54 protein-coding genes and 1 pseudogene are annotated in these 51559 nt (G+C 72.7%); 21 read left to right on the top strand and 34 right to left on the bottom strand.

The window, feature by feature from the left end:
* Nucleotides 1-76: 76 nt before the first annotated feature.
* Entirely contained in the window at nucleotides 77-598 is a 522-nt protein-coding gene (locus ACTWPW_RS44005) for a hypothetical protein (protein ID WP_443172223.1), read from the top strand.
* Nucleotides 599-732: 134 nt separating this feature from the next.
* On the top strand, nucleotides 733-1854 hold the full coding sequence (locus ACTWPW_RS44010; protein WP_443172224.1) for an NAD(P)/FAD-dependent oxidoreductase: 1122 nt from the start codon (nucleotides 733-735) through the stop codon (nucleotides 1852-1854).
* Nucleotides 1855-2083: 229 nt separating this feature from the next.
* Here ACTWPW_RS44010 and ACTWPW_RS44015 read toward each other — a convergent pair whose 3' ends face one another.
* Nucleotides 2084-2590, bottom strand: a complete 507-nt coding sequence (locus tag ACTWPW_RS44015; protein ID WP_443172225.1) for a MarR family winged helix-turn-helix transcriptional regulator — start codon at nucleotides 2588-2590, stop codon at nucleotides 2084-2086.
* Nucleotides 2591-2642: 52 nt separating this feature from the next.
* Here ACTWPW_RS44015 and ACTWPW_RS44020 point away from each other — a divergent pair, with 52 nt between their 5' ends.
* Complete coding sequence (locus tag ACTWPW_RS44020) at nucleotides 2643-3542, top strand: LLM class flavin-dependent oxidoreductase (RefSeq protein WP_443172226.1); 900 nt, start codon at nucleotides 2643-2645, stop codon at nucleotides 3540-3542.
* A gap of 188 nt (nucleotides 3543-3730) precedes the next feature.
* Here ACTWPW_RS44020 and ACTWPW_RS44025 read toward each other — a convergent pair whose 3' ends face one another.
* The gene (locus ACTWPW_RS44025) at nucleotides 3731-5200 is read right to left on the bottom strand and encodes a hypothetical protein (RefSeq protein ID WP_375113897.1); all 1470 of its coding nucleotides are present in this window, start codon (nucleotides 5198-5200) and stop codon (nucleotides 3731-3733) included.
* A 102-nt stretch (nucleotides 5201-5302) separates the two neighbouring features.
* Between ACTWPW_RS44025 and ACTWPW_RS44030 the strand changes: the two genes are divergently transcribed.
* Both ACTWPW_RS44030 and ACTWPW_RS44035 read left to right on the top strand, forming a co-directional pair.
* Complete coding sequence (locus tag ACTWPW_RS44030; RefSeq protein ID WP_375114168.1) at nucleotides 5303-6130, top strand: LysR substrate-binding domain-containing protein; 828 nt, start codon at nucleotides 5303-5305, stop codon at nucleotides 6128-6130.
* Nucleotides 6131-6149: 19 nt separating this feature from the next.
* The gene (locus ACTWPW_RS44035; RefSeq protein WP_375113898.1) at nucleotides 6150-7250 is read left to right on the top strand and encodes a hypothetical protein; all 1101 of its coding nucleotides are present in this window, start codon (nucleotides 6150-6152) and stop codon (nucleotides 7248-7250) included.
* 21 nt (nucleotides 7251-7271) lie between these two features.
* Here ACTWPW_RS44035 and ACTWPW_RS44040 read toward each other — a convergent pair whose 3' ends face one another.
* From ACTWPW_RS44040 to ACTWPW_RS44060, 5 genes are all read right to left on the bottom strand, one after another.
* Nucleotides 7272-8126 carry an alpha/beta fold hydrolase gene (locus tag ACTWPW_RS44040; protein ID WP_443172227.1) on the bottom strand — a complete coding sequence of 285 codons (855 nt, stop codon included), beginning with the start codon at nucleotides 8124-8126 and terminating at the stop codon, nucleotides 7272-7274.
* A gap of 75 nt (nucleotides 8127-8201) precedes the next feature.
* Nucleotides 8202-8696, bottom strand: coding sequence for a hypothetical protein (locus ACTWPW_RS44045; RefSeq protein ID WP_443172228.1), 495 nt, complete (start codon nucleotides 8694-8696; stop codon nucleotides 8202-8204).
* Nucleotides 8697-8792: 96 nt separating this feature from the next.
* Complete coding sequence (locus ACTWPW_RS44050) at nucleotides 8793-9791, bottom strand: LacI family DNA-binding transcriptional regulator (RefSeq protein ID WP_375113901.1); 999 nt, start codon at nucleotides 9789-9791, stop codon at nucleotides 8793-8795.
* 123 nt (nucleotides 9792-9914) lie between these two features.
* Nucleotides 9915-11447: an alpha-N-arabinofuranosidase gene (locus tag ACTWPW_RS44055; RefSeq protein ID WP_375113902.1), complete on the bottom strand. Its 1533-nt coding sequence runs from the start codon at nucleotides 11445-11447 to the stop codon at nucleotides 9915-9917.
* Nucleotides 11448-11589: 142 nt separating this feature from the next.
* Nucleotides 11590-13131, bottom strand: a complete 1542-nt coding sequence (locus tag ACTWPW_RS44060) for an MDR family MFS transporter (RefSeq protein WP_375114169.1) — start codon at nucleotides 13129-13131, stop codon at nucleotides 11590-11592.
* Between the two features lie 148 nt (nucleotides 13132-13279).
* On the opposite strand from ACTWPW_RS44060, the gene ACTWPW_RS44065 reads away from it, so the two are divergent.
* Nucleotides 13280-13864 (top strand): TetR/AcrR family transcriptional regulator, encoded by a 585-nt coding sequence (locus ACTWPW_RS44065; protein WP_364136371.1) that lies wholly within the window; start codon nucleotides 13280-13282, stop codon nucleotides 13862-13864.
* Nucleotides 13865-13952: 88 nt separating this feature from the next.
* On the opposite strand, the gene ACTWPW_RS44070 is transcribed toward ACTWPW_RS44065, so the two are convergent.
* The 9 genes and pseudogenes from ACTWPW_RS44070 to ACTWPW_RS44110 all read right to left on the bottom strand — a co-directional run bounded on the left by ACTWPW_RS44070 (nucleotide 13953) and on the right by ACTWPW_RS44110 (nucleotide 21132).
* Complete coding sequence (locus ACTWPW_RS44070) at nucleotides 13953-14387, bottom strand: hypothetical protein (protein ID WP_443172229.1); 435 nt, start codon at nucleotides 14385-14387, stop codon at nucleotides 13953-13955.
* Nucleotides 14388-14451: 64 nt separating this feature from the next.
* Entirely contained in the window at nucleotides 14452-15117 is a 666-nt protein-coding gene (locus ACTWPW_RS44075) for a CAP domain-containing protein (protein ID WP_443172230.1), read from the bottom strand.
* 128 nt (nucleotides 15118-15245) lie between these two features.
* Nucleotides 15246-16193: a fumarylacetoacetate hydrolase family protein gene (locus tag ACTWPW_RS44080; RefSeq protein ID WP_443172231.1), complete on the bottom strand. Its 948-nt coding sequence runs from the start codon at nucleotides 16191-16193 to the stop codon at nucleotides 15246-15248.
* A gap of 13 nt (nucleotides 16194-16206) precedes the next feature.
* Complete coding sequence (locus ACTWPW_RS44085; protein ID WP_443172232.1) at nucleotides 16207-16593, bottom strand: VOC family protein; 387 nt, start codon at nucleotides 16591-16593, stop codon at nucleotides 16207-16209.
* Nucleotides 16594-16613: 20 nt separating this feature from the next.
* Nucleotides 16614-17138, bottom strand: a pseudogene (locus ACTWPW_RS44090) (VOC family protein); the annotation flags it as partial.
* Between the two features lie 3 nt (nucleotides 17139-17141).
* A complete protein-coding gene (locus ACTWPW_RS44095) occupies nucleotides 17142-18128 on the bottom strand; it encodes an amidohydrolase family protein (protein ID WP_375113907.1) in 987 nt (328 codons plus the stop codon).
* Nucleotides 18125-19237, bottom strand: a complete 1113-nt coding sequence (locus tag ACTWPW_RS44100; protein WP_443172233.1) for an FAD-dependent monooxygenase — start codon at nucleotides 19235-19237, stop codon at nucleotides 18125-18127. The genes ACTWPW_RS44095 and ACTWPW_RS44100 overlap by 4 nt, the downstream gene beginning before the upstream one ends.
* Before the next feature lie 7 nt (nucleotides 19238-19244).
* The gene (locus tag ACTWPW_RS44105) at nucleotides 19245-20183 is read right to left on the bottom strand and encodes a cyclase family protein (RefSeq protein WP_443172234.1); all 939 of its coding nucleotides are present in this window, start codon (nucleotides 20181-20183) and stop codon (nucleotides 19245-19247) included.
* On the bottom strand, nucleotides 20173-21132 hold the full coding sequence (locus ACTWPW_RS44110; protein ID WP_443172235.1) for a fumarylacetoacetate hydrolase family protein: 960 nt from the start codon (nucleotides 21130-21132) through the stop codon (nucleotides 20173-20175). Before ACTWPW_RS44110 ends, ACTWPW_RS44105 begins: the two co-directional genes overlap by 11 nt.
* 204 nt (nucleotides 21133-21336) lie before the next feature.
* Between ACTWPW_RS44110 and ACTWPW_RS44115 the strand changes: the two genes are divergently transcribed.
* Nucleotides 21337-22359, top strand: a complete 1023-nt coding sequence (locus tag ACTWPW_RS44115) for a zinc-dependent alcohol dehydrogenase family protein (RefSeq protein ID WP_375114170.1) — start codon at nucleotides 21337-21339, stop codon at nucleotides 22357-22359.
* A 19-nt stretch (nucleotides 22360-22378) separates the two neighbouring features.
* Here the strand turns inward: ACTWPW_RS44115 and ACTWPW_RS44120 are convergent, their stop codons facing one another.
* Complete coding sequence (locus ACTWPW_RS44120) at nucleotides 22379-23242, bottom strand: LysR family transcriptional regulator (RefSeq protein WP_443172236.1); 864 nt, start codon at nucleotides 23240-23242, stop codon at nucleotides 22379-22381.
* 115 nt (nucleotides 23243-23357) lie between these two features.
* Here ACTWPW_RS44120 and ACTWPW_RS44125 point away from each other — a divergent pair, with 115 nt between their 5' ends.
* The 3 genes from ACTWPW_RS44125 to ACTWPW_RS44135 are packed head-to-tail and all read left to right on the top strand — an operon-like array spanning nucleotide 23358 to nucleotide 25157.
* Complete coding sequence (locus tag ACTWPW_RS44125; RefSeq protein ID WP_375113912.1) at nucleotides 23358-24017, top strand: dihydrofolate reductase family protein; 660 nt, start codon at nucleotides 23358-23360, stop codon at nucleotides 24015-24017.
* Nucleotides 24014-24589, top strand: coding sequence for an NADPH-dependent FMN reductase (locus tag ACTWPW_RS44130; protein WP_375113913.1), 576 nt, complete (start codon nucleotides 24014-24016; stop codon nucleotides 24587-24589). Before ACTWPW_RS44125 ends, ACTWPW_RS44130 begins: the two co-directional genes overlap by 4 nt.
* Nucleotides 24579-25157 carry a hypothetical protein gene (locus ACTWPW_RS44135; RefSeq protein WP_443172237.1) on the top strand — a complete coding sequence of 193 codons (579 nt, stop codon included), beginning with the start codon at nucleotides 24579-24581 and terminating at the stop codon, nucleotides 25155-25157. The genes ACTWPW_RS44130 and ACTWPW_RS44135 overlap by 11 nt, the downstream gene beginning before the upstream one ends.
* 33 nt (nucleotides 25158-25190) lie before the next feature.
* On the opposite strand, the gene ACTWPW_RS44140 is transcribed toward ACTWPW_RS44135, so the two are convergent.
* Nucleotides 25191-25937: a maleylpyruvate isomerase family mycothiol-dependent enzyme gene (locus ACTWPW_RS44140; protein WP_443172238.1), complete on the bottom strand. Its 747-nt coding sequence runs from the start codon at nucleotides 25935-25937 to the stop codon at nucleotides 25191-25193.
* Between the two features lie 205 nt (nucleotides 25938-26142).
* On the opposite strand from ACTWPW_RS44140, the gene ACTWPW_RS44145 reads away from it, so the two are divergent.
* A complete protein-coding gene (locus tag ACTWPW_RS44145; protein WP_375113916.1) occupies nucleotides 26143-27705 on the top strand; it encodes a choice-of-anchor I family protein in 1563 nt (520 codons plus the stop codon).
* Between the two features lie 57 nt (nucleotides 27706-27762).
* Here ACTWPW_RS44145 and ACTWPW_RS44150 read toward each other — a convergent pair whose 3' ends face one another.
* From ACTWPW_RS44150 to ACTWPW_RS44170, 5 genes are all read right to left on the bottom strand, one after another.
* Nucleotides 27763-28278 (bottom strand): XdhC family protein, encoded by a 516-nt coding sequence (locus tag ACTWPW_RS44150; protein WP_443172239.1) that lies wholly within the window; start codon nucleotides 28276-28278, stop codon nucleotides 27763-27765.
* A gap of 137 nt (nucleotides 28279-28415) precedes the next feature.
* Entirely contained in the window at nucleotides 28416-28799 is a 384-nt protein-coding gene (locus tag ACTWPW_RS44155) for an arsenate reductase family protein (RefSeq protein WP_364131383.1), read from the bottom strand.
* Nucleotides 28800-28831: 32 nt separating this feature from the next.
* Nucleotides 28832-30823 (bottom strand): MFS transporter, encoded by a 1992-nt coding sequence (locus tag ACTWPW_RS44160; protein ID WP_443172240.1) that lies wholly within the window; start codon nucleotides 30821-30823, stop codon nucleotides 28832-28834.
* A 119-nt stretch (nucleotides 30824-30942) separates the two neighbouring features.
* On the bottom strand, nucleotides 30943-31398 hold the full coding sequence (locus tag ACTWPW_RS44165; RefSeq protein ID WP_375113919.1) for a MarR family winged helix-turn-helix transcriptional regulator: 456 nt from the start codon (nucleotides 31396-31398) through the stop codon (nucleotides 30943-30945).
* Nucleotides 31399-31462: 64 nt separating this feature from the next.
* Nucleotides 31463-32377 carry a LysR family transcriptional regulator gene (locus tag ACTWPW_RS44170; protein ID WP_375113920.1) on the bottom strand — a complete coding sequence of 305 codons (915 nt, stop codon included), beginning with the start codon at nucleotides 32375-32377 and terminating at the stop codon, nucleotides 31463-31465.
* A 110-nt stretch (nucleotides 32378-32487) separates the two neighbouring features.
* Here ACTWPW_RS44170 and ACTWPW_RS44175 point away from each other — a divergent pair, with 110 nt between their 5' ends.
* Together ACTWPW_RS44175 and ACTWPW_RS44180 are read left to right on the top strand one after the other, a co-directional pair.
* Nucleotides 32488-33300, top strand: coding sequence for an isocitrate lyase/PEP mutase family protein (locus ACTWPW_RS44175; RefSeq protein WP_375113921.1), 813 nt, complete (start codon nucleotides 32488-32490; stop codon nucleotides 33298-33300).
* A gap of 63 nt (nucleotides 33301-33363) precedes the next feature.
* Nucleotides 33364-34212, top strand: a complete 849-nt coding sequence (locus ACTWPW_RS44180; protein ID WP_443172241.1) for a phosphotransferase — start codon at nucleotides 33364-33366, stop codon at nucleotides 34210-34212.
* A gap of 28 nt (nucleotides 34213-34240) precedes the next feature.
* On the opposite strand, the gene sigJ is transcribed toward ACTWPW_RS44180, so the two are convergent.
* On the bottom strand, nucleotides 34241-35128 hold the full coding sequence (gene sigJ / locus ACTWPW_RS44185; RefSeq protein ID WP_375113923.1) for an RNA polymerase sigma factor SigJ: 888 nt from the start codon (nucleotides 35126-35128) through the stop codon (nucleotides 34241-34243).
* 175 nt (nucleotides 35129-35303) lie between these two features.
* Between sigJ and ACTWPW_RS44190 the strand changes: the two genes are divergently transcribed.
* Nucleotides 35304-36179 (top strand): NmrA family NAD(P)-binding protein, encoded by an 876-nt coding sequence (locus ACTWPW_RS44190; protein WP_443172242.1) that lies wholly within the window; start codon nucleotides 35304-35306, stop codon nucleotides 36177-36179.
* Here the strand turns inward: ACTWPW_RS44190 and ACTWPW_RS44195 are convergent, their stop codons facing one another.
* A complete protein-coding gene (locus ACTWPW_RS44195; protein ID WP_443172243.1) occupies nucleotides 36180-37745 on the bottom strand; it encodes a phosphodiester glycosidase family protein in 1566 nt (521 codons plus the stop codon).
* Between the two features lie 150 nt (nucleotides 37746-37895).
* Nucleotides 37896-38387, bottom strand: a complete 492-nt coding sequence (locus ACTWPW_RS44200) for an RrF2 family transcriptional regulator (protein WP_375113926.1) — start codon at nucleotides 38385-38387, stop codon at nucleotides 37896-37898.
* 81 nt (nucleotides 38388-38468) lie between these two features.
* Here ACTWPW_RS44200 and ACTWPW_RS44205 point away from each other — a divergent pair, with 81 nt between their 5' ends.
* The 3 genes from ACTWPW_RS44205 (at nucleotide 38469) to ACTWPW_RS44215 (ending at nucleotide 41206) form a co-directional block, all read left to right on the top strand.
* Nucleotides 38469-39212, top strand: a complete 744-nt coding sequence (locus tag ACTWPW_RS44205; RefSeq protein ID WP_375113927.1) for an SDR family oxidoreductase — start codon at nucleotides 38469-38471, stop codon at nucleotides 39210-39212.
* Between the two features lie 132 nt (nucleotides 39213-39344).
* Entirely contained in the window at nucleotides 39345-40517 is a 1173-nt protein-coding gene (locus ACTWPW_RS44210) for an FAD-dependent monooxygenase (RefSeq protein WP_375113928.1), read from the top strand.
* Between the two features lie 47 nt (nucleotides 40518-40564).
* Nucleotides 40565-41206, top strand: coding sequence for a TetR/AcrR family transcriptional regulator (locus ACTWPW_RS44215; protein ID WP_375113929.1), 642 nt, complete (start codon nucleotides 40565-40567; stop codon nucleotides 41204-41206).
* A 10-nt stretch (nucleotides 41207-41216) separates the two neighbouring features.
* On the opposite strand, the gene ACTWPW_RS44220 is transcribed toward ACTWPW_RS44215, so the two are convergent.
* From ACTWPW_RS44220 to ACTWPW_RS44235, 4 genes are read right to left on the bottom strand one after another with little or no spacing between them, the layout of a single operon-like run.
* The gene (locus ACTWPW_RS44220; RefSeq protein WP_364131420.1) at nucleotides 41217-41444 is read right to left on the bottom strand and encodes a hypothetical protein; all 228 of its coding nucleotides are present in this window, start codon (nucleotides 41442-41444) and stop codon (nucleotides 41217-41219) included.
* A gap of 14 nt (nucleotides 41445-41458) precedes the next feature.
* Nucleotides 41459-42796, bottom strand: a complete 1338-nt coding sequence (locus tag ACTWPW_RS44225) for a TRAP transporter large permease subunit (protein WP_375113930.1) — start codon at nucleotides 42794-42796, stop codon at nucleotides 41459-41461.
* Between the two features lie 60 nt (nucleotides 42797-42856).
* Nucleotides 42857-43786, bottom strand: a complete 930-nt coding sequence (locus tag ACTWPW_RS44230) for an HpcH/HpaI aldolase/citrate lyase family protein (RefSeq protein WP_443172244.1) — start codon at nucleotides 43784-43786, stop codon at nucleotides 42857-42859.
* Complete coding sequence (locus tag ACTWPW_RS44235; RefSeq protein ID WP_443172247.1) at nucleotides 43783-44970, bottom strand: CaiB/BaiF CoA transferase family protein; 1188 nt, start codon at nucleotides 44968-44970, stop codon at nucleotides 43783-43785. Before ACTWPW_RS44235 ends, ACTWPW_RS44230 begins: the two co-directional genes overlap by 4 nt.
* Before the next feature lie 68 nt (nucleotides 44971-45038).
* Here ACTWPW_RS44235 and ACTWPW_RS44240 point away from each other — a divergent pair, with 68 nt between their 5' ends.
* On the top strand, nucleotides 45039-45692 hold the full coding sequence (locus ACTWPW_RS44240) for a GntR family transcriptional regulator (protein WP_443172245.1): 654 nt from the start codon (nucleotides 45039-45041) through the stop codon (nucleotides 45690-45692).
* Between the two features lie 75 nt (nucleotides 45693-45767).
* On the opposite strand, the gene ACTWPW_RS44245 is transcribed toward ACTWPW_RS44240, so the two are convergent.
* Both ACTWPW_RS44245 and ACTWPW_RS44250 read right to left on the bottom strand, forming a co-directional pair.
* Nucleotides 45768-46562: an SAM-dependent methyltransferase gene (locus ACTWPW_RS44245; protein ID WP_375113934.1), complete on the bottom strand. Its 795-nt coding sequence runs from the start codon at nucleotides 46560-46562 to the stop codon at nucleotides 45768-45770.
* A gap of 38 nt (nucleotides 46563-46600) precedes the next feature.
* Nucleotides 46601-47437 carry a Scr1 family TA system antitoxin-like transcriptional regulator gene (locus tag ACTWPW_RS44250; RefSeq protein ID WP_375113935.1) on the bottom strand — a complete coding sequence of 279 codons (837 nt, stop codon included), beginning with the start codon at nucleotides 47435-47437 and terminating at the stop codon, nucleotides 46601-46603.
* A gap of 135 nt (nucleotides 47438-47572) precedes the next feature.
* Between ACTWPW_RS44250 and ACTWPW_RS44255 the strand changes: the two genes are divergently transcribed.
* The gene (locus ACTWPW_RS44255) at nucleotides 47573-48298 is read left to right on the top strand and encodes a hypothetical protein (RefSeq protein ID WP_375113936.1); all 726 of its coding nucleotides are present in this window, start codon (nucleotides 47573-47575) and stop codon (nucleotides 48296-48298) included.
* Between the two features lie 55 nt (nucleotides 48299-48353).
* Nucleotides 48354-49058, top strand: a complete 705-nt coding sequence (locus tag ACTWPW_RS44260) for an HAD family hydrolase (RefSeq protein WP_375113937.1) — start codon at nucleotides 48354-48356, stop codon at nucleotides 49056-49058.
* Here ACTWPW_RS44260 and ACTWPW_RS44265 read toward each other — a convergent pair.
* Entirely contained in the window at nucleotides 49021-49833 is an 813-nt protein-coding gene (locus tag ACTWPW_RS44265; RefSeq protein WP_375113938.1) for an inositol monophosphatase family protein, read from the bottom strand. The genes ACTWPW_RS44260 and ACTWPW_RS44265 overlap by 38 nt on opposite strands.
* Before the next feature lie 85 nt (nucleotides 49834-49918).
* On the opposite strand from ACTWPW_RS44265, the gene ACTWPW_RS44270 reads away from it, so the two are divergent.
* Complete coding sequence (locus ACTWPW_RS44270; RefSeq protein WP_364131444.1) at nucleotides 49919-50659, top strand: GntR family transcriptional regulator; 741 nt, start codon at nucleotides 49919-49921, stop codon at nucleotides 50657-50659.
* A gap of 113 nt (nucleotides 50660-50772) precedes the next feature.
* Here the strand turns inward: ACTWPW_RS44270 and ACTWPW_RS44275 are convergent.
* The coding region (locus ACTWPW_RS44275; RefSeq protein ID WP_443172246.1) for an aldo/keto reductase at nucleotides 50773-51559 on the bottom strand (787 nt) is incomplete at its 5' end.

Genomic DNA, 51559 nt, shown 5'->3' on the forward strand with positions numbered 1-51559 from the left:
GGGCTGGACCGTCCAGCCGGCGGCCGCGGACTTCGGGCCCGTCGCGCCGGGCGCGTCCCGGACCCTGTCCTTCTAGGTGACGGTGCCGGCGACGGCGGGTCCCGGCAGCCATCCGGTACGGCTCGCCGCGACCTCCGACCAGGGGACGGCCGGGGAGCAGGTGATGGTCACGGTGATCGGCGACACCGTGGAGTTCACGCCCGGCACCCCGGCCGAGGAGCCCTGGCTGCTGGAGGAGGACGGGTCGCAGCTCGACGGCGAGGTGTACGACGGCCGTGCCCGGTTCACCGACGGTGACAGCCACGCCACCTACCGGTTCGAGCTGCCCGGCGGGGTGACCGGGGGCACCCTGACGCTGGAGCTCGGCAACCAGTTCCTGGTGCAGGTCTCGGCCGACAACCAGAGCTGGCGGACGGTGCTGCAGGAGAGCGCGAACGTGCGTGACCTGTCCAACCGGGCGCCGCGCGCGCTCGACGTCAACGAGCTGCGCGGTGATTCCCGCACGTTCTACGTGCGCATCGGGGACAGCCGGCCGCAGGACGGCTGGGGGTCCTGGCTCGCCAGGGTCCGGCTGGACCTGACGCGTACGGCGGGCTAGCCGGTTTCACCGGGCCCGGGGACTTTCGTCCCCGGGCCCCTTTTTTTGTTCGGGCGCGGCTTGCAGTTCGGGTTACGAACTAATATGGTTCGTATCCCGAACGAGATTTATGGATTTCTCAGGAGTGTGCCATCATGGGCCGGAAAGTTGTGACCATCGGCGGCGGGTACGGCGGCGCCAGCGCCGCCAAGGCGCTGGACCAGGACGCCGACGTCGTCCTCGTCGAACCGAAGGACGCCTTCGTCCAGAACGCGGTGTCGCTGCGCGCGCTGGTGCGGCCGGAGTGGGCCGACAACCTGTTCATCCCCTATGACCGGTTGCTGCAACGGGGCCGGGTCCTCAGGGAGCGGGCGGTCTCGGTCGACGCCGGCGGCGTGGTCCTGGGCTCCGGCGAGCGGCTCGACGCCGACTACCTGGTGCTGGCGACCGGCTCCGGCTACCCCTTCCCGTTCAAGTTCGACACCGACCGGTCAGGCCAGGCGCGCGAGCGGCTGCTGACCCTGCACGCCGGGCTCGCGGCCGCCACCCGCGTCCTGATCACCGGCGCGGGGCCGGTCGGGCTGGAGCTGGCCGGGGAGATCAAGGCGGTGTGGCCGGACAAGCACGTCACCATCGTCGACCCGGCCCCCGAGCTCCTCCCCCGCTTCGCCCCGCAGCTGCGCGAAGACCTGCGCCGGCAGCTCGACGCGCTCGGGGTGGACCTGCGGCTGGGAACGACCCTGGGCGCGCAGCCCCCGACCGAGCCCGGCAGAGCCGAGCCGTTCACCATACCCCTCACCGGGCCGTCCACCGGCGAGGAGATCTCCGCCGACATCTGGTTCCGCGCCCACGGCGTCACCGTCCACACCGCCTACCTCGGCGCGGACCTGGCCACCGCCCGCACGCCGGAGGGCTTCGTCCGCGTGGGCGACCGGCTGAACGTCCACGGCTTCGACCACGTCTACGCGATCGGCGACATCACCGACCTGCCCGAGGCGAAGATGGCGGGCAACGCGATGAGCCACGCGGAGGTCGTGGCCGCCAACATCCTCGCCCAGGTCCGGAACGAGCAGCCCACCAGCGTCTACCGGCCGTCCGAGGTGCCCTTCGTACTGCTCCCCCTCGGCCCCGAGGGCGGCGTCGGCCAGCTGCCCTCCCCCGACGGACCGATCGTCCTGTCGGGACAGACGGTCTCCGAGTACAAGGGCGCCGACCTGTTCACCGGCCGCTTCGCCGAGCTGTTCGGCACCGACACCCGCCGACCGGAGGCCGCCTGACGCGCCCCAAAGGCGACCCGACCGCGAAACTCCGCAACCGCCCGACCGCGAGCCCGGCCCGCGGCGGCCAGCCCGAGCAACGGCCCGGTTGGCGGCCCGATTGGCGGGCCGGTTGGCGGCCCGATTGGCCGCCCGATTGGCGGGCCGAGGATCCGGCCTGGCGACGCGCCCGACCCGCCATCCCGCCTGGCGACGGGCGTGACCGGGAACGCGGCCCGGTCACGCCCGGTCAGCGGCCGGAGGCGGGAGCTGGGGCGGAGGCGGGAGCGGAGGCGGGGGGCGTCTCGTCCCGCTCCAGGAAGATCATCGGCACGTTGTTGTCGCTGACCACCCGGCCGAGCAGGTCGGCGAGCTGGTCGCTCTCCCCGCCGTCGAGCCCCGCCGGAAGCTCCGCGATCCGCTGGCAGGTGGCGGTGTAGAACGTCTCGGCCAGCTCGCCGCCCCGCTTGGTGAGCGCGACGCGGACCGCGCGCCGGTCCTTCGGGTCGGGCTCGCGGCGCACCAGGCCGCGCTGTGCGGTCCTGTCCACCAGCTCGGTGAGGCTGGACTTGGCCAGCCGCAACATCGACCCGAGGGCGCTCATCCCGTACGGCTGCGCCATCAGCACGCAGAGCAGTTGCCCCTGCTGAGAGGTCAGCCCGTATTCGCGGGCCGACTCGGCGTAGACGGCGTTCACCAGAAAGGCCGACCGCACCAGCGCGGCCACGACCCCCAGATTTTCCTCAGCCTTAGCCACTCGGTTAGGCTACCACATATTGTTCGCTATACGAACTAATGGAGGGGTACCTATGACGGCGTTGTTCGGCGTCGGGATCTCAACCGCTGTAAGCGCCGCACGCGAGACCCTGCGGCACGCGGCCCAGGCCGATCGGGACGGGTTGGACCTGTTCACCGTATCCGATCACCCCTATTTCGCCGACCGCCTGGACGCCTACTCCCTGGTGGGCATGGCCCTGGGCGGCACCACGCGGATCGCCGGCCTGGTGAGCGTCACCAACCTGCCCAGCCGCCCCGCGCCGATGCTGGCCCGTACGATCACCTCGCTGTCCGCGCTGTCCGGGGGCCGGATCGTGCTGGGGGCGGGCGCGGGCGGCCTGTGGGAGGACATCGCCAGGCTGGGCGTGCCGAAGCTGGGGCCGGGCGCGGCGGTACGCGCGTTCGAGGAGGCCGTCACCCTCATCAGGGCGCTGTGCGGCGGCGGGGACCGGGTCACTTTCGACGGCGAGTTCTACCAGGTCACCGACCTGGAGCCGGCACCCGTCCCGGCCCCGCCGGTGTGGACCGGCTCGGTCGGGCCGAAGTCGCTGGCCGCGACCGGCCGGGTGGCCGACGGCTGGATCCCCGGGCACGCCGCCGACTGGCTCAGCCCCCGTTACCGCACCTCGCGCCCCATCATCGACCGCGCGGCCACCGACGCCGGCCGGGACCCCGGGGACATCTCCACGATCTACAACCTGCCCGGCGTCATCACACCGCACCCGCTCGCCAAGACCCGCGACCACGAGGGCCGCTGGATCGGCGGCTCGTCCGAGCAGTGGATCGAGGAACTCACCGGCGCCGTGCTCGACCACGACGCCTCGGGCTTCGTCTATTTCCCGGACGACGACACCCCCACCGACCTGGCGCTCGGCCGATGGGCCAACGAGATAGTCCCCGCCGTCAGAGAAGCCACCACCCCACGCCCCTGACCCCCGCCAGAGACCCGGACCACCAACCCCGGCCCATGGACCCGGGCAGTCGGGCAGAAGGCGACAGCGGAGCCGCGGGTGGTGGGTTGGTGGGCGGGGGCGCCGCCAAGGCCGCGCGGGTGGCGTTCGGCTCGCTAGCCTGGGCGGACATGCGCAGGATCGCGATCGTCGGCTGTGGTGGCAGTGCGTCACATGACGTGGATGTCCACCGACGGCCGCAGCCGGGCCGCCGACGCCAGCGCCTGGTGCACGGGGTGGTCGGCGAAGGCGCTCACGGCCTTGCCGTCGCCCGGGCCGGCCGCGGCGGGGAAGGCGATCTGCTCGTAGGCCGCCTGGAAGCGCGGCCCCCACCGGCGGGCCCCCAGCCGGGCCGTACGCGAGCAGTTGTCCACCATGTACGCCACATCCCGGGCATGCATGTACGGCAGCAGCGAGTCCACCGCCTCGATCACCGACTCGTTCACGATCTCCGACCACGGGTGCCCGCGCTCGGCGAACTCGTCCACCTGCGCCATCATGGTGCCGATGAACATCCCGGCGGTGAACGGCTCCACGGCCAGGTCCCGCCGCGCCCGCCGGGCCCGCACCGCGTCGCCGGCCGCCCACATCGGCGAGCCGCTGATCCCGCTCATCGGCCGCGCCGCCAGTCGCCGCTCGGCCAGGATCACGCTGCGCAGCTCGGTCCCGTCGGCGACCTCGTCGTAGATCTCGGCGACCAGGTCCCGGGCCGGGCCGTAGGCGGCGGCGTAGGCCCGGTCGAAGGTCTCCCGCCCGGCGGCGTCCAGGTGCTCGCGGACGGCACGCAGGCCGTGGCGGGAGATGGTGCGCGCGACGGGGCCGGTGATGTTCTCGCAGGAGCGCTCGTAGGCGGTGACGGGGTCGTCGCCGCCGAGCCGGTAGTGCCCGTACAGCGACTCGACCAGGCCGTGCACCGCGCCCAGCAGGATGGCCCGCTCCCCCACGATGTCCGACAGGTACTCGCTGCCGAGCGTCGTACGGAAGGTGTACGGCGCCCCGAGCGCCACCGACCAGCCCAGCGCCCGCTCGACGGCCCGCCCGTCCGGGTCGGCGTGCACGGCGAAGCTGCTGTTGATGCCCGCGCCGTTGACGTCGGCGCCCTGCAGATACAGGCGGCGCACCGAGTCGCCCATGCCCTTGGGGCAGACCGCGATGACGCCGTGCCCGTCGGGGAACGACCCGCCGCCGGCGCGCAGGTGGCCGAGCAGGAAGCCGTGCGACAGCCCGATGGTGGCGCCGGGACGCAGCGCGGCGAAGATCTCCCCGTGGTGGGCGGCCAGCGCGGCGTCGGCGATGAGCAGGATGACCAGGTCGCTGCCGGAGACGACGTCGAGCCAGTCGCCGAGTGACCCGTCCTGCTCGGTGAAGCCCTGGGCCCGCGCGTCGGCGGCGGAGCCGGAGCCGGGGCGCAGGCCGACTGCGACGCGGATGCCCGTGCCGGCGAGGGAGTCGCGCAGGTTGCACGCCTGCGCCCGGCCCTGGGGCCCCCAGCCGATCACGCCGATCTGCCGTACGCCCTCGAACGCCGCCGGCAGCAGCGGGAACAGGTGCCGCCCGCCGCGCAGGATCGTCTCGGTGCCGCCGGGCACGTCCATGGTCTCGAGCGGGAACACCGCGGAGGTGAAGGAGTTGGAGGTCATGCCAGAAGTTGTAGGATCCGCCCCGGCCCCGCGACAAGCGCAACATGTGCAGCGGGCCGTTGCATCGGATGAAAGGCCCAGGTCATCGACGATCAACGCGAGCTGCGCGTGTTCCTGCACCTGTCGCGGAGCCTGAACTTCGGCAGGACGAGCCTGGACTGCCACGTCAGCCCGGCGACGCTCACCCGGATGGTGCAGCGCCTTGAGGCGCGGCTGGGCCACCGGCTGTTCGACCGCGGCCCGCGCGGGGTGTCGCTGACCGCCGAGGGGCGGCGGTTCCGCGAGTACGCGATCGCCGCGCTGGACCTGTGGCACGCCTACCGGCAGGGCGATGCCGAGCCGGTGGAGCTGACCGGGCGGCTGGGGGTGTTCGCGACGGTGACGGCCTGCCAGGTCCTGCTGCCCGACCTGCTCGCGCCGTTCCGCGCGGCGCATCCGGCGATCGGGATCGACCTGAGTACGGGTGACGCCGCCGCCGCGCTGGCCCGCCTGGACGAGGGCGAGGTGGACGCCGCGGTCGCGGCCCTCCCGGCCCGCCTGCCCGAACCCCTGCTCAGCCGGACGGTCGCGACCACCGAACTGGTCTTCGTCACGGCCCGCGACCCCGCGGCGCCAGGGCTCGGCGGGCCGTTCGTGCTGCCCCGCCGCGGCCTGGTGCGGGAGGCGGCCGACCGGTGGTTGCGCGCCCACGCCCCGTCCAGGCCCGGGATCGCGGCCGAACCGGAGGGGCACGAGGCGCTGCTCGCCCTGGTCGCGCTGGGGTACGGCACGGGCATCGTCCCGCGCATGGTGCTGCGGTCCAGCGTCGTACGCGACCGGCTGCGCGTCGTCCCCGCCGAGCCGGCGCCGCCGCCGCTGGCCATCGGCCTGTGCGTACGCCGGGCCGACCTGCGCCGCCCACTGGTGGCCGCCTTGTGGAGCCTGACCTGAAACCTGAGAAGCTGGGGGGATGGAGTACGTCGTGCAGGTCGAGATCGAGCCGGCCCTCGGGGCGCCTGAGCTGGACGCATTGCAGTGTCATGGCGCCGGGGCGCTGCTGTCGGACGGGCTCGACGGCGTCGAACACCTCGACGGGCCGGACGGGATCGACATCGACCTGTACGGCTTCCGGGTGACCACCCATCCCAAGGGCGCCCTGCTCGGCGTGGTGGTGGAGACGTCGACGCTGGAGATCGCCGAGACCGGGGTCCGCCGGCTGGTCGAGTCCGTCCTCGAACGCAGCGAGCTGCTCGCGAGCTGGCGCGTCCTGCGCAGCGAGGTGGATCTGAACGAGGAGGCCTTCCGCGCCGGGCTGAAGGCCGCCGACGCCGAGCCGGTCGAGCAGCCGGTGGCTCCCGACGAGGGCGAGCGGTCACGCCTGCGGTTCCGGCAGGAACGGCTGGCCGGGATGCGGGCGTCGCTGATCTCCGGCGCGGCGCGGATGCAGGCGTTCGGCCTCGAACACTTCGGCTACCGCCCGGACGGGCCGGACCGCGGGGTGGCGTCCAGGGAGAGCGCCACGCTGGCCGCCGGCGCGTTGATGGCCGCCACCGACATCCTCATCGACCACGTGCTGGACGATGCCGAGACGCTGGCGGCCGAGGAGTCCACCGTGGCCGACGACCCCGGCGTGATGGCCCTGCACGGCCTGCCGCCGCAATACGCGCTGCGTTACGACGCCGCCTTCGCCCGCAAGTTCGCCGTCGCCACGATCAGCGTCACCGGCCGCCTGGCCGACGACACCTGGCGGCACCCGGCCTGCGTCGCCGAGGAGCTCGCCCTGCGCCTGCTCATCGAGGAGGCCAAGGCCGTCCTCGAGCTGTACGAGCTCATGGACTCGGACGAGGCCGAGTCCATCTACGACTTCTTCACCGACCACGCCTTCGACGACGTCGACCACGAGATGCTCTACACCCCCGAGCTCGACGGGATCGACGAGCACCCGGAGGCGGCCTTCCTGCGCATCGCGCCGATGGGCTTCGCCTCCTGGTTCGTCCCCTTCGACCGGCAGCGACGGGTGCACCCCTACCTGGAGGAGCCGGAGAGCTCACCCTCCGCGAACGCCTCCTGAGGCGGCCGCGGGGCGCCCCCGCTACTCCGCCAGGACCTGGCGCAGGGTGACGGCGAAGGCGTCGGGGTCGCCCTTCATGCCGAAGTCACCTTCCATGAACCCGCCGTGGTGACTGGGGAAGGTCACCGGCTTGGTGCCGAGCCGTTCGGCGACCGCCAGGCCGGTGCGGTGGGCCAGCTCGCCCTCCGACTCGGCCCCGACGCCGACGACAATGCGGGTGGAGGCCGCGCGCAGCGCCTCGAAGTCGTGCTCGTAGTGCGTGCAGGTCATGAGGTTCTGCCCGAACAGCGCGTCGTCGCGGGACCCGTCGTCGCCCGTCGGCATCCCCATCGTGGCCGGGTCGGGCACGGGCAGGTCCGCGAAGTCGGCCGGGATCTCGCCCCGCAGGCTGGTGATCGTGATGAACTTGCCCATCGCGCGCCCGAACCCGTCCCGCTCGTACGTCCGGCGGATGTCGACCACCGCGGCCAGCGCCGGCTCGCGGTCCGGCAGGGTCTGGACGGCCGGCGGCTCGTGCGCCACGAGCGTGCGCACCTGCTCCGGGTGCCGGGCCACCAGCGCCAGCCCGTTGACGGCGCCCCCGCTGCTGGCGAAGATGTCCACCGGCCCGCCGCCGAGCGCGTCGATCAGCCGGTGCAGGTCGTCGGCGTGCAGGTCGGGCGTCGACTCGGCGGCGCCGTCGGTCCGCGGGCTCCGCCCGATCCCGCGCGGGTCGTAGGTGACCACCGTACGGTCCTTGATCCGCGCGACCAGGCCCGCGAAGCCGGTGGCGTCCATCGGCGATCCGATCAGGAGCAGGGTGGGGTGGGTGCTCGCCCCGGCCTCGTGCACGTCGTAGTGGAGGACGGCGCCGGGTACCTCGATGGTGTGGGTCATGGGTCATTCCTTCCTGGGTCTCGGAAGTGTAGACCTGCGGGGGCGGCGGAACTCATCGCCCGGCGGCGCCCTGTCTCAGAAGTACTGCCCGATGCGGAACTTCCGGACGGTGAGCGGGCCCGCGGCGCGGCTGATCAGCTTGACCTTCCTGAGGCCGGTCGCCTTGTCGATCGTCACCTTGACGCACTTCATGCGGACCTCGTGGTCCCCCGGGGGCGCGTAGCGCGAGATGATCACGCCCCGCCTGCCGAAACCCCGCCCGGAGAGGCCGACCCCCACTTCGCGGTAGATACGCCAGGAGCCCTTCAGGGTGAACGCGGTGGAGCCGACGATCGCGTGGTTCGCCTCGACGGGGCAGTGGAGCAGCACCCGGATGACGTCGTTCTGGTGGGGCACCTCCGGCGAGACGCGGAAGGAGGTGAGCTTCTGCCACAGGGGCGTCGAGTCGTCGTCGTCATCCCCGCGCGCCACCTGCGCGGCGGCCGGGCCAGTGGTGACGACAGTGCTGAGGACTGCGGCGAGGACAGCGGTGACGGCGGCTGCCGCCGCCGGCCCCATGATGGATCGCACCCGTCGCCTCCCCCTGCGTGACCAGGCGTTCTCCCATTGTGGCCACCTCATGAAGGCCCGCGGCGGAGCCACGCCGGGAACGGCCCCACGGGCCGATCAGCCGGTCGACTCGCGGATCACCAGCTCGAAGGGGGCGACGTGCTGGCCGGTCGGGCGCAGCGGCGCCTGCATGCGGCCGACCACCAGCTCGACGGCCTTCGCGGCCATCCAGCCGTGGTCGGGCGCCACCGTGGACAGCGAGGGCACCATGAACTCCGACTCGGGGACGTCGTCGAAGCCCACGAGCCGGACGTCGCCGGGGACCCGCAGCCCGCGGTCGGCGAGGCCGCGCAGGACGCCTTGGGCGACGGTGTCGGTCACCGCGACCACGCCGTCGAACGCGTGGCCGGAGTCGACGAGGCGGTGGGCCGCGTCGCGCCCGGCCGCCATGGTCAGCCCGGCGAGGCTGACGAGCAGCGCCGGGTCGGGGGCGAGCCCCCGTTCGGCGAGCGCGGCGAGGTAGCCCTGATGGCGGCGGGTCACCACGTTCAGGGTCCCGGCGACGTCCCCGGTGACCATCGCGATCCGGCGGCAGCCCCGGTCGATCAGGTGCGCGGTCGCCGCCTTCGTGCCGTCCTCGTTGGGCATGGCGACGTGGTCGAAACGGCCGCCGAAGTCCTGCTCGCCGAGCATCACGATGGGGTAGTCGGCGCCGGCCAGCCGCTGGTCGCGGCGGTCCAGCTCGACCGCGCTGAGGATCAGGCCGTCGAACTGCAGCGTACGGGAGTGGGCGATCGCGTCGATCTCCCCGTCCGCCGCCGCGCCGGTCTGCTCGATCGCGACGTGGAAGCCCCGCCGCCGGGCCTGGTCGATCACGTGGGCGGCGAGCCGGCCGAAGTAGGGGCGGTCGATCTCGGGCACGGCGAGGCCGATGACGCCGGTCCGCCCGGACTTGAGGGTCCGGGCGGAGACGTTGACGCGATAGCCCGACTGCCGGATGGCCTCCAGCACGCGGAGGCGGACCGCCTCGCTGACCCCGGCACGGTTGTTGACCACGTTGGAGACCGTCATCTTCGACACCCCGGCCAGCCGGGCGACATCGCCCATGGTCACCATTTCGTCACCATGCCGTCACCTCGCGTTCTGTGCGCCGGAGGGTCCGCCCGGCCCGGGCGCGGCCGTGCGATCGAGCGTATCGCGGGTCGACGGGCCGCCCCTTTCGCCGCCGTGACGAACGGTTCAGGCGAGGTCGGCCTCCACCGTGACGAACGAGTGCGCGGGCAGGTGCACCCGCAGCCCGCCGGCCGTCGTGGCCGTGACCTGCTCGTGGGGGCGGGGGGCGACGGCGCCGGGCGTCTCGGGGGTGTTGTGGTCGTGCAGCTTGCCGGCGGTCAGGATCCGGGAGCGCACCCCGGTCACGGCGCCGCCGCGCAGGTCCAGCTCGACGTCGGCCGCCTCGGCCGCGTCCAGGTTGGACAGCGACACGAGCAGGCGGCCGTCCTTGCGGCTGGCCGACACCGAGACGGTGGCCAGCGTGGACTCGCCGACCTCGCGGGTGGGCACGGCCGAGGGGAGGTCCACCCGCAGCGAGGCCGCGTCCTGGTGGCCCTTGTTCATCTCGAACACGTGGTACGTGGGCGTGAGCACGAGCGCGCCCGAGTCGGGGTCGGTGAGGATCATGGCCTGCAGCACGTTCACCGTCTGGGCGATGTTGGCCATGACCAGGCGGTCGGCGTGCCGGTGGAAGATGTCGAAGTGCAGGGAGGCGACGAGCGCGTCGCGGAGGGTGTTCTGCTGGTAGAGGAAGCCGGGGTTGGTGCCCGGCTCGACGTTCCACCAGGTGCCCCACTCGTCCAGCACCAGGCCCACGTTCTTGCCCGGGTCGTAGCAGTCCATGACGTTGGAGTGGCCGGTGATCAGCTCGTCCACGTACGCGGCCTTGACCATCGTCCGGTAGTAGTCGTCGGTGCCGAAGACCGTGGCGTCGCCCTTGTCCTGCCAGGTGCCCGGGATCGTGTAGTAGTGGAACGACAGGGCCTGCATGAAGGCGGCGGGCCGGTACGCGCAGCCCAGCTCGCCGAGCTGCTTCATGAGCGTCTCGGTCCAGGCGTAGTCGCCGGAGTTCGCCCCGGCCGCGACCCGATACAGCTTGTTGTCGCCGTGGTCGCGGCTGTAGGTGCCGAACCGGCGGGCCTCGGCGGCGTACTGCTGGGCCGACATGTGGCCGCCGCAGCCCCACGCCTCGTTGCCCAGCCCCCAGAAGCGGATGCGCCACGGCTCCTCGCGCCCGTTCCGCTTGCGCAACCTGACCATCGGCGAGTCGCCCTCGCGGGTGAGGTACTCGACCCAGTCGCTCATCTCCTTGACCGTGCCCGAGCCGACGTTCCCGCTGATGTACGGCTCCGCCCCGAGCAGCTCGCACAGCGCCATGAACTCGTGCGTGCCGAAGTGGTTGTTCTCCTCGACGTTGCCCCAGTGGGTGTTGACCATCGACGGCCGCTGCTCCTTGGGCCCGATGCCGTCCATCCAGTGGTACTCGTCGGCGAAACAGCCGCCCGGCCAGCGCAGGTTGGGGATGTTCAGGGCGCGCAGCGCCTCCACCACGTCCAGCCGGATCCCGCCCTCGTTGGGCAGGTCGCTGTCCTCGCCCACGTAGAACCCGCCGTAGATGCACCGGCCCAGGTGCTCGGCGAAGTGTCCATAGAGGTGCCGGTTGATCACCGGGCCCGGGACGTCGACATTGATGATGGCGGGCACGACGACATTGCTCATCGATGAGAACCTTGCGTGTGGGGGTCAAGAGGGTGAGGCACTTCACTTTATCGATACACCAATGCGTGTCAAGGTCCCCATGACGGACGGAAGGCCGCGTCCCCGCGGGCGATACGGGGACGCGGCCTTCCGGGCCCGGTGGTCAGGCGGGGGTGACGGCCTTCTCCGGGGAGGCCGGCTCGGGCAGGTCGAGGCTGTCGCGCAGCCTGGCGGGCTTGAGGAAGGCCGCCGCGACGAGGCCCACGACGGCGATGGCCGCGGAGATGAGGAAGATGTGCCCGGTGGCGTCGCCGTAGGCGGCCCGGACGATCTCCTGGATCGGCTCGGGCAGGGCGGCGATGTTCAGGCTGGCGCCGGCCGCGGCCGCGTCGCCGGTGGCGGGGATGCCGGCCTTGGCCAGCCCCTCGACGATGCTGGCGGCGACGCGGTTGGCCAGCACGGCGCCGAGCACCGAGACGCCCACGGTGCCGCCGAGCGAGCGGAAGAAGGTGACCGCGCCGCTGGCCGCGCCGATCTCGCGGAGCGGGACGGTGTTCTGGATGACCAGGACGAGGTTCTGCATGGACATCCCGACGCCCACGCCGACGGCGAGCATGTACGCCGAGATCAGCACGAGCGAGGTCTCGTGGTCGATGGTGGCCAGGCCCGCGAAGCCGGCCAGCAGGACGACCAGGCCGACCAGGATGTAGGGCTTGGTACGGCCGCTCCTGGAGACCATCCTGCCGCTGATCGTGGAGGAGAGCAGCACGCCGACCATCATCGGGATGGTGAGCAGGCCGGCGGCGGTGGGGCCGTACCCGCGGCCGATCTGGAAGTACTGGCCGAGGAAGACCGAGCCGCCGAACATCGCCATGCCGACCGCGAGGCTGGCCAGGATGGCCAGCGCGGGGGTGCGGCGCCGGATGACGTGCAGCGGCACGACCGGCTCCCTGACCTTGGACTCGACCCAGGTGGCCACGGCGAGCAGCAGCACGCCGCCGCCGGCCATGGCCGCGGTCTGCCAGGACAGCCACTCGAAGGAGTTGCCGACGAAGGTGACCCAGATGAGCAGGATGCTGACGCCGGCCGCGATGAGCGTGGCGCCCCAGTAGTCGATGCTCACGTCGCGGCGGCGCACGGTCGGGATGTGCAGGGTCTTGGCCAGCAGCGCGAAGGCGGCGATGGTGAACGGCACGGCGATGAAGAAGCACCAGCGCCAGCCGAGCCAGGAGGTGTCGGCGATGAGCCCGCCGAGCAGCGGGCCGCCGACCGTGGCCACGGCCATGACGGCGCCGAGGTAGCCGTTGTACCGGCCGCGCTCCTTGGGGCTGATCATGGCGGCGATGATGACCTGGGCGAGGATCTGCAGCGCGCCCATGCCCAGGCCCTGCACGGCGCGGAAGGCGATGAGCTGGCCGGTGTTCTGGGCGAAGCCGCAGGCCAGCGAGCTGACCATGAAGATCACGATGGAGATCTGGAGCAGCAGCTTCTTGTTGAACAGGTCGGCGAGCTTGCCCCAGATGGGCGTCGAGGCGGTCGAGGCCAGCAGCGACGCGGTGACGACCCAGGTGTACTGCGACTGGTTGCCCTCGAGCGAGCCGATGATCTGCGGAAGCGCCACCGAGACGATGGTTCCGCTGATCATGGCGACGAACAGGACGAGCAGCAGGCCGCTGAGGGCTTCGAGGATCTGGCGGTGGGTCATCGGCTCCGCCGCGGACGGCGCTGCCGGCTGTGCACTCACGCGCAACCTCCGATCAAGGGAGAAAGGGATGGAACCTGGACACCATACATGCTCAAGTGGCAACTTTGCGCATTGAGCATTTATTCCCATTGGGTAAGCTGGTTCCATCATGAGCAGCACAGCAGGGTTGCGCGAGCGCAAGAAGGCCGAGACCCGGCAGGCCGTGCACGAGGCCACGCTGCGGCTCACCATCGAGCGCGGCCTCGACCACGTCACCGTCGAGGCCATCGCCGACGCCGCGAACATCTCGCGGCGGACGTTCTCCAACTACTTCGACAGCAAGGAGGACGCGCTGCTGTACGGCGACGAGCAGCACCTGGGCACCCTGGTGCGGCGCGTACGCGAGCAGCCGGCCGGCCAGTCCGCCTGGCGGGCGCTGCGCGGCGCGATGGAGAGCCTCCACGACGAGAGCGGCGTCCCCGACCGGGAATGGCACATGCGCGCCCGGCTGGCCATGCGCCACCCCTCGCTGCGGGCCAGGCAGCTCGCGAGCAGGTTCCGGCTGGAGAACGAGCTGAGCCAGGCGGTGACCGGCCGGGAGCGGCCGGGTGATGCCGCCCCCGAGCTGGTCACCGCCGCGTTCCTGGCCGCGCTGCGGGTCGCCTCGCAGTGGTGGTGCGCGGAGCACGAGACGCGCACGCTGCGCGAGCTGACCGGCCAGGCGTTCGACCAGATGGCCCAGCGCTTCGACTGAGCGCGGTCAGCCGCCGCCGGGCCGGCCCCTGCGGGAAGTCGCCAGCCGCGCGATCAGGTCGCGCCGGGGCCGGTGTTTCTCTCGCGGATCAGGTCGCGCCGGGACCGGCCTTCTCCTGCGCTTCCCGCATCTTGCCGGTGGCGATGAAGTCGACCGCGATCCGGTAGAAGCTCTCGATCGACTCGCCGGACTCGGCCCCGTCGCGGAACTGCTTGCGTACTTTGACGAACGGGAACGCCGTGCTGCCCTCGGGAAGGAGCACGCCCCACTCGTCGTCGTGCCTGTGCCAGCGACCCCCCGTGGCGGCGGCGACGCAGGCGCCCAGGAACGAGCCGAGCACGCCGACCAGGCCGTCGATCCGCTCCGGGTCGAAGTCCGGCCGGGCCCGCTGGCGCTCGATGAAGCCCTCGACCCACTCGACGGACTCCCGGTTGAGGCCGAAGTCCACCTCGCTCAGCGGCCCGAGCTGCTCGACGGCGAGACTGACGTTCTCCTCGATCCACCGCGGTTCCTGTTCGTCCATCCGTGGATGGTCGCACCGGCCGCCGGGCCGTTCAATCCGATTTCCCGGCCGGGCGGCCTGGCTGTCAGCGCCGGCAGCGCCCGTAGTCGACCACGTACGTCCCGCCGCCCGCCGCGCCCGCGCCGGCCGGGTCCGCCGCCCCTGCCGCCGCGCCGATGCCGACATCGGTCAGCGTCGGGCTCAGGACGATCTGGCGGTGGCCGTACGTGCTGACGTGCACCCACCAGTGGACGGCGGCCCGCGGCGTGCCCGATCCTCCGCCCCAGCCCGTGTAGGTGGTCTCGGCGTAGGCCCACGAGAGCGGGTTCGGGCAGTAGCCCGCGCCCGTGATCCGGCTGTACGGGGTCGACCCGGTCTGCGGGTTGGTGTGCGAGTCCGCGCCCGGCCGCCACCACTTCAGGGCCGCGGCGGCAGCGGCGTGCCCGGCCGCCGCGGTGTCGAGCTGGGCGTTGCGCGTGAGCGGGGCCAGCCCGGCCCTGGCACGCTCGGCGTCGATGAGGCAGTGCACCGCCTGCCGCACCATCGTGAGGTTGGCGCTGGTGGGAGCCTGGTCGTAGTACGCCGCCGCGGCGGCGCAGTTCGGCGCGGCGGCGGTCGAGGCGTTCGCCGTGTTCGCCGTGGCGCCCATGGCCGTGACGCCGAGGGCGGCGGCCCCGAGCAGGTAGGCGGTGCGTGCCAGGGGGCCGGCAAGCAGCGGACGCCGCCGGACGGATGGTGGCAACTCGCTCATGAGAGGACTCCTTTCGTTGGGTCCTCCAGTGAAACCGCGACCCCCGTGCGGGGGCCTGAGTAAGCCCTACTCAGATCTCCGCAGGTACGGTGTCCGGCTTGCCGCCTGTCCTACCTGCGGCCCGGGGTCTAGGGGCGGGTACGGGGGCGGGGGCGGGCCTTCGGGACGGGGGTCGGGGGCGGGCCGGCGACGACGGTGTTGCGGAGGGCGCCGATGCCCTCGACGGTCATCTCGACCACGTCCCCGGGCCGGAGCGGCGGCGGGTCCTGCCGGCCGCGCAGGCCCCACAGCTCGGCCAGGCAGCCGCCGTTGCCGCAGGTGCCGGAGCCGAGCACGTCCCCGGGGTGGACCCAGGTGCCGCGGGAGGCGTAGGCGACGAGGTCCTCGAACGGCCAGCTCATGTTGGACAGCAGGTCGCGCCCGATCTCGTCGCCGTTGACGGTGACCGACAGGGCCAGCCGGAGGAAGCCGTCGGCGTCCCGGTACGGCTCCAGCTCGTCGGCGGTGACCAGCCACGGGCCGAGGGTGGTGGCGGTGTCCTTGCCCTTGGCCGGGCCCAGGTTGACCTGCATCTCGCGGCCCTGAAGGTCCCGGGCGGACCAGTCGTTCATGATCAGGTATCCGGCGATGTGCTCCCGGGCCCGCTCGGGGGTCAGGTCGCGCCCTGAGCGGCCGATCACCGCGGCCACCTCCAGCTCGAAGTCGAACGCCAGGCAGCCCGGCGGCACCGGCACGTCGTCGTGGGGGCCGATCACGGCATAGGGGTTGGTGAAGTAGAAGGCGGGGGCGTCGTACCAGGCTTCCGGCACCCCGGCGCGGCCGTCCACGCTCCTGCGCACGCCTTCGACGTGTTCCTCGAAGGCGACGAAGTCGCGGACGGTCGGCGGGCGCAACGGGGCGTGCAGCCGCACGTCCGCCAGGGGGACGGGGTCGCCCGCCCGCGTCCCCGCTCGGCTCAGGTCGCCGTCCCTGAGCAGGTCGAGGAGGGTGACCCCGTCCGGGAGCGGCCGTACGGACGTGTCCTGCACGACGCCGCAGCGGGTGCGGCCGTCGTGGGTGAAGGCGGCGATGCGCATCCGGCGGGCCCCGTCAGACCGGCGGGGCGACGAACACGCCGCGGTCGACGTCGTTGAACGACTCCTTGGCCACCAGCTCGTTCATCGGATTGGCGGTCCCCCACTGATCGGTGACCTCGGGCCGGGAGAAGTCATGGACGTGCGGGTGCCAGGCGTCCTCGTCCAGCTCCTCCAGCTCGGTGGTGTACTCGACGGTGTTGCCGTGCGGGTCCAGGAAGTAGGAGAAGGTGTTGTCCCCGGCGAGGTGGCGGCCGGGGCCCCAGATCATGCGGACGCCGGCGCGCAACAACCTGCCGGTCCCGTACATGTACTCGTCCAGGCCGCGCAGCTCGAAGCTGATGTGGTGCAGGCTGGCGTGCGGGCGCGGGCGATGGCCATGCTGTGGTGCTGCGGGTTGCACCGCATGAAGTGCATGACCTGGCCCATGTGGGGGTGGGCGAGGGTGTCGGACAGGGCGAAGCCGAGGTGGGTCTCGTACCAGGCGCGGGTGGCGTCGATGTCGGGGGCGTTCAGCACGACGTGCGAGAGGCGGACCGGGACGGACTCCTTGGCCTCCAGCTTGCGGTGCCTGCGTACGGCGACGTCGGCGGAGACCTCGACGGTGCGGCCGTCGAGGTCGAAGAAGCGGAACCCGTAACCACCGCCGGGGGTGTCCAGCTTGCCGGGCTCGGAGATGAGCCGCACCTCGGCGGCGCGCAGCCGCCCGGCCAGGGCGTCCACGTCCTGCGCCGAGGCGGCGCCGAAGGAGACCAGGTCGAGCCGCTTGTCCTCCGCCTTGCGCAGGCGGACGACGTACTGCTCGGGCGATCCTTCGGCGGCCAGGAAGCTGATCCCGGTGTCGCCCGCGACCTCGGTCAGGCCCCAGACGCCGGCGTAGAAGTCGCGCTGCTTGTCGTAGTCGGGCACGGCCAGGTCGACGTGCCGCAGGTGGGTGATGAGTCTCATCGGTCAGTCCTTCAGGTCGAAGAGCCGGACGGCGTTGCCGCCGCGGATGCGGGCGTCGTCCAGCCCGGCCGCGCGCAGGGTCGCGAGCGGGTCGGGGTCGCCCATGTCGAAGGGGAAGTCGGAGCCGAGCAGCACGCGCTCGGGGCCGGCGACGCGGACCAGGGCGCGCAGGGCGGCCGGGTCATGCACCAGCGAGTCGAAGTGCAGCTCGCGCAGGTAGCTGCCGGGCTCGCGGGCGCAGGTGCGGGCGTCGGGGCGGACCCGCCAGCCGTGGTCGGCCCGGCCCAGGTAGTAGGGCAGGTAGCCGCCGCCGTGCGCGGCCAGCAGCTTCAGCCCGGGGTGCCGGTCGAGCACGCCGGAGAAGATCAGGTGGGCCAGCGCGACGGCGTTCTCCACGGGCTGGCCGACGATGTTCGACAGGTAGAAGCGATCGAGGCGCTCGTCGAGCGTGCAGCCGAACGGGTGCAGGAACACCACCGCGCCGCTCTCCCCGGCCCGCGCCCAGAACGGCTCGTAGGCGGGGTCGGACAGCTCCAGGCCGGGGGCGTGGGAGGAGATCTCCACGCCCTTCAGCCCCAGGCCGAGGGCGTGGTCCAGGGCTTCGGCCAGCAGGTCAGGGTGCTGGAGCGGGGCCAGGCCGAGGCCGTGCAGGCGGTCGGGGGCCTCGGCGCAGTGGGCGGCGGTGGCCTCGTTCGCCAGCCGCCACACCGTACGGGCGAGCTCGGGGCCGGCCCAGTAGTGGTAGTGCGACGGTGACGGGCTGACGATCTGCGTGTCCACCCCGGCCGCGTCCATCGCCGCGAGCCGGTCGTCCACCCGGGTGAGCGGCCCGATCCGCTCGCCGATCATCCTGCCCGACACGGCCAGCGCCTCGGGCCCGTTGCGGCGCGCGTCCAGCTCCCGGTGGGCGGCGTGGCCGGGGTCCCCGGCCACGGCCTGCTCGATGCCGGGCAGCAGCAGGTGCGCGTGCACGTCGATGGTGCGGGTCATGGCCGCTCGGTGACCATCGCGGCGATGCGGCCCATCAGTCCGGGCACGTCAGCGTCGCGAACCCCGTCGAGCTGCCAGCGGGCCAGCCGCACCGACGCCTCGACCACCGCCCTGACGCGGGCGTGGCGGCGGTCCATGAACGTGTCGAACAGGTCCTGGTCCAGCCGGTCGGCGGCGAGCAGCAGCTCGGCCAGGACCGCGGCGTCCTCCAGGCACTGGGCGACGCCCTGGGCGAGGGTGGGCGGGCAGGCGTGCGCGGCGTCGCCGATCAGGACGACGCGCCCGCGGTTCCACGGGCGGTCGAGCAGCAGCGACTCGAACCAGGTGTAGTTGATGCGGTCGGGGTCGGTGATGTCGGCGCGGATCTCGTCCCAGACGCCGCCGTACCCCTCGGCCAGGGCCCGCATGTGGGCGCACTTGTCGCCGACGGCGTCCCTGGGGCGGGCCTTCTCGACGAGGTAGGCGTACATGGTGTCCTGGCTGGTCGGGCAGTAGCCGGCGATGAAGCAGGGGCCGCCGTAGACGAGGTCGGTGCGCTCGACCTGCTTGGGGCGGCGGGTGTGGACCCGCCAGATGCCCATCCCGTTCGGCTCGGGGGCGACGTCGATGCCGAGCAGGCCACGGACGTGCGAGCGGATCCCGTCCGCGCCCACGACCAGGTCGTACTCGGCGCTCGTGCCGTCGGACAGGCGCACCCGGCCGTCGGTGGCGAGCGCGTCCACGGTGAGCCCGTACCTGACGCGTGCCCCCGCCTCGCGCACGGCGGCGGCCAGGACGGCGGCCAGGGCCGGCCGGTTCATGCCGAGCGTGGCCGGCAGGTCGGGCCCGCCCATGCGGGCGTCGGGGATCTCGGCGAGCAGGCCCCCGTCGGGAGTGCGCAGCCCGAGCAGGTCGAAGGCGAACCCGGCCGCGCTCACCTGCTCCCACACGCCAAGGTCGCGCAGCACGCGCAGGGCGTTGCCCTGCAGGGTGATGCCGGAGCCGAGCGTGGTCGGCGCCGGCTCGATCTCCGCGACGTCCACGCCGACGCCGGCGCGGGCGAGCAGGATCGCCAGCGCCGAGCCGGCGGTGCCGCCCCCGACGATCAGGACGTTCTCGATTGCGGGCATGGCTGCCTCACTTGATGGCCAGGGGGTTGACGGGGGATCCGACCGCGCCGGTGACCGGCAGCGGGGCGGCGCTGAGGAAGAACTCGTACACGCCGTCGGCGGCGCAGTCGGCGGCGAGGGCGTCCAGGTCCCACATCTCGCCGACGAGCAGGCCGAGGTGCGGGATGACGACCTGGTGCAGGGGCTGGAAGGCGGGCTCGAACTCGTTGGGGCGCACCTCGAAGCCCCACGTGTCGGTGGCGATCGCGGCGATCTCGGTACGGTGCAGCCAGCCCGCCGTCCAGAACGACAGGCCGGGGGCGGGGCCGCCGGCGTACTCGCCCCAGCCCTCCCGCTTGGCCCTGGCCAGCCGGCCGGTGCGCACGCACACGAGGTCGCCGCGCCGGATCTCGACGCCGTGCGCCTCCGCGGTGGCCGTCAGGTGCTCCTCGGTGATGGCGAAGCCGTCGGGCAGCTCCCCATGGACGGCGGCCACGTCCAGCAGCACCCCGCGGCCCGCCACGTGCGGCGCCAGGTGCTCGATGCCGGTGACCTGGTCGCCCTCGCTGGTGACGACCTTGTCGGCGGGGCGGCCGTTCCACGCCCGGCCGTGGTCGAAGATGTGGCCCAGGCCGTCCCACTGGGTGGAGCACTGCAGCGGCATGGCGATCACGTCGTCGGCGCCGCCGAACCCGTGCGGGAAGCCCTGGTCCCCATGTACGGCGTCCAGACCGGTGTCGAGCATGGTGTGCACCGGGTTCGTCCGCCGCCGCCAGCCCTTCTGCGGCCCGGCCATGTCGAACCGCTGCGACAGCGAGAGGCTCGCGCCCCGGCGGATCAGCCCGGCCGCGGCGGCCCGCGCGGCCTCGTCGATGAAGTTGACCGTGCCGAGCACGTCGTCCTCGCCCCAGCGGCCCCAGTTGGAGTATTTCGCCGCGGCCTCGGCGATGGCCTGCTCAGCGTTCATCGCGGCACCCGTTCCGCTGCGTGCCCAGACCGGTGATCGTGCCCTCCATCACGTCGCCGGCGCGCAGCAGCCGGCCGTGGTGCAGGCCGTTGCCCGCCGGGCTGCCGGTCAGCACCACGTCGCCGGGCAGCAGCTCCACCGTCTGGGAGGCGTAGGAGACCAGCCGCGCCACGTCGAAGATCATGTCCTTGGTGGACTCGTCCTGCATGACCTCGCCGTTGAGTCGCAGCGTCACTCGCAGGTTCGACGGGTCGGGGACGAAGGCGGCCGGCACCAGGTACGGGCCCAGCGGCGTGAACGTCGGGGCGTTCTTGGCCCGCAGCCAGTCGGTGCCGATCTCCGGCATGTCACGGCGGAAGACCACCTCGCGGGCGGTGACGTCGTTGGCGATCGTGTACGCCGCGACATGTTCCAGCGCCTTGTCCGGATTCACCCGGAACGCCGGGCGGCCGATCACCGCGGCCAGCTCCAGCTCCCAGTCGGGCTTCGTGCACCAGGCCGGGATCACCACGTCGTCGTACGGGCCGGTGACCGAGGACGGCAGGCCGATGAACACGTACGGCTGGTCCTCGGCCGCGCGCCGGTCCATCATCGCCGCGACCTCGGCACGCACCCGCTCGGCCGGGCGGCCGTCCGCGGGCTCGTGCGCCACGGCCAGGTCGATGACGTGCGTGCGGTAGTTGGCGCCCGACTGCAGGATCCGGCGGGGCTCGACGGGCGCGTGCACCCGCAGGTCCGGCAGCGGGAGCCACTCCCCCGCCGCCGCGGCGGCCTCGTGCAGCAGCGGCAGCACCTCGTCCCAGCGCTCCAGCAGGGCGCGGGTCTCCGGCGCGTGGCCGGTCAGGTCGAGGACCCGATCGGCGACGACCAGGCCGGGGAAGGCGGGGCCGGGGCCGGCCGAGAAGGTGCCGAGCGCGAAGGGGCCGGCAAGGGACGGGGATGTTTCCACGAGGTTTCCTCCGGGTTTGTGGCTCAACCTTCGGCCATCCGGATGGATAAGGGAAATTGATTCTCCGGATGACCGTCATCCACCGCGTGGATGCCTCGGAGCGTGGCGTGAACCCGTGCGAGGTCCCTAATTACGATAACCATCAAAGTTTGACAGCAATCGTACTTTCCGCTTGAGTGAGCCCCGGAAAGGACGGTGTGCGTGATGGTCAAGACGGTACGGTTCCACGAGCTCGGCGGGCCGGATGTGCTGCGGCTGGAGGACGTGGAGGTCGGGCGGCCCGGTCCGGGCGAGCTGCTGGTCCGGGTGGAGGCGATCGGCCTCAACCGGGCCGAGGCGCTGTTCCGCGGCGGCAACTACATCGAGCCGGTCAAGGAGTTCCCCGCGCGGCTCGGCACGGAGGCGGCGGGCGTGGTCGAGGCGGCCGGGCCCGGCGTGACGGGGTTCGCGGCCGGGCAGCCGGTCAGCGTGCTGCCGGCGTTCTCGATGAACGACTACGGCGTCTACGCCGAGCGCGCGATCGTGCCCGCCGCCGCGGTGGTGCACCGGCCCGACGGGCTCGACGCGGTGGCGGGCGCGGCCGTGTGGATGCCGTACCTGACGGCCTACGGGGCGCTGGTGCAGGTCGGCGGGATGCGGGCCGGCGACACGGCGGTGCTGACCGCGGCCTCCAGCAGCGTGGGCCTGGCCGCGATCCAGGTCGCCCGGCGCGTCGGGGCGGTGCCCGTCGCCCTCACGCGTACCGGCGCGAAGAGGGAGGCGCTGCTCGCGGCGGGGGCCGCCGAGGTGATCGTCACGAGCGAGGAGGACGTCGTCGGGCGCGTGCTCGGGCTGACCGGCGGGCGGGGCGCCGAGTTCGTCTTCGACGCCGTCGCCGGCCCCGGCGTGGTGGACCTGGCCCGGGTGACCGCCCCCGGCGGCACGCTCTTCCTGTACGGGGCGCTGAGCGGCGAGGTGACGCCCTATCCGGCGTTCGAGCTGGGCATGCCCGCGCTGAACCTGCGCACCTACACCGTGACCCGCGAGACGACCGCCGATCCCGAGTTGCTGCGGCGGGCGGTGGCCTTCGTCTCCTCCGGGCTGCGGAGCGGCGCCTTCCGGCCCGTCGTGGACCGCACGTTCGATCTGGAGGAGATCGTCGAGGCGCACCGGTACATGGAGGCGGGCGCCCAGGTGGGCAAGATCGTCATCACCGTCGGCCCGGGGCGGGCGGGCCGGGCGGGGTGACCAGCGCCGGACCGGCTTCCTACGGGGCGGCGTCCTGGATGGCCTGGATCAGCGCGAGGGTGGCGGGCGGGTCGGGTGGATCGCCGTAGGTGACGGCGTAGATCCGGCGGGTGAAGCCGGCGATCTCGGTGGTGTGGATGTCGGGCCGGCGGTGAGCCTGCAGCGCGAGTCCGGGCAGGGTGGTGACGCCTGCGCCGACGGCGACGAGGGCTTGCACGACGACCATGTCGTCGCTGAGCGACGCGATGCGTGGCGTGAAGCCTTCTTGCCGGCACAGCGCGATCAGCTCGTTCTGGCACCGCTCGCACCCGCCGATCCAGGCGGAGTGGCGATGGTTCGCGATGCTGTCGTCGGGCCGCCGGCTCACGAGGTGGACCGGGTCGTCGCCGACGTGGACGAGGCGGAATCCCTCCTCCTCGACCGGAGCGTCGGCGTACCGGAAGATGAGCGCGACGTCGATCTCGCCTTGCCGCAGCATCTGCAGCGCCTCGACCGGGTGACGGTCGATCAGGATCAGCTCGAGTCCCGGATGCTCCTGGGCCAGCGCGGCGGCCGCCTTCGGCACGATCGTGCTCAGCACCGACGCGTTGGCGGCCAGGCGCACCCGCCCCGCCCGCAGTCCGACCTGCGCCGCCAGCTCGCTGGTCGCCGCGTCGACCCGGCCCACGATCTCGATGGCCCGGTTGGCCAGCAGTTGCCCTTCCGGGGTCAGCCGGATCCCCCTACCCACCCGCTGGACGAGCTTGACGCCGGTGGCCGCCTCCAGGCGGGACAGGTGATGGCTCACCGACGGCTGCGAGTAGTGCAGTTCCCTCGCCGCTTCGGTCACGGACCCGTGTCGCGCCACCGCGGCCAGCACCTTGAGATGGACCAGGTTCAGCATAGATAGAAGATATCAATGTAAATCTCGAAGTATTGGCATTAGACGTCATCTGTGCATCCGGCCATGCTCTGTGTGAGGCGCCGGACAGCGGCGCCGGACCGACTGAGGAGGCACGATGAGCAAGCTCAAATGTCACATCTCGATCTCGCTGGACGGTTTCGTCGCCGGCCCGAACCAGAGCCAGGAGAACCCGCTGGGCGAGGGTGGCGAGCGGCTGCACGACTGGGTGGCCGCGCTGGCCGCCTTCCGCCGGGCCCACGGCGGGCAGGGCGGCGAGGTGAACGCGAGCACGCCGGTGTTCGAGGAGTCGCTGCAGAACATCGGCGCCGGGATGATGGGCCGGAACATGTTCGGCCCCATCGGCGGGGGCGCCTGGGGCGACGAGCGGTGGACGGGCTGGTGGGGTGACAACCCGCCCTACCACTACCCCGTGTACGTCCTCACCCACCACCCGCGCGATCCGGTGGAGATGGCGGGAGGGACCACGTACCACTTCGTCACCGACGGCATCGAGGCCGCGCTGGAGCAGGCGAAGAAGGCCGCCGGCGGCCGGGACGTCATGCTGTGGGGCGGCGGCCAGGTCGTCGCGCAGTACCTGGCGGCGGGGCTGCTGGACGAGCTCGAGCTGCACGTCGTCCCGGTGCTGCTCGGTGGCGGGTCGCGCCTCCTGGACGACCTCGGGGGCGCCGATGTGCGACTCGAGCAGGTCCGGGCCGTCGAGGCGCCCGGCGTCACCCACCTCAAGTACCGGATCCTGCCGGGCGCCGCGTCATGATCGACGTGGCGATCATCATCGGCAGCACCCGGCCCGGACGCAAGGGCGACGCGGTCGCCGGGTGGGTGCACGACCGTGCGGCCGAACGCGGCGACGCCAGGTTCGAGGTGGTGGACCTGGCCGGCTTCGCACTGCCCTCCCTGGACGAGCCGATGCCGGCGATCACGGGCCAGTACACCCGGCCGCACACCCACACCTGGGCGGCGAAGATCGCCTCGTTCGACGCGTACGTGTTCGTGACACCCGAGTACAACCACTCGGCACCCGGCCCGCTGAAGAACGCGATCGACTTCCTCTACGCGGAGTGGACCAACAAGGCGGCCGGGTTCGTCGGCTACGGAAGCGCCGGCGGCGCCCGCGCCATAGAGCACCTGCGGCTGGTGATGAGCTGTCTCCAGGTCGCGCACGTCAGCGCACAGGTGGAGCTGTCGCTGTTCACCGATTTCGCGGACTTCACCGTCTTCCAGCCGGCCGGCCGCCACGAGGACACCCTGACCACCCTGCTGGACCAGGTCGTCGCCTGGAGCAGCGCACTGAAGACCCTGCGCGAAGGAGAGCACCATGGAGTCTGACCGCCTGCAGACCTTCATCGACGAGGTGGGCCTGGTGGTGAGCGGCACCGCCGACGAGCACGAGATCACGGCGCGGGTCGCCGAGCTGCTGTCCGCCCTGCTGGCCGGCGGTTACCGGCTCCCGCCGGAGGTGACCCGGTCATCGCCGGCGCGTCACCTGACATATCCGCTCCACATCGCTCCCGATGGCAGCTGGTCGTTGGCGTCCGTGGTCTGGGACGTGGGCCAGCGCACCAACGTGCACTCGCACGAGACGTGGGGCGTCGCCGGCATCTACGCGGGAGTCGAGCACGAGAGCCGCTACCTCAAGCCGACACCGTCCACCGAGGGCGCGCCGCTGACGCCGGCCGGCGAAACGCGGTGGGAGCCGGGGCAGGTGACCGTCTGCTGCACCACCGACGACGACGTCCATGCCGTCGCAGCCGTCGGCGGCGAGCCCACCGTCGGCATCCACGTCTACGGCGGCGACATCGCCACGATCAGACGGCGGGAGTACGACCCCGCCACCGGCGAGGCCCGCTGGTTCGTCTCCGGCTGGGACACCCCTGAACCGGCCGCTGCCCTTTGAGAGCGTCGATGACGAGCACGGAGCTTCCGGAGGTTACCGCGTCGCCTCCTTGAGCAGGTCGCCCAGCCGTTTCACCAGCTCGGGGTCGCCGTCGAAGGTCAGCGCCGCGCCGTCGGCCCGCCTCCACAGCCACAGCAGCACGTCCTGGGGTGCGCCCGAGATGGACGCCTCTCCTGGGTCATCGTCCCTGGAGACCTCGACGCCCGAGGCGGCCAGGCGGACGAGCAGGCGATCCGCTCCCGCGGCGATCGACACCGCGCGCCCGTCCGCGCCGGCGAGGGCGGCACCGAAGTCCTCCGGCCACTGGCGGGAGGCGAAGGCGAGGAACGTCACGAGGATCTCATCGATGCCGTCCACGGCCAGGTCGGTCGGGATCGGCGTGATGGGTTCGCCGGCCGCCAGCTCGGCGTCCACCCGGTGCACCGCCGTCTCCAGCGCCATCCTGCGGGCCCAGAAACCAACGGTCTGGTCGGGGTCGTACCACGTCAGTGCCTGCTCCTCCGGTTTCCGGGAGGTGAGCTCGCCGCGCAACCCGGCCATGGCGCGGTCCAGGTACGCTCCGGGGCCGTTCGGGTCCGGCTCCGGCGGCCAGGGCTTCGGCCAGGTGCCGCGGCGCATCGTCTCGACCTTGTGCAGGAAGGTGTCGCCGACGTGCTTGAGCAGGTCGGCGGTGGTCCACCCCGGGCAGGAGGGCACCGGGGCGGCCAGGTCACGGGTGGCGGTCTCACGCATGCGCGCGTGATCCAGCTCGATCAGGTGCAAGTACCGGTGCTGCTCCATCCGCCAAGTCAAACACAGGCGCCCGGGCGCGGCACTGCCGCCCGCCCCCGCCGGCCTTCTGGATCGCGACCCCGCCGAGCGGCCTCGGGGCCGGTGCGGGCGGAGCTGCCGAGGGGACGCGGAGGGGCAGGTCGTCAGCCGCGGTTCAGACGGTGGTCATCTGTACGGCGGAAACCAGTCATGAAATATCGTGACACTCCGCCACATGCGTACCACCACCCCACTGTGCTTGGCGGCGGCCACCATGTCCGTGCTCGCCATGTTGCCCGCCACCACCGCCGCCGCTCGGGCCGAGCGCTCCGGCATCGAGTTGTCCCTGCTCGGCCGCTACTCCGCCGGTGCCGTCGGTGCCGGGGCCGCGGAGATCACCGCGTACGACGCGAAGACCAGGCGCGTCTTCGTCGTCAACGCGGAGCAGGGCACGGTGGACGTGCTCGACCTGCGGAACCCGCGGGCGCCGCGCAAGGTGGCCACGCTCGCCACGCCCGGCGCCAACAGCGTGGCCGTGCACGACGGTCTGGTGGCGGTCGCCCAGCAGGCGGCCGACAAGACGGCCGCGGGCACTGTCGCGTTCTTCGACGCCCGGACCGGCAAGAAGCAGCGTGAGGTCACGGTGGGGGCGCTGCCGGACATGCTGACGTTCACCGCCGACGGTCGGCGGGTCGTCGTGGCGAACGAGGGCGAGGCCGCCTCGTACTGCACGGGTGCCGTCGACGACCCCGAGGGGTCGATCAGCGTCATCGACGTGCGGCGCGGCACCGTGCGCACCGCCGGGTTCCGGGCGTGGAACGGGCAGGAGGACCGGCTGCGCGCCAAGGGCGTGCGGATCAGCGGGCCGGGGGTGAGCGCGGCCCAGGACCTGGAGCCCGAGTACATCACCATCGACAAGGGCACCGCCTGGGTGACGCTGCAGGAGAACAACGCGCTGGCCGTGGTGGACCTGGAGCGGGCCACGGTGCGCGACATCGTGCCGCTCGGGCTGAAGGACCACGCCCAGCCCGCCAACGCGCTGGACGCCTCGGACCGCGACGGCAAGATCGACATCCGTACGCACCCGGTCAAGGGCATGTACATGCCGGACGCGATCAGTCACTTCGGCGACCGCGGCCGTACCTACCTGGTGACCGCCAACGAGGGCGACAGCCGCGACTGGGAGTGCCACACCGACGAGGTACGCGTCAAGAGCGCCGAACTGTCGCCGACGGCGTTCCCGAACGCGGCCGCCCTGAAGCAGGACGCCGAGCTGGGGCGGCTGACCGTGTTGTCCGACTCGCCGAAGGACGCCGACGGCAGGTACACCGAGCTGCGCGTGTTCGGCGCCCGGTCCGTCTCGGTCCGCGCCGCCGACGGGTCGCTGGTCTGGGACTCCGGCAGCGAGCTGGAGCGGCTCGTCGCGCGGGAGCTGCCCGGGCAGTTCAACTTCGACAACGAGGAGAACGACTCCTTCGACTCCCGCAGCGACAACAAGGGGCCCGAGCCGGAGGGCGTGGCGGTCGGTGAGGTACGCGGCCGCACGTACGCCTTCGTGGGCCTGGAGCGGGTCGGCGGCGTCGTCACGTACGACCTGTCCAACCCCCGCAAGCCCGCCCTGGCCGGGTACGTCAACACGCGCGACTTCGCCGGCGACGTCGAGGCGGGCACGGCCGGGGACGTCGGCCCCGAGGGCGTGCTGTTCATCGACGCCCACGACAGCCCGACGCGCAAGCCGCTGCTGGTCGTCGGCAACGAGGTGAGCGGCACCACCGCGGTGTACGAGATCAGGTCCTAGCCGGTGCGGGCCGGCGCGCGTGGGACTCCCCTCGCGCGCCGCACGGCTGGAGAAGGCTCAGAAATCGAAGCCGCCGGGGCGGGCGTTGCGGTCGGCGATCAGGCCGGCCAGGGTGGCGACGGCGATCTCGGGCGGGGTCTGCGAGCCGATGTTGAGGCCGATGGGCCGGTGCACCCGGGCGATCTCCTCCGGCGGCACCCCCAGGTCGGCCAGCGCTCGCACGTGCGGCGCGGTGTGGCGGGGGCTGCCCATGATGCCGATCCAGCGGGCGGGCGACTTGAGCAGGTCGCGGAGGACCGGGCCGATCTCCTCGCGGTGGTGGTCGGTGAGCACCACGTCGGCGGTCGAGTCGACGAGGTCGCCGAGCTCGCGCACCGCCGCGTGCCCGTCGAGGCCGCGCGCCGGGTCGGGCTCGACGAGGATCGGTCGGTAGCCCAGCTCCGCCCCGAACCTCAGCAGGCAGTCGGCCACCGGCGAGGCGAAGACGGCCACCAGCGTCCGCCCGGTCTCCCCGGCCGGAGCCTCGGCATGGGCCACCTCACACGCCGGGTCTGATTCGTGGGTGTGGGTCATGTGGGCAGTCTGACACGAAGTCATGCGCCCTCGCCCGGACGCCACCGCCACAACCGAGAGGCACGCACGGAGTTTGTCGAGCACGCGCCACCGTCACGGGCCGGACGCACTCCCGCAGCCCGTCGAGCGCGCCGCCGTCACCTGCCGGAGGCGCGTGCGGAGTCCGTCGAGAGCACGCTTCGCACGGCCTCCTCCGAGCGGCCGATCACCGTCGTCCCGTCGTCGGCGGTGATGATCGGCCGCTGGATCAGGATCGGGTTCTCCGCCAGCGCCCTGATCCACCGGTCCCTGGCCCGCGCGTCACGCGGCCAGCCGTCCATGCCGAGCTCGGCCGCCTTCGCCTCGCCGGTCCTGGTGATGTCCCACGGTTCGAGGCCGAGCCGGGCCAGGACCTCACGGATCTCGCCCTGGTTCGGGGGATCCTCCAGGTAGCGGCGTACGGTGTAGTCGGCGGCCTCGGCGTCCAGAACGGACAGCGCGGAGCGGCACTTGGAGCACGCGGGATTGATCCAGATCTCCATGACCCACGACCCTACCGATCGATTGGCACCGCTCAGCGCTCCGCGAGGTTCTTCACCCAGAGGGAAACGCTCTGCATGAGCACGTCGAGCTCCTTGCGCAGCACCCCGTTCTCCCTGGTGAGCTCCTCGTTCGCGCTGCGCAGGCCCGCGTTCGCCGCGCGGAGTTCGGCGTTCTCCGCACGCGTCCAGAGCAGTTCGGCCCGCTCGTCGGCGGAGAGCCCGCCGTTGCCGGGCCGCGGGTCGTGTCCCGGGCTTCGCCCCGGGTCGTGCCGCTGCGGGCGGAAGGGGTCGGCGGGCGCCTGGTGACGGCCGGTGCCGGCGTCGTGCGAGCGGAACGCGTCCCCCCAGGGGCCCAGCTCCTCGTGCCCGCGCTCCATGGCCCGGGTGGCCCGGGCGGTCAGCCGGGCCACCTCGGCCTGCGCGGGAGGCAGGAGCGCACCGCCCTGCGCAAGAGGCAGGGGCGCACCGCCCTGCGCGGCCGGCCCGGGCGGCCGGACCTGCTCGCCATGCCCACCGGGACGGGACACCTCCGCCGTACCGAACGCCGCCCCCGGCCCAAGTGCCACCACGGGACCGGCGGCGCCGGCCGGGCTGAGGACGTCGTCCGCCGGATGGGAGGCCGCGGGGGCGGTGGGGTGGGGCTTGGGGAGGGTGAGCGTGACCAGGGCGGCCACCAGGGCGACACCGCAGCCGAGCAGCAGCGCGGTACGGAATCCGGACTCCGAGGGCAGCGCGTGCCCGCCCACCGTCACCGTCATCTGGGCCAGCACGACGCCGACCACGGCGGCCGACACCGAGGTGCCGATGGAGCGCATCAGCGTGTTGAAGCTGTTGGCCGAGGCGGTCTCGCTCTGCGGCACGGCACCCATGATCAACGCGGGCATGGCCCCGTACGCCAGGCCGACACCGATGCTGGCGACACACCCGGCGATCATCAGCCCCCAGGCCCAGTCCATCAAGCCCAGCGCGGCACCGTACCCGAGCGCGATGATCAGCACACCCAGGAACAGGCTGGTCTTGGGCCCCCGGGCGGCCGACAACCGGGCGCCGAGCGAGGCAACGGCCATCATCATCAGGCCGGACGGAGCCAGCCAGAGCCCGGCGGCCAGCATCGACTGGCCCAGGCCGTACCCGGTCGCCTCGGGCAGTTGCAGGATCTGGATGAGGACCAGCGACTGGGCGTACATGGCGAAGCCGACCAGGATCGAGGCCAGGTTGGTGAGCAGGACCTGGGGCCGCGCGGTGGTCCGCAGGTCGACCAGCGGGTCGCGGACGCGCAGCTCGTAGAGGGCCCACAGCAGCAGGACCAGCACCGCCGCGCCGAGCAGCCCGAGCGTGGTGCCGCTCCCCCAGCCCCAGTCGCCGCCCTTCGACACGCCCAGCAGCAGGCAGACCAGCGCCGCCCCCAGGCCGAGCGCGCCGACGACGTCGAGGCGGCCCTTGGCGCTCACGGGCGTGGCCGGCACCAGCAGCCAGATCAGCACGGCGACCAGCACGCTCAGCACGGCCGAGCCCCAGAACAGCATCCGCCAGTCCGCGTACTCCGCGACCGCCGCCGAGAGGGGCAGGCCGAGCGCGCCGCCGATGCCCATCGAGGAGCTCATCAGCGCGATCGCCGGCCCGACCCGCTGGGGCGGCAGCAGGTCGCGCAGCGCGCTCACCCCGAGCGGGATCATGCCCACGCCCAGGCCCTGCAGGCCACGTCCGGCGATCATCGGGATCAGGGAGCCGGCCAGCGCGCACACCACCGAGCCGGCGATGAGCGGCAGCGAGCAGATCAGCATCATGCGGCGCTTGCCGTACAGGTCGCCGAGCTTGCCGACCACGGGGGTGGCGACCGCGCCGACCAGCAGCGTCACGGTGATCACCCACGACGTGTCCGCCGCCGTGGCGTCGAGCAGCCGGGGCAGCTCGCCGACCAGCGGCACCACCAGGGTCTGCATGAGCGAGCCGACGATGCCGGCCACCGCGAGGACGCTGACGATCCCGCCGCCGGGGCGTCCGGCAGGTGCGGAGTGCACCATATGTCCCCCTTTGCCCGATTATTCCGAATGCACCATACACACCTCATGCCTCTTGCACAACTTATGCATGATGCACATCACTGGATGGCCTACGGGGATGATCGGGCGGGCCGCCCGGTTCACGGGCGGGGCCAGGGGCGCCCTTCGAGTCGCTCGATGTCGGAGTTGAACCGCTTGAGGTAGGCGGCGAAGGTGGCGGCGTCCTCGGCGCTCCAGCCGGCGAGCACCTTCTCCAGGCCCCGGAGGTTCTGCTCGCGCTCGCTCCGCAGGCGCTGCTCGCCCTCCTCCGTGACGCGGAACTTGCGCGCGATGCCGCCCTCGGGGTCGGGGATGCGCTCCACCAGCCCGGCGCGCATCATCGCGGAGGTCTGCCGGTTGAGGGTGGAGGGGTCGAGCCGGAACGCCTCGCTGAGCTGCCCGATCGACATCGGGCCGTCCAGCTCCAGGCGGCTGAGCAGGATGTACGCGCTGCGGTCGAGGCGCTCGCCGTCGGAGCGGGGCCGGGAAGGGGCCAGGTAACGGTGCCGCCCGAGCAGCATGGTCTCGTACTCGATGCACTCTGTGGGCTTGCCCATGGCCGGTCTTTCGTCCCTCCCTCGACGCGAAAGTGCATCATACACAAGGCGTGCAGGGTGCACATCATCGCAGCAGGCCCGGCGTGCGCTCCTTGAGCAGTTCGACGAAGGCCGTGGCCAGCCGGCCCTGGTGGCCGCGCCGCCTGCGTACGACGACCACGGGCAGGCCGGCGTCCATGTTCTCGATCTCGATCGCCCGCAGGCTGCCGATGCGCAGCTCCTCCCGGACGCTGCTGGTGGGCATGAGCGCGACGCCGAGACCCGCCTCGACCAGCCTGCGCTGCGCGGTCAGGCTGTCGATCCGGGTGATCGAGGGGTTCACCAGCCCATGCGCCGGCAGGTGGCGTTCGAGCAGGTGGCCGAAGGAGTCGGACTGGCCCCGCGCGGGCGGGAAGCCGAGCCACCGCTCCCCCTGCAGCGCCCGCAGGTCGGGCAGCCGGCGGGCGGTCACCGGGTGCGAGGCGGGCACCACGACCAGGAGCTTCTCCGTGCCGAGCGGGATCGACTCCAGCCGCGGGTCGGCGTCGGGGAAGTAGCGCAACCCCAGCGACGCCTCGCCGCTGCGGACGAGCGCGCTCACCTCGCGGCTGGTCGCCGTCCGCAGCTCGACCGCCGCCTCGGGGAACTCCGCCTCGAACGTGCGCAACGCGTCCACGATGTGCGAGTCGGCCAGGGTGCCGACGATGGCCAGGGCGAGGGCCTGCGGGCCGACGGGCGCCCTGGCCGCCTCGCGTACGGCCCGCTCGCCGTCACGGATGGTCGCGAGCGTGGCCTCCGCGTACGGCAGCAGCGCCCGCCCCGCGTCGGTGAGCACCACCCGGCGCCCGGCCCGCTCGAACAGCTCCGCCCCCAGCGACCGCTCCAGCTCCCGGATCCGGCGGCTGATCGCGGGCTGGGACCGGTTGAGCCTCCTGGACGCCTCCGTGAACCCGCCCCACTGGGCGATGCCGACGAACGCCTCGATCTCCTCGACCGTCATCACAATCCATAAGTTTTCCTGATAATGAGGATTCATGCTATGCATTTGACTGATGGCTTCGGTAGTGGCGAGAGTGAGTCGATGACACCGGCCCACCCAGGGAGCGCATCATGACCGATCAGACGGAGCGGGCGGCCCGCTTCCGTGCCCTGCACGAGCGCCCGGAGCCCTTCCTGCTGCCCAACCCCTGGGACGCGGGCACGGCCCGGCTGCTGGCCGGCCTCGGCTTCGAGGCCCTGGCCACCACGAGCCTCGGCGTCGCGAACACGCTCGGCCGCCACCGCGCCACCCGGCAGGACGTCCTCGACAACTGCCGCGCCATCAGCGAGGCGACCCCCCTGCCGGTGAACGCCGACCTCGAGAACGGCTACGCCGACGACCCGGCCGAGGCGGCGAAGATGATCGCGGACGCGTGCGCGAGCGGCGCCGTCGGCGCCTCCATCGAGGACGCGACGGGCGACCGCCGGGCGCCGATCTACGACTTCGGGCTCGCCGTCGAGCGGGTGCGGGCCGCCGTCGAGGTCGCCCGCGGCCTGCCGGTCCCGCCCGTCCTGACCGCCAGGGCCGAGAACCTGCTGTACGGGGTCGCGGGGCTCGACGACACCATCAGGCGGCTGCAGGCGTTCGAGGCGGCCGGCGCGGACGTCCTGTACGCGCCCGGCCTGCGCACCCTCGACCAGATGCGCGCGGTCGTGTCGTCGGTCGGCCGGCCGGTCAACGTCGTGATGGGCTTCGCGGACCCGTCGATCACGCTGGAGCAGCTCGGCGAGATCGGCGTGCGGCGGGTGAGCATCGGGGGCGCGCTGTCCCGGCTCGCGCTGCGCTCGTTCCTCGACGGCGCCAGGCAGATGCGGGAGGGCCGGTTCGGCTTCGTCACCGAGATGGTCTCGCTCCCAGAGCTCCACCAGGCGTTCAACCCCTGAGCCCCGAAGGTCTCCGGCCACGTAAGATCAAGGGTTCCGCCGCCTCCACACCCGAAGGGTCCCATGAACTCTCACGCCTACGCGGAGCCCGCCCCGTCCCTGCCCGAGATCCCGCTCGCCGGCGGTGACGTCACCGAGGGGGTCGTGCGCGTCGGCGACACCGTGCGCCGTCCGGTCGGCCCCAACTCCCCTTTCGTCCACGCGTTGCTGCGCCACCTGGAGGCGGTCGGGTTCCCGGGCGCCCCGCGCTTCCTCGGCATCGACGCGGCCGGCCGCGAGGTGCTGACGTACCTGCCGGGCGAGGTCGCCGGGCGGCCGCGGCCGGCGTGGCTCGCCGACGAGAAACGGCTGGCCTCCGTCGGGCGCCTCGTACGCGACTATGACGACGCGGTCGCGGGTTTCGTGCCCCCGGAAGGGGTGCGCCCGGAGACGGGCTACGCCGAGGCGCCGGGCACGCCGCCCCTGCCGCCCTATCCCCCGGAGGTGACCGGGCACATGGACTACACGCCCGACAACATCGTCTTCCGTGGCGGCGAGGCGGCCGCGCTGATCGACTTCGATCTCGCCAAGCCGGTCACCAGGGTGGATGAGGCGGTGAACGCGATGTTGTACTGGGCGCCCCTGGGCGACCCCGCCGACGCCGACCCGCTGCTGCGGGAGGTGGACGTGCCGCGCCGCTGCCGGATCCTCGCCGACGCCTACGGGATGTCGGACGTCGACCGCTCGCGGGTCGTCGAGGTGGCCGTGCTGCGGAGCCGGCGGTCGTGGTTCCTGATGAAGCAGGCGGCCGAGGAGCAGGGCGGAGGGTGGGCGCGGATGTGGGACGAGGGCGTGGGGGACCGGATCAAGCGGCGCGAGGCCTGGCTGGACCGCAACGGCCCGGCCATCGACGCGGCCCTGAAAGCACCGTGACCCCGGCCCCTCGCGCGCCCGTACGGGGTCATCCGCCGGTCCTGTCGGGGATCGTGCCGAGCTTGTCGGGGTTGCTGACCACGTAGACGTCACGTACCTGCTCGCCGTCGAGGTCGAGCACCATGACGGCGAACGGCGCCTCCTGCTCGAACACGACCACCGAGGGATCGCCGTTGACCTGCCGGTACTGGATGTCCACGCCCTGGTTGGCCCGCGCGTTGGCCACCAGCACGCGGGCGACCTTGTCGCGGCCGCGGATCTGCCGTGGCCCGCCCGCCGCCGACTTCCCGCCGCCGTCGGCCCAGAGCGTGACCTCGGGCGCGAGCATCTCCATCAGCGCGGCCAGGTTCCCGCCGAACGCGGCCTCGATGAACCGCTCGGTCACCGCCTGGTGCGTGCGCCGGTCGATCCTGGCCCGGGGCCGCCGCGCCCGTACGTGCTCGCGGGCCCGGTGGGCGAGCTGGCGGACCGCGGCCGGGCTGCGGTCGATCATGGAGGCGATCTCGGTGTGCTGGTACGCGAACACCTCGTGCAGGACGAACACCGCCCGTTCCAGCGGGCTGAGCGTCTCCAGCACCACGAGCATCGCGAGCGACACCGACTCCGCGCGTACGGCCGGCTCGGCCGCGTCGCCGTCGGTGACCAGCGGCTCGGGAAGCCACGGACCCGGGTAGGTCTCCTTCCGCCTCCGCAGCGCCTTCTGGTGGGCGAGGGCCTGGTTGACCGCGATGCGCACCAGGTAGGCACGGGGGCTCTCGACGCGGGCCAGATCGACCGCCGACCACGCGAGCCACGTCTCCTGGAGCACGTCCTCGGTGTCGCCGACGCTGCCGAGCATGTTGTAGACGATCGAGAACAGCAGCTCGCGCTGGCCGGCGAAGACCTGGGAGGCGTCGGGTGTGGCGGTGTCATGCATCAGAGAACTCCTTGTCAGCACGCATACCCCCTCAAGAGGTCCTCCGGGCCGGCAAGTGTGACATCGGCCGGGTGAGGCGCGTCACACCGGCGGCCGGGGACGTCACACTCGCGCCCCGCTGGCCCTCTCAGGACGCCGACACATCCGTCAGATCGAGCTCGAAGGAGTGCACGGCATGACCGTCCTCGTCACAGGAGCCACCGGCACCGTCGGCCGCCAGGTCGTCCGCCACCTGCTCGGGCGCGGTGCGAAGGTCCGCGCCCTGACCCGCGATCCCGCCGCCGCCGTCCTGCCCGCCGGCGTGGAGGTGGTCGCGGGCGACCTCACCGACGCCGGGACGCTGGAGCCGGCGTTCGACGGCGTCACCGCCGTCCATCTGATCAACTTCGGCGGCGGCTACCGGCCGTTGCCGAACGGGGAGGAGATCGTCGACCTCGCCGTACGCGCCGGGGTCCGCCGGGCCTCGGTCCTGGTCGGCTGGCAGGAGGGCACCCTGGAAGCCGCGGTCAGGGCCGGCGCCCTGGAGTGGACCTTCCTGAACCCGGTGCAGTTCATGGCCAACTTCCTCGTCGACTGGGGCGGGCCGCTGCGGGCCGGCGACCTGGTGCGCGAGCCGTACGGCGACCGCAAGAGCCCGCCGGTCGACGAGTCCGACATCGGCGCCGTGGCCGCCACGGTGCTGACCGAGGACGGCCACGCCGGGGAGTCCTACCACCTCACCGGCCCCGAGGTGCTGACGGCCCGGCAGATGGTCGCCATCATCGGCGAGGCCACCGGCCGCTCGCTGCGGTTCGAGGAGCTCACCCCCGACCAGGTGCGCCAGGAGTGGAGCATCCCCGGCCGGCGACCCGACCTGTCCGTCTTCCGGGTGCTCGGCCAGGCCGCCTCGTCCGGCGCCGCGGATCCGGTGGAGCTGCTGCTGCAGCTGTACGGGACGCCGAACGAGTACGGCACCACGCTGACCGACCACGTGGAGAGGGTCACCGGCCGGCCGCCGCGCACGTACGCGGAGTGGGCGCGCGAGCACGCGCACCACTTCCGCGCGGCGTGACTACGGGCGCACGAGGAAGACGTTGCCCAGGGAGCGCTGGCCGGTGGCGTCGGAGGGCCGGTTCACGATGCCGGCGGCCGAGGTGACCATGACGCTGGAGCCGCCGCCGTCGAGGTTCATGGCCTCCCGGGCACCGAGCAGCTTCATCAGCTCGGCCGTCTGGGCGATCCCGAGCCCCTCGCTGTAGCCGTCCTGCCGCCCGTCGACCACCACCAGCATGAGCCGCCCCCGGTCGTCCACGCCGATCGCCGACCGGGGGTTGGCCCGCACGGCCCAGTTGTAGGTGAACGTCTGGTCCGTGCCCTCGCGGATCAGGCCGTCGGCCGCCGCGTTCACCGACACCCGGCCGTCGCGTACCAGGGTGGGGCCGACCTGGAGGATCGTGGTGTCCGGGGTCAGCGCGACGCGCCGGCCCCGGCTGTCCTCGACGCGCTCGCTGACGCGCAGCCGCTCGCCGACCTTCGCGTGGCCGAGCAGCCAGGCGGCGCTGTCGCCGATCGCCTGGACGGTGGACCCGCCGGCGGGGACGCTCGCGCCGCGCGAAGCGTTCACGGCGGTCACCTCGCCGCGCGCGTCCAGCACCGCTTCGGCGCCCACGCCGGCCGGCGGCGTGCCCCATTCGGGGGTGAACAGCACAAGCTCGCTGCTGTCCGTACATTTCAGGTCGTGCTGTGGCTTCTCGGTCGGCTGGTCGCCGCCGACGCCGCCGCAGTTCCAGATCTCGCCCGGGACCCGGTTGACGCCGTCGATCTCGGCGCTGTCCCGCCCGGCGCGCAGGGTCACGTGGGCGGTGTAGGCGTCCACGTCCACCGAGCGGCCGCCCTTCGTGATCCTGATCCCGCCCCGGCCCTGCGTGGCCGAGCCGATCAGCCTGCCGTCCTTGACGTACATGCCGCCGGGGGCGCTGTTGTAGAACCACTGCGCGTTGATGCCGGCCACGGCGCCCGCCGCGGCGGCGAGGTCGGTGAGCTTCTCGGTGCCGTTCAGCGCGGGGCCGAAGTCGGTGCCGACCGTGCCGCCGAACGCGCGGAAGTCCACGCGCAGCACGTGCACCTTCTGCGGCGCGCCCGCGTCGATGCCGTCCTGCGCGGTGTAGCGCGTGCCGCCGGCGAAACCGGCCGCCCTGAGCCTGGCGAGCGCGGCGGTGGCCTCGGCGCCGGTGGCGTACTGGCCGACGCGGACGATCCAGCCGAGCGTGCCCGCGGGACGGTCGGCGAACGCGGGCGAGGCGACCTCCTCGACCCGCGGCTCGAACCCCTTCTCCCGCACCGCCCCGGCCACCCTGTCGGCGATCTCCCTGGCCCCCAGCGCGGTGGCGGCCGTGTTGAGCGGCCCGTCGACCGTGCCCGGCAGGTACACGTGGACGGTCCAGTGGTCGCCGGCGTCCTTGGCCCCGAGCGACATCGAGGTCAGCGTCACGCCGGGCGCCACGGTCGTGGTGACCGGCGGCGCGCTCAGCGGCAGCCGCCCGCCGAAGAAGGAGTCCTGCGGGGTGGCCACCGCGGGCGCGCCCGCGACCAGCAGCGTCACGGCCGCCGCGACGGCGGAGAGGGTGTTGCGGTGCATGTACGTCCTCTGGTTCCAGAGCGAAATAGGTGCGCTGGCAGTCAAGGACTTCCGGATGGCCCCGAACCCAACGGCAGGCGCTGCCCGCGAAGCACCCAGGTGAACAGCGCCCGGTTTCGCGCGGAAGGCCGCGACGGGCGGGCCCGGCGGTCAGCGGTGGGGTGCGGGTCGCGTGGTGGCCGCGATGCGTGACCGGGTGCGGGCCGGGGCCGTCGGGGGCAGTTCGGCCAGGATGTCGGCGAGCGAGACGCCGGCCAGGCTCCCCCGCCACGCCTCGTGCGCGTCGGCCATCCTCACCGCCAGGACGCAGGTTCGCCGGCAGTCCTCGACCGGCAGCGCGCCCACGCCCTGCCGCCGGATCTCGCGGCACTCGTACGGCGACGACGCGCCGTCCACCGCCTCGACGATCGCCAGCAGCGTGATCTCGGCAGCCGGCCGCGCCAGCCGGAACCCGCCACGCGGCCCGGTCGTCGCGGACAGCACCCCGGCCCTGACAAGCGCCTGCAACTGCTTGGCGAGATAGGGCGCCGGGAGGTCGTAGTACTCCGCGAGCTGCGCCGCCGACGCGGTGGCTCCCGGATCGAGCTGCGCCAGCGTCGTGGCGCAGTGCAACAGCCATTCGGTGCTCACGGGCAGCTTCACGGCACTCATTCTATCGCGGATATTGAGGATCTGTTAAGTCCGAGATATGGTGGCGGTGCAACGAGTGAAGGAGAGATCATCATGCGGATCGCAGTCGCCGGCGCGACCGGGAACATCGGGGCACTGACCGTCGCCGCCCTCCAGCGCGAGGGGCACGACGTCGTGGGCGTCAGCCGCTCGCTCGGCGTGGACCTGCTGACCGGCGACGGGCTCGACGCCGCCCTCACCGGTGTCGAGACGGTCATCGACGTCACCAACGGGCCGGCGACCGGCCGGGCGGAGACGGTGGCGTACTTCGGGACCGCCACGCGCAACCTGCTCGCCGCCGAGGAGCGGGCCGGCGTCCGCCACCACGTGCTGCTCTCGATCGTCGGCATCGACCGGGTCGAGGGCAACGCGCACTACGCCGGCAAGCGGGAGCAGGAACGCCTGGTGGCCGAGGGTCCGGTGCCGTGGACGATCGTCCCGGCCACGCAGTTCCACGATTTCGCCGCGATGGTGGCGGGCTGGACCGAGCAGGACGGCATCGCCACGATCCCGCCGCTGCTCGTACAGCCGATCGCACCCGCGGACGTGGCCGAGATCCTGGCCGAGATCGCGCTGGGCGAGCCGCGCGGCCGTCACGTGGACGTGGCGGGGCCCGAGCCGCAGGACCTCGTGGACATGGCCCGGCGCACCCACCAGGCGCGCGGCGTCGAGGTACGGCTCGTGCCGACGTGGTCGGGACCGCTCGGCCCCTCGATGGCCGGCGACGTGCTGCTGCCCGGCAAGGACGCCCGCATCGCGCCGACCACCTTCGACGAGTGGCTCGCGGGACAGCGCTGACGGCGTGAACGCGCCGCCGAAAATTGGTCATCTCATGACCGGCGTCCCAGCCGGTCGGGGTCGCCTCACCCTACGGGCCAACTGATACTCTCTGCTATAGATTGGTTACTTTGCGTATAGTAGGGAGCTGTTGTGAAGGTCGCCTGCGCCGGCGGCGGACCCGCCAGCCTGTACTTCTCGATCCTGATGAAGCGGGTCGACCCGGCCCATGAGATCACCGTCTACGAGCGGAACCCGGTCGGCTCGACGTACGGCTGGGGCGTGACCTACTGGGGCGAGCTGCTCGAGTTTCTACAGGGCGTCGACCCCGAGACCGCGCACGCCATCCGCGAGAGCTCGGTCTCCTGGGACAGCTGGGTCGTGGACCTGCACGAACGCGCGAAGGTCACGATCGAGCACGGCGACCAGGGCTACGGCATCGGGCGGCACCGGATGCTCGAGATCCTCGCCGAGCGGGCCCGCTCCCTCGGCGTGCGCGTCGAGTTCGAGCACGAGATCGCCGACGAGGCCGAGCTGGCCGACGCCGACCTGGTCATCGCCGGCGACGGCATCAACAGCGTGCTGCGCGAGCGCCACGCCGACCACTTCGGCACCCAGGTCGAGGTCGGGCAGAACAAGTACGTCTGGCTCGGCACCACCAAGGTCTTCGACGCCTTCGTCTTCGCCTTCGTCGACACGCCGCACGGCTGGATCTGGTGCTACGGCTACGGCTACAGCCACGAGGGCAGCACGCTCGTGGTCGAGTGCTCTCCCGAGACCTGGCGGGGTCTCGGGCTCCACGAGGCGAACGAGGCCGACAGCCTGGGCGTGCTGGAGAAGCTCTTCGCCGAGGTGCTCGACGGCCACCGGCTCATCGGCCGTACGCAGTCCGACGGCGGCGCGAACTGGCTGAACTTCCGCACCCTGACCAACCGGACCTGGTACCACGGCAACCTGGCCCTGCTGGGGGACTCAGCGCACACCACGCACTACTCCGTCGGCGCGGGCACCGTGCTCGCGCTGGGGGACGCCGCCTTCCTGGTCGACGCACTGTACGGGGAGCCGGATCTGGAAGCGGCGCTGGCCCGCTACGACCGGCTGCGCAGGGCCGCGATCAAGGTCCCGCAGCGGGCGGCCCGCCTCAGCGCCCGGTGGTACGAGAACCTTCCGCGCTACATCGACCTGCCGGTGCAGCACGTGATCGCGCTGCTCGACAACCGGACCTCGCGGCTGCTCCCGTACGTCCCGCCGCGGCTGTTCTACCGCACCGGCCAGCTCACCGAGCAACTGTGGCGGCTGGGCTCGAAGTTCACCCGGGCCCGCTGACCGCCGGACAGTAGAACGGAATCTTACGTTCCCGTACACTGGGGTTCATGACCAGCGCACCCATGAGCGGCCGCAAGGCGCAGGCCGCGCGTAACGACGAGTTGATCCTCCAGGCGGCGCGGGCGGTCTTCACCGCCGACCCCGGCGCCCCCATCGCGGCCGTGGCCGAGAAGGCGGGCGTCGGGATCAGCGCGCTCTACCGCCGCTACCCCAGCAAGGAGGCCCTGCTGCAGAAGTTGTGCGGCGACGGGCTGAAGCTGTACATCGAGGTCACCGAGCGGGCGCTGGCCGACGACGGCGATCCGTGGGAGGCGTTCGCGGGCTACCTGCGCGGCATCGTGGACGCCGACACGAACTCACTGACGATCAAGCTGGCGGGCACGTTCACGCCGACCGAGGAGCTCGGCCGCGACGCGGTCCGCGCCTCGGTCGTGGCCACCGACGTGCACCACCGCGCGGTGGAGGCGGGCGTGCTGCGGCCGGACGTGACGGTGGCCGACATCGCGCTGCTGTTCGAGCAGATCGCCTCGATCAAGCTGGGCGGCGAGGAGCGCACGGTGCAGCTCCGCCACCGCTACCTGACGCTGATGATGGACTCGCTGCGGGTGCCGCCGGCCCACCGCGACCTGCCCGGCCCGCCGCCCGAGGACGAGGAGCTCTCGGCCCGCTGGTGGGCCCCGCAGGCGTAGCCTCCCCGCCTCAGTCCTCGCCGGTCTTCCAGTGGTAGAGGTACGACATCACGAAGCCGAGCAGCCCGGTCACCCCGGCCGAGACGGTCATCGCCATGCCGAGCGCGGACACCGCGCCGGAGACCAGGCCGGGGCTCCCGGCGACGAGACCGGCCACCTGGAGCAGCACGACCGCGACGCCGAGCACGAGGAACAGCACGAGGCCGGCCTTGAACAGGATCATGATGAGGCTCTTCACGACGGAACCTCCTCTCAGATCGGCAGCACGCCGGTCGCGACCAGCACGCCGAGGACCAGGGTCGGGATGACGAACCAGACGATCAGCCGGCCGAACGTCCTGGCCGGGTCCACCTGGGCGATGCCGCTGGCGATGTAGATCGGGGCCGCGCCCGGCGGGGACGCGCCCTCGGTCGAGGCGAAGATCATGATGGCGGTGGCCGCGGCGGCGGGGGCGACCCCGGCCGCGGTCAGCGCGCTGAAGGCCACCCCGCCGACGGCGGCGATCGTGGCGGTGCCGGTCAGCGGCGCGGCGATGATGACCAGCAGCAGGCCGACGAGGGTGGCGATGACGACGGCCGGCGCGTCCAGCCCCTTCATGATCGCGGTGAGCTGGTCGACCAGGCCCAGCTCGCCCAGGCTGGCGGCGGCCGCGAAGGCGAAGAACAGCGTCGCGCCGATGACGGCGTACCGGGGGGCCATCTCGCCGAGCAACTCGTTCCAGGCGCGCGCGGTGCGCGGCAGCCGCCTCCACGCCACCGCGAACGTGGCCAGTACCGTCAGCACCGGGATCCACACGACGATGCTGATGTCGTCGGCCGCCTCGCCGACCCGCGACTCCAGCAGCGCCACGCCGAAGTCCAGCGTCATCAGCACCGGGACGAGAATGCCCGCGTACACCAGCAGCGACGTCCATCCGGCCCGCAGCGCCGCGCGGAGCGGCACGAGATCGGCCGCGTCGGCCGCCGCGATGCGGTGCCTGCGCACCCACACGAACACCACCACGAACCGGTACGCCACCGTCCACAGCCCGCCCACGAGAGCCGGCACGAAGAGCTGGTCGGCGGTCAGCACGGGCGCCACGGCGGCCGAGCCCAGCAGCAGGAACATCGACGAGCTGGGCGGGATCGAGATGCCCAGCCCGGCGTTGCCCGCCACCAGCGAGGCGGCCAGGTCGGGGCGCCAGTTCGACCGGATCATCCACGGGATGGTCACCGAGCCGACGGACGCGGAGATGCCGGACCCGGATCCGGAGGGGCCGCCGAGCAGCGCGGCGGCGGAGGTGGAGACGTACCCGGCGCCGCCGCGCAGGCGGCCGAAGATCGAGTTCAGGACCGTGACCTGCTCCTGGATGAGGCCCAGCCTGGTGAGCAGGTAACCCATGAAGACGAAGGCCAGGGCGGCGAAGACGACCTCCTCGGCCATGGCGTCGGCGATGCCCGCCCAGGCCAGGGTGAAGAACCCGGTGCCGCCGAAGAGGCACACGCCGGCGAAACCGATGAGCATCGCCTCACCGATGTTGCGTTTCAGCACGCCGTTCCAGACGACGATGATGGCGATGTAGGCGATGAGCGCCCATACGGCGATTCCCATGGCGTATGACCTCCGATGGGGACGAGCTGGGGGTGATCGGCGCGCCGTTCGCGCCTTCGGTCAGGTGCCGGACACCGGCCGGTCGGACGGCGGGTCGGACGGCAGAGGGTTGGACGGTAGGGGGTCGGACGGCAGGGGGGCGGACGGCGGGGAGTCGGACGGCGAGGGGTCGGCGAGGCGGCGGGCCAGGTCGACGGTGCGGCGGGCTCTGGCCACGATGGGGGCGTCCACGAACCGGCCGTCGGGCAGCGCCACCGCGCCGATGCCGGCCGCCTCGGCCCGTTCCGCCGCGGCCACGATCTCGGCGGCCCTGGCCGCCTCCTCCTCCGTCGGCCGGAACGCCCGCCGGATCGCGGGGATCTGGCGCGGGTGGATCGCGGTCCTGCCGAACAGCCCGAGCGCGCGGCCCGCCCGGCAGGACGCCAGCAGGCCGGCCTCGTCCTTGATGTCCGGGTAGACGGACATGGGCACCGGCGGCAGCCCGGCCGCCGCGGCGGCGAGGACGACCTGGAGCCTGAGGTGGTTCATCGCCTGCTCGTCGGTGATGCCCAGCTCGGCGGACAGGTCCTGCTCGCCGAGCGCCACCCCCGCCACGCGCGGGTGGCCGGCGATCTCCCCGGCCGCGACGATCCCGGCCGCCGACTCCAGCAGCGCGTACGCGGGCGCCGCGCCGGGCAGGGCGTCGATCACGGCGGCCGACTCGACCTTGGGCAGCCGTACGGCGTCGGCGAGGTCCCCGACGGCGGCCACGTCGGCGCGCCCGCGGGCGGTGGCCGGGTCGTTGACCCGCACGTGCACCTGGCAGCTCACGTCCGGCCGGTCGCGGAGGTAGGCGACGGCGTTCCGGCGGGCCTCGTCCTTCCTGGCGGGGGCGACGGCGTCCTCCAGGTCGATGATGACCACGTCGGCGCCCGACGCCACCGCCTTGGCGAAGCGCTCGGGCCGGTCGCCGGGCACGTACAGCCAGGTCACGGGGTTGGAGGTGGTCACGCGATCACCCCGTCCGCGCGCAGGGCGGCGATCCGCTCGCCGGAGTAGTCGAGCTCGCCGAGCACCTCGTCGGTGTCCCGGCCGAGCGGCCGCCCCGGCCACCGGATCTCGCCCGGCGTGTCCGACATGCGGAACAGGACGTTCTGCATGGTGACCGAGCCGAGCTCCTCGTCCGGCACCTCCACGAACGTGCCCAGCGCCGCGTACTGCGGGTCCTCGGCCAGGTCGGTGACGTCGTAGATGGGCGCGACCGCGGCCTGCACCTCCTCGAACCTGGCGATGACCTCGTCGGCGTCCCGCTCGGCGATCCAGGAGGCGACCGCCTCGTCCAGCTCGTCCACGTGCTGCACCCGGCCGTGCCCGCTGGCGAACCACGGCTCCGCCACCAGGTCGGGCCGTCCCACGAGGGTGACCACGCGCTCGGCGATGGGCTGGGCGCTGGTGGAGATCGCAAGCCAGCGGCCGTCGCGGGTGCGGTAGGTGTTGCGCGGCGCGTTGCTGCTGGAGCGGTTGCCGGTGCGCTTCGGCACCACGCCCAGCGCCTTGTACGCGCTCATCTGCGGCCCGAGCAGGCCCAGGATCGGCTCGATGATGGCCAGGTCGATGACCTGCCCGCGCCCGGTCTGCTCGCGGGCGCGCAGGGCGACCATGATGGCGTACGACATGGCCAGGCCCGCGATGCCGTCGGCCAGGGCCAGCGGCGGCAGCGTCGGCGGCCCGTCGGGCTCCCCGGTCATGGCCGCGAAGCCGCTCATGGCCTCGGCCAGCGTCCCGAAGCCCGGTCGCTTGGCCATCGGCCCGAACTGCCCGAACCCGGTCATCCGCGCCACGATCAGCCGGGGGTTGAGCTCGAGGAGGTCTTCGGGGGCCAGGTGCCAGCGTTCGAGGGTGCCGGGGCGGAAGTTCTCGATCAGCACGTCGGACCGCTCGGCCAGGCGGCGCAGGATGTCCTGCCCCTCAGGGCGCGACATGTCCACGGCAGCCGTGCGCTTGTTGCGCGACAGCGTCTTCCACCACAGGCCCACCCCGTCCACGGAAGCGCCGTGGCCGCGCGAGGGATCGCCGCGGCGGGGATGCTCGATCTTGATCACGTCGGCGCCGAAGTCGCCCAGCATCATCGCGGCGGAAGGACCGGCGAACAGCGTCGCCGCGTCGATGACCCGCAGGCCGTCGAGGCTCGTCATAAGCATGTAACTTATAAGAAATATGTCATAGGTCAACCGAATGACCGTTATGCGCGACACTTGGGGACATGTCAACCAGCGAGCCGCGGCCGCCCATGAGCAAGGCCGAGTACGTCTACAGCGTGCTTCTCGACGAGATCCGCAGCGCGCGGATCCCCGGAGGGACGGCGTTGCGGGCCGGGGAGGTGGCCAAGCGCCTCGGCGTCTCGGTCACGCCGGTCCGCGAGGCGCTGCGCAGGCTGGAGAAGGACCGGCTGATCAGCTACGAGGCGCATCACGGCGCGACCGTGGTGGACCTGGGGGACGAGGCGCTGGCCGAGTACTACGGGGTGCGCTCGGTCGTCGAGGGCCTGGGCGCCCGCCTGGCCGCGGCCAGGATCACCCCCGAGGAGCTGGCCGCGCTGCGCGAGCTGCACACCTCCATGGCGGACGACGCCGCGCACGGCAGGCACGAGCGGCTCGGCGAGCAGAGCCTGCGCTTCCACCTGCGCATCGTGGACATCGGCGGCCCCGCCTTCCTGGGCGAGCACGCCAGGTCGGTGCGCAACAGCTTCCCGGTGCCGGCCGAGGCGTCGCTGTGGCTGGACGAGACGCAGGTCAACGTGCAGCTGGCGGCGCACGAGGGCATCCTGGCCGCGCTGGAGGCGGGCGACGGGGAGCGCGCGGAACGCATCATGATCGACCACGTACGCCGCGCCGGCGAGTTCCGCCAGCACCACTGACCCCCACGCAACCGCCGGACCGGCGCGCACGGCAGACCGGGGCAAGCGGGGAGAGCGCGGGCTCGCGCGATCCGGTTATCCGACGCGGGCGACGCCGGCCAGCCAGGCCGTGCGCTCGGGCGCGACAGGCGCCTCGTTCCCGTCCGGCCGCCACTGCGGCGCCCACACCAGGCCGGGATCGAGCAGCTCCAGCCCGCCGAACAGGGCCAGCACCTGCTCCCGGCGCCGGAAGTGCACCGTCAGCCCCAGGTCCCGGTTGGCGGCCGAGACCGCCGCGCGCATCTCCTCGTCGTAGGCGTCCATGCTGAGCGCGGTCAGCCACAGATGGCTCCCGGCCGCCATCGACCGGCGCAGCGCCGCCGCCCAGGCGGTGTCCCCGATGGGGATCTCGTGTACCGACAGCACACCCACCGCCACCGGCTCGGCCCAGTCCACGAACGTCCGCACCATGGGGTCGTCCAGCAGCCCGGCCGGGTCGGCCAGGTCGCAGCCCACGACCCTGACCCGGTCACTGCCCTTGGCGGTGACCGCCTGGGCGTGGGCCAGCATGTACGGGTCCTGCTCGGCGTACACCACCCTGGCCGGCGGGAACACCGCGTGGATGGTCTCGTGGGCCTGCCCGGTGCTGGGCAGCCCGGTCCCGTACAGCACGAACTGGTCCACCCCCCGACCCGCCAGGTGCCGCACCACCCGGTGCACGTGCCGGTGGTGCGCGACGAGGGCGGTGGCGGCGTCGGCGCTGAGCCGCTCGGCCAGCTCGAGCGCCTCGCGGTCGGCGCTGAAGTTCTGCTTCCCGCGCAGGGCGGCGTCGTACATGCGGGCGCTGCTGGCCCCGGCGAGGGACACGACCGGACTGTCGTCTTTGGGCACCTGGTGACCTCCGTCCCGATCGACCAGATTTCATCCTGTCAGCCGGAAAGCGTGGCGCGTACCCCTTCCAGCACCTCGGATGTGGCGTCCACGGGGTAGGCCGACAGGGACAGCCGGGCGAACGCCTGCTGGTGCTCCTCGACCCGCCGCCGGTCCTCGACCACCACCGGGGCGTGCAGCAGGTGCAGCACCAGCGCGTCCGGACGGTCCCGGTCGGGGAAGCGCAGCAGCGTGAACGGCGGCCCCTGGTAGAGGTAGCCGCTCTCGGCGGCGGGCCGGGAGATCTGCACCGCGATGTGCGGCTGCTTTGCGGCCAGGGCGAGCGCGTCGAGCTGCGCCACCCGGTCCTCGGGCCGGGACAGCGGCGGGTCGAGCAGCGCGGGCCGGTCGAGCAGGGCCCACAGGTGCGGCCCGCGGTGCCGGTCGAGCACCTTCTGCCGGACCGCGACCAGCCCGGCGGCGTGGGCGGCCCGCTCGTACGTGGCCCCGGGCGGCAGGGTGGCCGGCGCGGCGGCCAGGGCGTACGCGGGGGTCTGCAGCAGCGGGGGCACCTGGTGCGGGCAGTACGTGTAGATCACCTGCGCCTGGTCCTCCAACTCCAGGAACGCCGACAGCCCCAGCGGCACCCCGGGCGCGTCGTACCAGCCGGGCACCCGCTCCTCCCGCAGCAGCGACAGCAGCCGGGGCGCGTGCTCGCCCTCGCCGTACAGCTCCAGGAGGGTGCGCACGGTGGCCTCGCGCGGCGCCACGAGCCCGTGCTCGATGCGGAAGATCGTGGAGGTGTTGAGCCCGGCGGCCTCGGCCGCGGACTTCATCGACAGGCTGCTCCCGGCCCGCAACGAGGAGAGCCGGGCCGCTACAACGCTTAACTGCATACGTCTGTCACAACCGCCGATGACAAAAATCAGCGTTTACACCTGGTCTATTGCAACGGAGTGACGGGTGATGCACGATTGCCACTCTAGTGGTCTGACACGTAATGCATACGCCCAATCGGAAAGGCAGAGACTGTGGCGGACGCGTGGATTCTCCATCCCGACTACCGGACTCCCCCGGTCCCCACAGATGCGGACATCACGCCCGGCCCATGGCGGCACCCCGACGGCGGCCAGATCATGAACGGCACCTACGAGCGCCCCCTGCCCAGGCTCCGGGTCGAGGTCGTCACCGTATGGTACGGCTACGCGCTCAGCCAGTGGCGCGGCCCGCGCATGCCGCGCTTCAGCAGCCCGCTGGTATCGGCCTGGAACCCGGTGCTGGCCCAGGGCCTGACCGTCGACCCCCGCTCGCCGGCGCCCTACCGCGACGAGCTGTGGTGCGACCGGTGGATCGCCGAGGCCCTGCTGTACGGGCGCAAGCCGTACGGCGCCTTCACGCTGCCCGCCCCGGAGGCGCTGCGCTGGTTCGCCAAGAGCGGCGGGACGAACCTGGTCTACCACGCGAAGCACGACGGCGACCTGGTGCGGGTGGTGGCGGGCACCTCGGAGCGGTACTCCCAGCTCTTCGACCTGGACGCGCTGATCGCCGACTACCAGGAGGCGCTGCCCCGGGAGCTGGCCGAGCGGGAGTCGGCGGCGCTGGACGCGCACCGGTCCCGCTCCCCGGCGCTGGACTACGTGCTGACGGAGGACGCCGAGGCCCTCTTCGCGCAGGCCCCCCTGTCGGTACGCGGCCTCACCCTCGGCTACCCGCCCCGCGAGACGGCGGCCCGCATCGCCGCCGGAACCGCCCGGTGACCACGCCCGCGACCCACGCCGCGACCGGTGCCGTTCCTGACGCCGGGGCCGCCCGGTGACCGCGCCCGCGCCGGCCGGCGTCAAGGGGATCCTGTTCGACCTCGACGGCACCCTGCTCGACCACCGCACGGCCGCCGACACCGGCATCGTGTCCTGGTTCGCCGACCGCTCCCCCGGCCACCCGCGCCTGGCCGAGGTGGCCGGGCTCTGGGCCGAGCTCGAAGGTCCTTACCTGGCGATGTGGCAGGCGGGCAGGTGCTCGGTGCAGGAGCAGCGGCGCCTGCGCCTGGCCGCCCTGTGCGCGGAGCTGGCCGTCCCCGTACCGGACGACCTCGACGCCGCCTACGCCGACTTCGCCGCCCGCTACCGCCGGAACTGGGCCGCCTTCCCGGACGTGGCGCAGGCGGTGGCGGGGCTGGGCGGGTTCGCGCTCGGGGTCCTGACGAACGGCGCGCAGCGGATGCAGGAGGACAAGGTCCGCGCGATCGGGCTGGACGGCCTGGTCGGGCCGGTGCTGACGGGCGAGGTGCTCGGCGGCTGCTTCAAGCCCGCGCCCGCCTCCTACACGGCTGCCGCCGCGGCGCTCGGGCTGGAGCCGCGGCAGGTGCTGCTGGTGGGCGACGACGTGACCAATGACGTGACAGGCCCGGCGGTGACCGGGATGCGCTCGGTCTGGCTTGACCGCCACGGCAGCGACCCCGCGCCCGCCGGCTTCCCCCGCATCACCTCACTGGCGGAGCTGGCGGCTGTCCTGGGCTGAGCTCCCGGGGCGCCACCTCCGCCAGCACCGAGCGCTCCAGGTCGAACCCGCCCACATGCGCCAGATAGTCCCCCTTGACCAGCGGATCCCCCAGGTAGACGCCGCCTGCCCGGCGCACCAGCAGGGCTCCGGCCGCCACGTCCCAGGGGTGGGAGCGGGTGCCGTAGGCGGCGTCCGACCAGCCGGCGGCGACGTGCGCGAGCTTGAGTGCGGCGCTGCCGGGTTTGCGGACGGCGGAGAAGGACTCCAGGAAGCGGCCGTAGCGGCGCAGCGCCACGTCGCCGTCCTCGTCCAGGTCGAGCGGGGTCGGGTAGCTGGACAGGAGCATGGCCTCCCGGTCGCCGGTCGCGCCCGCGCTGCGCAGGGGCTCGCCGTTGCACCAGGCGCCCTCGGTGGTGGCGGTGAACTCGTCGCCGCGTACGGGGTCGTACACGACGCCCGCCACCAGCTCCCCGCGGACGGCGGCGGCGATGGAGACGCAGAAGAACGGCAGGCCGGCGGCGAAGTTGGCGGTGCCGTCGATGGGGTCGACGTACCAGACGAGGTCGCCGGAGCCGGTCGTGCCGCCCTCCTCGCCGACGATCGCGCTGTGCGGGGCCCGGGCGCCGATGACGGAGCGGATGGTGTCCTCGGCGGCCCGGTCGTGCTCGGTGACCGGGTCGTGGAAGTCGCGCTTGGTGGCCACGCCCGGCCGGGACCTGAAGGCGGCGCGCAGCCGGGGGCCGACGGCCCTGGCCGCCTCGGTGGCGGTGTCGAGCAGGTATGTCGCGTCCATGCCCTCTCCTCTACCTCCCGTGCGCCCGCCGCACACGCCATGACTCATTTGTCTGGACATTCTGACCTCGGTTAAGCTGATCAGCATGACCGCGAACCTGGGCATCGACCTGGACCGATCCAGCCCGGTGCCGCTCTATTTCCAGGTGGCCGAGCAGATCGCCGAGGCCATCCGCCGGGGTGATCTCGCGCCCGGCTCGCGGCTGGACAACGAGATCCTGCTGGCCGACAAACTGGGCCTGTCGCGGCCCACGATCCGGCAGGCCATCCAATATCTCGTGGACAAGGGCCTGCTGGTGCGCAAGCGCGGCGTCGGCACGCAGGTGGTGCACGGGCAGGTCAAGCGCTCGGTCGAGCTGACCAGCCTGTACGACGACCTGCGCAGGGCGGGGCAGGAGCCGGCCACGCAGGTGCTGGCCCTGGAGACGCGGCCGGTGGAGGAGGACATCGCCCGGGTCCTGGGCGTGGAGCCCGGCTCCCAGATCCTCTACTTGGAGCGGGTGCGCTTCGCGGCCGGCGAGCCGCTCGCCGTGCTGCACAACTGGCTGCCGCCGGGCCTGGCCCAGCTCAGCGCCGCGGATCTGGAGGGACGCGGCCTGTACGAGCTGCTGCGCGGGGCGGGCGTGCGGATGCGGGTGGCCAACCAGCGCATCGGCGCACGATCCGCCACCCAGGCGGAGGCCCGGCTGCTGGAGGAGCGCCGCGGCGCGCCGCTGCTGACGATGATCCGCACCACGTACGACGACCAGGGCCGGGCCGTCGAGCACGGCTCGCACGTCTACCGCGCCTCGCACTACTCCCTCGAGGTCACGCTCATCGAACGCTGAGCCCTCGCCGAACGCCGGGCCGCCCGCCGAACGCTGCGCCTCTCGCCAACGCTGCGCCCCTCGCCGAACGCTGCGCGCCCACCGAGCGCTGCGCCGCCGAGCGGGCGGGGTGGTCAGCGCTCGCTGTCGAGGTGGGCCATCTGCGCCTCGCCGTAGCGGGTGCCCGCGACGGCGTCCTGCGGGACGGCGGCCTCGATGGCGGCCAGGTCCCGCTCCGTCAGCGTCACGTCGAGCGCGCCCAGCGCCTCGGCCAGCCGCTCCCGGGTGCGCGCGCCGACCAGCGGCACGATGTCCGCGCCCCGCCCGAGCACCCAGGCGATGGCCAGCTGCGCGACCGTGACCCCCTTGGTCTCGGCGAGCGCCCGCAGCGCGTCCACCAGCCCCAGGTTGTGCGCGAGGTTGTCGCCGGAGAAGCGCGGGCTGGTGGCGCGGAAGTCGCCGGCGGCCAGCTCGCGGTCCTTGCGCCAGTGCCCGCTGATCAGCCCCCGGGACAGCACCCCGTACGCGGTCACGGAGATCCCGAGCTCGCGGCAGGCGGGCAGGATCTCCCGCTCGATCCCCCGGGTCAGCAGCGCGTATTCGAGCTGCACGTCCGCGATCGGGTGCACCGCGTGGGCCCGCCGGATGCTCTCGGCGCCGGCCTCGGACAGCCCTATGTGCCGTACGCGCCCCTTCTGCACCTCCTCGGCGATGGCCCCGACCGTCTCCTCGATCGGCACGGCCGGGTCCGCCCGCGCCATCCGGTAGACGTCCACGTAGTCGCTGCCCAGGCGGCGCAGCGTGTAGGCGAGCGAGGTCTTCACGGCCGCGGGCCGGCCGTCGTAGCCGAGCCAGTTGCCGTCGTAGTCGCGCTGCGCCCCGAACCTCACGCTTACCCGCACCAAGGCGAGGGGGGGGAGG

Source organism: Nonomuraea sp. KM90 (assembly GCF_052246675.1).
Classification (GTDB): Bacteria; Actinomycetota; Actinomycetes; order Streptosporangiales; family Streptosporangiaceae; genus Nonomuraea.

Coding starts and splice junctions, on each gene's coding strand:
- ACTWPW_RS44080 (WP_443172231.1), bottom strand. CDS start 16,193: ATGCGCATCGCCGCCTTCACCCACGACGGCCGCACCCGCTGCGGCGTC.
- ACTWPW_RS44145 (WP_375113916.1), top strand. CDS start 26,143: ATGCGTACCACCACCCCACTGTGCTTGGCGGCGGCCACCATGTCCGTG.
- ACTWPW_RS44270 (WP_364131444.1), top strand. CDS start 49,919: ATGACCGCGAACCTGGGCATCGACCTGGACCGATCCAGCCCGGTGCCG.
- ACTWPW_RS44240 (WP_443172245.1), top strand. CDS start 45,039: ATGTCAACCAGCGAGCCGCGGCCGCCCATGAGCAAGGCCGAGTACGTC.
- ACTWPW_RS44050 (WP_375113901.1), bottom strand. CDS start 9,791: ATGGTGACCATGGGCGATGTCGCCCGGCTGGCCGGGGTGTCGAAGATG.
- ACTWPW_RS44060 (WP_375114169.1), bottom strand. CDS start 13,131: ATGACCCACCGCCAGATCCTCGAAGCCCTCAGCGGCCTGCTGCTCGTC.
- ACTWPW_RS44265 (WP_375113938.1), bottom strand. CDS start 49,833: ATGGACGCGACATACCTGCTCGACACCGCCACCGAGGCGGCCAGGGCC.
- sigJ (WP_375113923.1), bottom strand. CDS start 35,128: ATGCATGACACCGCCACACCCGACGCCTCCCAGGTCTTCGCCGGCCAG.
- ACTWPW_RS44020 (WP_443172226.1), top strand. CDS start 2,643: ATGACGGCGTTGTTCGGCGTCGGGATCTCAACCGCTGTAAGCGCCGCA.
- ACTWPW_RS44250 (WP_375113935.1), bottom strand. CDS start 47,437: ATGCAGTTAAGCGTTGTAGCGGCCCGGCTCTCCTCGTTGCGGGCCGGG.
- ACTWPW_RS44180 (WP_443172241.1), top strand. CDS start 33,364: ATGAACTCTCACGCCTACGCGGAGCCCGCCCCGTCCCTGCCCGAGATC.
- ACTWPW_RS44065 (WP_364136371.1), top strand. CDS start 13,280: ATGAGCAGCACAGCAGGGTTGCGCGAGCGCAAGAAGGCCGAGACCCGG.
- ACTWPW_RS44225 (WP_375113930.1), bottom strand. CDS start 42,796: ATGGGAATCGCCGTATGGGCGCTCATCGCCTACATCGCCATCATCGTC.
- ACTWPW_RS44160 (WP_443172240.1), bottom strand. CDS start 30,823: ATGGTGCACTCCGCACCTGCCGGACGCCCCGGCGGCGGGATCGTCAGC.
- ACTWPW_RS44025 (WP_375113897.1), bottom strand. CDS start 5,200: ATGACCTCCAACTCCTTCACCTCCGCGGTGTTCCCGCTCGAGACCATG.
- ACTWPW_RS44150 (WP_443172239.1), bottom strand. CDS start 28,278: ATGACCCACACCCACGAATCAGACCCGGCGTGTGAGGTGGCCCATGCC.
- ACTWPW_RS44010 (WP_443172224.1), top strand. CDS start 733: ATGGGCCGGAAAGTTGTGACCATCGGCGGCGGGTACGGCGGCGCCAGC.
- ACTWPW_RS44190 (WP_443172242.1), top strand. CDS start 35,304: ATGACCGTCCTCGTCACAGGAGCCACCGGCACCGTCGGCCGCCAGGTC.
- ACTWPW_RS44100 (WP_443172233.1), bottom strand. CDS start 19,237: ATGCCCGCAATCGAGAACGTCCTGATCGTCGGGGGCGGCACCGCCGGC.
- ACTWPW_RS44205 (WP_375113927.1), top strand. CDS start 38,469: ATGCGGATCGCAGTCGCCGGCGCGACCGGGAACATCGGGGCACTGACC.
- ACTWPW_RS44215 (WP_375113929.1), top strand. CDS start 40,565: ATGACCAGCGCACCCATGAGCGGCCGCAAGGCGCAGGCCGCGCGTAAC.
- ACTWPW_RS44105 (WP_443172234.1), bottom strand. CDS start 20,183: ATGAACGCTGAGCAGGCCATCGCCGAGGCCGCGGCGAAATACTCCAAC.
- ACTWPW_RS44070 (WP_443172229.1), bottom strand. CDS start 14,387: ATGGACGAACAGGAACCGCGGTGGATCGAGGAGAACGTCAGTCTCGCC.
- ACTWPW_RS44170 (WP_375113920.1), bottom strand. CDS start 32,377: ATGACGGTCGAGGAGATCGAGGCGTTCGTCGGCATCGCCCAGTGGGGC.
- ACTWPW_RS44195 (WP_443172243.1), bottom strand. CDS start 37,745: ATGCACCGCAACACCCTCTCCGCCGTCGCGGCGGCCGTGACGCTGCTG.
- ACTWPW_RS44115 (WP_375114170.1), top strand. CDS start 21,337: ATGGTCAAGACGGTACGGTTCCACGAGCTCGGCGGGCCGGATGTGCTG.
- ACTWPW_RS44035 (WP_375113898.1), top strand. CDS start 6,150: ATGGAGTACGTCGTGCAGGTCGAGATCGAGCCGGCCCTCGGGGCGCCT.
- ACTWPW_RS44095 (WP_375113907.1), bottom strand. CDS start 18,128: ATGACCCGCACCATCGACGTGCACGCGCACCTGCTGCTGCCCGGCATC.
- ACTWPW_RS44125 (WP_375113912.1), top strand. CDS start 23,358: ATGAGCAAGCTCAAATGTCACATCTCGATCTCGCTGGACGGTTTCGTC.
- ACTWPW_RS44130 (WP_375113913.1), top strand. CDS start 24,014: ATGATCGACGTGGCGATCATCATCGGCAGCACCCGGCCCGGACGCAAG.
- ACTWPW_RS44165 (WP_375113919.1), bottom strand. CDS start 31,398: ATGGGCAAGCCCACAGAGTGCATCGAGTACGAGACCATGCTGCTCGGG.
- ACTWPW_RS44235 (WP_443172247.1), bottom strand. CDS start 44,970: ATGACGAGCCTCGACGGCCTGCGGGTCATCGACGCGGCGACGCTGTTC.
- ACTWPW_RS44155 (WP_364131383.1), bottom strand. CDS start 28,799: ATGGAGATCTGGATCAATCCCGCGTGCTCCAAGTGCCGCTCCGCGCTG.
- ACTWPW_RS44120 (WP_443172236.1), bottom strand. CDS start 23,242: ATGCTGAACCTGGTCCATCTCAAGGTGCTGGCCGCGGTGGCGCGACAC.
- ACTWPW_RS44135 (WP_443172237.1), top strand. CDS start 24,579: ATGGAGTCTGACCGCCTGCAGACCTTCATCGACGAGGTGGGCCTGGTG.
- ACTWPW_RS44175 (WP_375113921.1), top strand. CDS start 32,488: ATGACCGATCAGACGGAGCGGGCGGCCCGCTTCCGTGCCCTGCACGAG.
- ACTWPW_RS44140 (WP_443172238.1), bottom strand. CDS start 25,937: ATGGAGCAGCACCGGTACTTGCACCTGATCGAGCTGGATCACGCGCGC.
- ACTWPW_RS44075 (WP_443172230.1), bottom strand. CDS start 15,117: ATGAGCGAGTTGCCACCATCCGTCCGGCGGCGTCCGCTGCTTGCCGGC.
- ACTWPW_RS44040 (WP_443172227.1), bottom strand. CDS start 8,126: ATGACCCACACCATCGAGGTACCCGGCGCCGTCCTCCACTACGACGTG.
- ACTWPW_RS44055 (WP_375113902.1), bottom strand. CDS start 11,447: ATGAGCAATGTCGTCGTGCCCGCCATCATCAATGTCGACGTCCCGGGC.